General features: G+C 65.5%; 57 protein-coding genes, 1 tRNA gene and 1 pseudogene (2 of these 59 running past the window's edge). 39 read left to right on the top strand and 20 right to left on the bottom strand.

What is annotated here, in order from left to right; all coding sequences use genetic code 11:
* From ACF3ND_RS02645 to ACF3ND_RS02630, 4 genes are all read left to right on the top strand, one after another.
* Positions 1 to 563, top strand: the final stretch of a protein-coding gene (locus ACF3ND_RS02645; RefSeq protein WP_394063978.1) for a hypothetical protein. 871 nt of this gene lie to the left of the window's left edge; 563 of the gene's 1434 nt are visible here — the last part of the coding sequence; its start codon lies beyond the left edge, outside the window; its stop codon occupies positions 561 to 563.
* 18 nt (positions 564 to 581) lie between these two features.
* A complete protein-coding gene (locus ACF3ND_RS02640; RefSeq protein ID WP_394063976.1) occupies positions 582 to 719 on the top strand; it encodes a hypothetical protein in 138 nt (45 codons plus the stop codon).
* Between the two features lie 15 nt (positions 720 to 734).
* Complete coding sequence (locus tag ACF3ND_RS02635; protein WP_394063974.1) at positions 735 to 1220, top strand: nucleoside deaminase; 486 nt, start codon at positions 735 to 737, stop codon at positions 1218 to 1220.
* Between the two features lie 176 nt (positions 1221 to 1396).
* Positions 1397 to 3580, top strand: coding sequence for a TonB-dependent siderophore receptor (locus ACF3ND_RS02630; RefSeq protein WP_394063972.1), 2184 nt, complete (start codon positions 1397 to 1399; stop codon positions 3578 to 3580).
* 281 nt (positions 3581 to 3861) lie between these two features.
* On the opposite strand, the gene ACF3ND_RS02625 is transcribed toward ACF3ND_RS02630, so the two are convergent.
* Positions 3862 to 4761, bottom strand: coding sequence for a LysR substrate-binding domain-containing protein (locus ACF3ND_RS02625; RefSeq protein WP_394063970.1), 900 nt, complete (start codon positions 4759 to 4761; stop codon positions 3862 to 3864).
* A 118-nt stretch (positions 4762 to 4879) separates the two neighbouring features.
* Here ACF3ND_RS02625 and ACF3ND_RS02620 point away from each other — a divergent pair, with 118 nt between their 5' ends.
* From ACF3ND_RS02620 to ACF3ND_RS02605, 4 genes and pseudogenes are all read left to right on the top strand, one after another.
* A complete protein-coding gene (locus ACF3ND_RS02620; RefSeq protein ID WP_394063968.1) occupies positions 4880 to 6061 on the top strand; it encodes an MFS transporter in 1182 nt (393 codons plus the stop codon).
* 215 nt (positions 6062 to 6276) lie between these two features.
* A pseudogene (locus ACF3ND_RS02615) lies at positions 6277 to 6969 on the top strand (GNAT family N-acetyltransferase); the annotation flags it as partial.
* Positions 6970 to 7023: 54 nt separating this feature from the next.
* Complete coding sequence (locus ACF3ND_RS02610; RefSeq protein WP_394065766.1) at positions 7024 to 7656, top strand: dUTP diphosphatase; 633 nt, start codon at positions 7024 to 7026, stop codon at positions 7654 to 7656.
* Between the two features lie 60 nt (positions 7657 to 7716).
* A complete protein-coding gene (locus ACF3ND_RS02605; RefSeq protein ID WP_394063966.1) occupies positions 7717 to 7896 on the top strand; it encodes a hypothetical protein in 180 nt (59 codons plus the stop codon).
* Between the two features lie 103 nt (positions 7897 to 7999).
* On the opposite strand, the gene ACF3ND_RS02600 is transcribed toward ACF3ND_RS02605, so the two are convergent.
* Positions 8000 to 8605 carry a GNAT family N-acetyltransferase gene (locus ACF3ND_RS02600; RefSeq protein WP_394063964.1) on the bottom strand — a complete coding sequence of 202 codons (606 nt, stop codon included), beginning with the start codon at positions 8603 to 8605 and terminating at the stop codon, positions 8000 to 8002.
* Between the two features lie 289 nt (positions 8606 to 8894).
* On the opposite strand from ACF3ND_RS02600, the gene ACF3ND_RS02595 reads away from it, so the two are divergent.
* The 3 genes from ACF3ND_RS02595 (at position 8895) to ACF3ND_RS02585 (ending at position 10402) form a co-directional block, all read left to right on the top strand.
* The gene (locus ACF3ND_RS02595; RefSeq protein WP_394063962.1) at positions 8895 to 9239 is read left to right on the top strand and encodes a hypothetical protein; all 345 of its coding nucleotides are present in this window, start codon (positions 8895 to 8897) and stop codon (positions 9237 to 9239) included.
* A 353-nt stretch (positions 9240 to 9592) separates the two neighbouring features.
* A complete protein-coding gene (locus ACF3ND_RS02590; protein ID WP_394063960.1) occupies positions 9593 to 9910 on the top strand; it encodes a MatE family transporter in 318 nt (105 codons plus the stop codon).
* Positions 9911 to 10159: 249 nt separating this feature from the next.
* The gene (locus ACF3ND_RS02585) at positions 10160 to 10402 is read left to right on the top strand and encodes an alpha-glucosidase C-terminal domain-containing protein (RefSeq protein WP_394063958.1); all 243 of its coding nucleotides are present in this window, start codon (positions 10160 to 10162) and stop codon (positions 10400 to 10402) included.
* A 172-nt stretch (positions 10403 to 10574) separates the two neighbouring features.
* Here the strand turns inward: ACF3ND_RS02585 and ACF3ND_RS02580 are convergent, their stop codons facing one another.
* A complete protein-coding gene (locus tag ACF3ND_RS02580; RefSeq protein WP_394063956.1) occupies positions 10575 to 11264 on the bottom strand; it encodes a recombinase family protein in 690 nt (229 codons plus the stop codon).
* Positions 11265 to 11746: 482 nt separating this feature from the next.
* On the opposite strand from ACF3ND_RS02580, the gene ACF3ND_RS02575 reads away from it, so the two are divergent.
* On the top strand, positions 11747 to 12634 hold the full coding sequence (locus tag ACF3ND_RS02575) for a hypothetical protein (RefSeq protein WP_394063954.1): 888 nt from the start codon (positions 11747 to 11749) through the stop codon (positions 12632 to 12634).
* 415 nt (positions 12635 to 13049) lie between these two features.
* Here the strand turns inward: ACF3ND_RS02575 and ACF3ND_RS02570 are convergent.
* Positions 13050 to 13123 (bottom strand) — tRNA-Gly (locus tag ACF3ND_RS02570).
* A gap of 198 nt (positions 13124 to 13321) precedes the next feature.
* Between ACF3ND_RS02570 and trmB the strand changes: the two genes are divergently transcribed.
* From trmB to lysM, 4 genes are all read left to right on the top strand, one after another.
* The gene (trmB, locus tag ACF3ND_RS02565) at positions 13322 to 14089 is read left to right on the top strand and encodes a tRNA (guanosine(46)-N7)-methyltransferase TrmB (RefSeq protein ID WP_394063952.1); all 768 of its coding nucleotides are present in this window, start codon (positions 13322 to 13324) and stop codon (positions 14087 to 14089) included.
* A complete protein-coding gene (gene pip, locus ACF3ND_RS02560) occupies positions 14086 to 15033 on the top strand; it encodes a prolyl aminopeptidase (protein ID WP_394063950.1) in 948 nt (315 codons plus the stop codon). Before trmB ends, pip begins: the two co-directional genes overlap by 4 nt.
* A 44-nt stretch (positions 15034 to 15077) precedes the next feature.
* On the top strand, positions 15078 to 15278 hold the full coding sequence (thiS, locus tag ACF3ND_RS02555; protein WP_394063949.1) for a sulfur carrier protein ThiS: 201 nt from the start codon (positions 15078 to 15080) through the stop codon (positions 15276 to 15278).
* Between the two features lie 128 nt (positions 15279 to 15406).
* Positions 15407 to 15850, top strand: a complete 444-nt coding sequence (gene lysM / locus ACF3ND_RS02550) for a peptidoglycan-binding protein LysM (RefSeq protein WP_394063947.1) — start codon at positions 15407 to 15409, stop codon at positions 15848 to 15850.
* A gap of 67 nt (positions 15851 to 15917) precedes the next feature.
* Here the strand turns inward: lysM and ffh are convergent, their stop codons facing one another.
* Complete coding sequence (gene ffh / locus ACF3ND_RS02545) at positions 15918 to 17342, bottom strand: signal recognition particle protein (protein ID WP_394063945.1); 1425 nt, start codon at positions 17340 to 17342, stop codon at positions 15918 to 15920.
* Positions 17343 to 17445: 103 nt separating this feature from the next.
* On the opposite strand from ffh, the gene ACF3ND_RS02540 reads away from it, so the two are divergent.
* From ACF3ND_RS02540 to ampD, 3 genes are read left to right on the top strand one after another with little or no spacing between them, the layout of a single operon-like run.
* The gene (locus ACF3ND_RS02540; protein WP_394063943.1) at positions 17446 to 18297 is read left to right on the top strand and encodes an inner membrane protein YpjD; all 852 of its coding nucleotides are present in this window, start codon (positions 17446 to 17448) and stop codon (positions 18295 to 18297) included.
* Positions 18290 to 18541: a PP0621 family protein gene (locus ACF3ND_RS02535; RefSeq protein ID WP_394063941.1), complete on the top strand. Its 252-nt coding sequence runs from the start codon at positions 18290 to 18292 to the stop codon at positions 18539 to 18541. Before ACF3ND_RS02540 ends, ACF3ND_RS02535 begins: the two co-directional genes overlap by 8 nt.
* A gap of 6 nt (positions 18542 to 18547) precedes the next feature.
* Complete coding sequence (gene ampD / locus ACF3ND_RS02530; protein WP_394063939.1) at positions 18548 to 19153, top strand: 1,6-anhydro-N-acetylmuramyl-L-alanine amidase AmpD; 606 nt, start codon at positions 18548 to 18550, stop codon at positions 19151 to 19153.
* On the opposite strand, the gene ACF3ND_RS02525 is transcribed toward ampD, so the two are convergent.
* From ACF3ND_RS02525 to ACF3ND_RS02500, 6 genes are all read right to left on the bottom strand, one after another.
* A complete protein-coding gene (locus tag ACF3ND_RS02525) occupies positions 19141 to 20289 on the bottom strand; it encodes an alpha-hydroxy acid oxidase (RefSeq protein WP_394063937.1) in 1149 nt (382 codons plus the stop codon). The genes ampD and ACF3ND_RS02525 overlap by 13 nt on opposite strands.
* Entirely contained in the window at positions 20274 to 20954 is a 681-nt protein-coding gene (locus ACF3ND_RS02520; RefSeq protein WP_394063935.1) for a Fe2+-dependent dioxygenase, read from the bottom strand. The genes ACF3ND_RS02525 and ACF3ND_RS02520 overlap by 16 nt, the downstream gene beginning before the upstream one ends.
* A gap of 102 nt (positions 20955 to 21056) precedes the next feature.
* Entirely contained in the window at positions 21057 to 23252 is a 2196-nt protein-coding gene (locus ACF3ND_RS02515) for a TonB-dependent receptor (RefSeq protein WP_394063933.1), read from the bottom strand.
* 380 nt (positions 23253 to 23632) lie between these two features.
* Positions 23633 to 25537: a molecular chaperone HtpG gene (gene htpG / locus ACF3ND_RS02510; protein ID WP_394063931.1), complete on the bottom strand. Its 1905-nt coding sequence runs from the start codon at positions 25535 to 25537 to the stop codon at positions 23633 to 23635.
* 95 nt (positions 25538 to 25632) lie between these two features.
* On the bottom strand, positions 25633 to 26517 hold the full coding sequence (locus tag ACF3ND_RS02505; protein WP_394063929.1) for an EamA family transporter: 885 nt from the start codon (positions 26515 to 26517) through the stop codon (positions 25633 to 25635).
* A gap of 45 nt (positions 26518 to 26562) precedes the next feature.
* Positions 26563 to 26694, bottom strand: a complete 132-nt coding sequence (locus ACF3ND_RS02500; RefSeq protein WP_394063927.1) for a hypothetical protein — start codon at positions 26692 to 26694, stop codon at positions 26563 to 26565.
* A 129-nt stretch (positions 26695 to 26823) separates the two neighbouring features.
* Between ACF3ND_RS02500 and ACF3ND_RS02495 the strand changes: the two genes are divergently transcribed.
* Positions 26824 to 27126: a monooxygenase gene (locus tag ACF3ND_RS02495; protein ID WP_394063925.1), complete on the top strand. Its 303-nt coding sequence runs from the start codon at positions 26824 to 26826 to the stop codon at positions 27124 to 27126.
* A gap of 107 nt (positions 27127 to 27233) precedes the next feature.
* On the top strand, positions 27234 to 27800 hold the full coding sequence (locus tag ACF3ND_RS02490) for an NADPH-dependent FMN reductase (RefSeq protein ID WP_394063923.1): 567 nt from the start codon (positions 27234 to 27236) through the stop codon (positions 27798 to 27800).
* A 13-nt stretch (positions 27801 to 27813) separates the two neighbouring features.
* Here ACF3ND_RS02490 and ACF3ND_RS02485 read toward each other — a convergent pair whose 3' ends face one another.
* Complete coding sequence (locus ACF3ND_RS02485; protein WP_394063921.1) at positions 27814 to 28203, bottom strand: hypothetical protein; 390 nt, start codon at positions 28201 to 28203, stop codon at positions 27814 to 27816.
* Between the two features lie 208 nt (positions 28204 to 28411).
* Between ACF3ND_RS02485 and ACF3ND_RS02480 the strand changes: the two genes are divergently transcribed.
* Entirely contained in the window at positions 28412 to 29191 is a 780-nt protein-coding gene (locus tag ACF3ND_RS02480) for a MipA/OmpV family protein (protein ID WP_394063919.1), read from the top strand.
* A gap of 82 nt (positions 29192 to 29273) precedes the next feature.
* Here the strand turns inward: ACF3ND_RS02480 and ACF3ND_RS02475 are convergent, their stop codons facing one another.
* Positions 29274 to 29813, bottom strand: coding sequence for a carboxymuconolactone decarboxylase family protein (locus ACF3ND_RS02475; RefSeq protein WP_394063917.1), 540 nt, complete (start codon positions 29811 to 29813; stop codon positions 29274 to 29276).
* A 136-nt stretch (positions 29814 to 29949) separates the two neighbouring features.
* Between ACF3ND_RS02475 and ACF3ND_RS02470 the strand changes: the two genes are divergently transcribed.
* Entirely contained in the window at positions 29950 to 30804 is an 855-nt protein-coding gene (locus ACF3ND_RS02470; RefSeq protein WP_394063915.1) for a cupin domain-containing protein, read from the top strand.
* Here the strand turns inward: ACF3ND_RS02470 and ACF3ND_RS02465 are convergent.
* A complete protein-coding gene (locus ACF3ND_RS02465) occupies positions 30787 to 31689 on the bottom strand; it encodes a LysR substrate-binding domain-containing protein (RefSeq protein WP_394063913.1) in 903 nt (300 codons plus the stop codon). The two genes, ACF3ND_RS02470 and ACF3ND_RS02465, sit on opposite strands and share 18 nt — an antisense overlap.
* A 156-nt stretch (positions 31690 to 31845) precedes the next feature.
* On the opposite strand from ACF3ND_RS02465, the gene ACF3ND_RS02460 reads away from it, so the two are divergent.
* The 4 genes from ACF3ND_RS02460 (at position 31846) to ACF3ND_RS02445 (ending at position 36333) form a co-directional block, all read left to right on the top strand.
* Positions 31846 to 32838, top strand: coding sequence for a Bug family tripartite tricarboxylate transporter substrate binding protein (locus ACF3ND_RS02460; RefSeq protein WP_394063912.1), 993 nt, complete (start codon positions 31846 to 31848; stop codon positions 32836 to 32838).
* Positions 32839 to 32856: 18 nt separating this feature from the next.
* Positions 32857 to 34017 (top strand): amidase, encoded by a 1161-nt coding sequence (locus tag ACF3ND_RS02455; RefSeq protein ID WP_394063910.1) that lies wholly within the window; start codon positions 32857 to 32859, stop codon positions 34015 to 34017.
* Positions 34018 to 34211: 194 nt separating this feature from the next.
* Positions 34212 to 35525, top strand: coding sequence for a ferric reductase-like transmembrane domain-containing protein (locus ACF3ND_RS02450; RefSeq protein ID WP_394063908.1), 1314 nt, complete (start codon positions 34212 to 34214; stop codon positions 35523 to 35525).
* Positions 35526 to 35616: 91 nt separating this feature from the next.
* On the top strand, positions 35617 to 36333 hold the full coding sequence (locus ACF3ND_RS02445; RefSeq protein WP_394063906.1) for an MgtC/SapB family protein: 717 nt from the start codon (positions 35617 to 35619) through the stop codon (positions 36331 to 36333).
* Here ACF3ND_RS02445 and ACF3ND_RS02440 read toward each other — a convergent pair.
* Entirely contained in the window at positions 36306 to 37118 is an 813-nt protein-coding gene (locus tag ACF3ND_RS02440) for a helix-turn-helix transcriptional regulator (protein WP_394063904.1), read from the bottom strand. The genes ACF3ND_RS02445 and ACF3ND_RS02440 overlap by 28 nt on opposite strands.
* A gap of 116 nt (positions 37119 to 37234) precedes the next feature.
* Between ACF3ND_RS02440 and ACF3ND_RS02435 the strand changes: the two genes are divergently transcribed.
* Positions 37235 to 38731, top strand: a complete 1497-nt coding sequence (locus tag ACF3ND_RS02435; RefSeq protein ID WP_394063902.1) for an MFS transporter — start codon at positions 37235 to 37237, stop codon at positions 38729 to 38731.
* Here ACF3ND_RS02435 and ACF3ND_RS02430 read toward each other — a convergent pair.
* Entirely contained in the window at positions 38655 to 39128 is a 474-nt protein-coding gene (locus ACF3ND_RS02430; protein ID WP_394063900.1) for a carboxymuconolactone decarboxylase family protein, read from the bottom strand. The two genes, ACF3ND_RS02435 and ACF3ND_RS02430, sit on opposite strands and share 77 nt — an antisense overlap.
* 102 nt (positions 39129 to 39230) lie before the next feature.
* On the opposite strand from ACF3ND_RS02430, the gene ACF3ND_RS02425 reads away from it, so the two are divergent.
* Positions 39231 to 40052: a helix-turn-helix domain-containing protein gene (locus ACF3ND_RS02425; protein ID WP_394063898.1), complete on the top strand. Its 822-nt coding sequence runs from the start codon at positions 39231 to 39233 to the stop codon at positions 40050 to 40052.
* A gap of 56 nt (positions 40053 to 40108) precedes the next feature.
* Here ACF3ND_RS02425 and ACF3ND_RS02420 read toward each other — a convergent pair whose 3' ends face one another.
* Complete coding sequence (locus ACF3ND_RS02420; protein ID WP_394063896.1) at positions 40109 to 40948, bottom strand: zinc-dependent peptidase; 840 nt, start codon at positions 40946 to 40948, stop codon at positions 40109 to 40111.
* A 186-nt stretch (positions 40949 to 41134) separates the two neighbouring features.
* On the opposite strand from ACF3ND_RS02420, the gene ACF3ND_RS02415 reads away from it, so the two are divergent.
* The gene (locus ACF3ND_RS02415; RefSeq protein ID WP_394063894.1) at positions 41135 to 41515 is read left to right on the top strand and encodes an RNA-binding S4 domain-containing protein; all 381 of its coding nucleotides are present in this window, start codon (positions 41135 to 41137) and stop codon (positions 41513 to 41515) included.
* Positions 41516 to 41522: 7 nt separating this feature from the next.
* Here the strand turns inward: ACF3ND_RS02415 and ACF3ND_RS02410 are convergent, their stop codons facing one another.
* Together ACF3ND_RS02410 and soxC are read right to left on the bottom strand one after the other, a co-directional pair.
* Complete coding sequence (locus tag ACF3ND_RS02410; RefSeq protein ID WP_394063892.1) at positions 41523 to 42044, bottom strand: c-type cytochrome; 522 nt, start codon at positions 42042 to 42044, stop codon at positions 41523 to 41525.
* Positions 42037 to 43254, bottom strand: a complete 1218-nt coding sequence (soxC, locus tag ACF3ND_RS02405; RefSeq protein ID WP_394065765.1) for a sulfite dehydrogenase — start codon at positions 43252 to 43254, stop codon at positions 42037 to 42039. Before soxC ends, ACF3ND_RS02410 begins: the two co-directional genes overlap by 8 nt.
* Positions 43255 to 43765: 511 nt before the next feature.
* On the opposite strand from soxC, the gene ACF3ND_RS02400 reads away from it, so the two are divergent.
* The 4 genes from ACF3ND_RS02400 (at position 43766) to ACF3ND_RS02385 (ending at position 47238) form a co-directional block, all read left to right on the top strand.
* Positions 43766 to 44191 (top strand): hypothetical protein, encoded by a 426-nt coding sequence (locus tag ACF3ND_RS02400; RefSeq protein WP_394063890.1) that lies wholly within the window; start codon positions 43766 to 43768, stop codon positions 44189 to 44191.
* A gap of 167 nt (positions 44192 to 44358) precedes the next feature.
* Positions 44359 to 45513 carry a mandelate racemase/muconate lactonizing enzyme family protein gene (locus ACF3ND_RS02395; RefSeq protein WP_394063888.1) on the top strand — a complete coding sequence of 385 codons (1155 nt, stop codon included), beginning with the start codon at positions 44359 to 44361 and terminating at the stop codon, positions 45511 to 45513.
* Between the two features lie 27 nt (positions 45514 to 45540).
* Positions 45541 to 46515 (top strand): Bug family tripartite tricarboxylate transporter substrate binding protein, encoded by a 975-nt coding sequence (locus ACF3ND_RS02390; RefSeq protein WP_394063886.1) that lies wholly within the window; start codon positions 45541 to 45543, stop codon positions 46513 to 46515.
* Positions 46516 to 46596: 81 nt separating this feature from the next.
* Complete coding sequence (locus tag ACF3ND_RS02385) at positions 46597 to 47238, top strand: HD domain-containing protein (protein ID WP_394063884.1); 642 nt, start codon at positions 46597 to 46599, stop codon at positions 47236 to 47238.
* Positions 47239 to 47277: 39 nt separating this feature from the next.
* Here the strand turns inward: ACF3ND_RS02385 and ACF3ND_RS02380 are convergent, their stop codons facing one another.
* The gene (locus ACF3ND_RS02380) at positions 47278 to 47658 is read right to left on the bottom strand and encodes a nucleotide pyrophosphohydrolase (RefSeq protein WP_394063883.1); all 381 of its coding nucleotides are present in this window, start codon (positions 47656 to 47658) and stop codon (positions 47278 to 47280) included.
* Between the two features lie 129 nt (positions 47659 to 47787).
* Here ACF3ND_RS02380 and ACF3ND_RS02375 point away from each other — a divergent pair, with 129 nt between their 5' ends.
* The 5 genes from ACF3ND_RS02375 to ACF3ND_RS02355 form a co-directional block, all read left to right on the top strand.
* Entirely contained in the window at positions 47788 to 48657 is an 870-nt protein-coding gene (locus ACF3ND_RS02375; protein ID WP_394063881.1) for a helix-turn-helix transcriptional regulator, read from the top strand.
* Positions 48658 to 48777: 120 nt separating this feature from the next.
* Positions 48778 to 50883, top strand: coding sequence for a TonB-dependent siderophore receptor (locus ACF3ND_RS02370; protein ID WP_394063879.1), 2106 nt, complete (start codon positions 48778 to 48780; stop codon positions 50881 to 50883).
* Position 50884: 1 nt separating this feature from the next.
* Positions 50885 to 52552 (top strand): PepSY-associated TM helix domain-containing protein, encoded by a 1668-nt coding sequence (locus tag ACF3ND_RS02365; protein WP_394063877.1) that lies wholly within the window; start codon positions 50885 to 50887, stop codon positions 52550 to 52552.
* On the top strand, positions 52549 to 52947 hold the full coding sequence (locus ACF3ND_RS02360) for a cupin domain-containing protein (RefSeq protein WP_394063875.1): 399 nt from the start codon (positions 52549 to 52551) through the stop codon (positions 52945 to 52947). The genes ACF3ND_RS02365 and ACF3ND_RS02360 overlap by 4 nt, the downstream gene beginning before the upstream one ends.
* 1 nt (position 52948) lies before the next feature.
* A protein-coding gene (locus ACF3ND_RS02355; RefSeq protein ID WP_394063873.1) for an MFS transporter crosses the window boundary here: on the top strand, positions 52949 to 54106 show its 5' portion. It continues 84 nt past the right edge of the window; only the first 1158 of its 1242 coding nucleotides appear in the window; the start codon lies at positions 52949 to 52951; its stop codon lies beyond the right edge, outside the window.

Genomic DNA, 54106 nt, shown 5'->3' with positions numbered 1-54106 from the left:
GCCAGAAATACAGCATTCCCCAGGTGAACATGATCTTCCCCGTCGTGGTGTCGCAGATCATGGGCGCGGGCGGCGCGGTGCTGGTGCTGGTCATCATCTATGCGGCCCTGGCCTCCACCGTCAGTTCACTGCTGACCGGCGCGGCCGGCCTGATCGTCAACGACATCTACCGCGGCGTGATCAATCCGCAGGCCACCGATGTCACCGTGCAGCGCTACGTGCGCTACGCCATCATCGCCCTGGCCGCGCTGACCTCCGCCATCGCCTGGAACCCCTACGAATCCATGTACCTGGTGCTGCTCTTGACCGGCCCGGCGGTCGCCGCCATGATCTGGCCCATCGTCTTCGGCATCTACACCCGCGAAACCAACCAGGGCTCGGCCTTCTGGGCCATGTTGCTGGGCACCCTGGCAGGGCTGGCGGCCTATTTCTGGATCTCGCCCTACGCCGCGGCCATCGTGTCGGCCGTGCTGTCGGGCCTGGTGGTCTACCTGAGCACCCTGATGAATCCGAACCGCGCCTTCCAGTGGCGCCAGCTGGACCACGAGCCCGCGAGCCGCTGAGCCCGCCCGGAGACCGACATGACCGAACTCATCCTGAACTTCAACCAATCCATTTTCAGCCTCATCATCATCGGCGCCATCGCGGGCGTCGGATGCACCCTGCTCTTTCTGGTCGGGATCTTGCTCAGCGAGATCCGCAAAGGGCAATTGTGGTAACCCAAGGAGTCAACCATGAACGATAAAGACTATCTGATGCAGTCGATCCGCATCGCGGAAGAAAACGTGGCGCGCGGCGGCCAGCCTTTCGGGGCGGTGCTGGTGCGCGACGGCCAGGTGCTGGCCGAAGGCGTGAATGAAACCTATGTCGACCACGACCCCACCGCCCACGCCGAGATCCAGGCGCTGCGCAACGCCAGCCGCAAATGGCGCGAGAGCAGCCACCCCGGCACCACCATGTACGCCAGCGGCATCCCCTGCGCCATGTGCATGTCGGCCATGATCGCCGCCGGGGTGGAACGCGTGGTCTACTGCGCCGGCGACGACGAGGGCGCGCCCTACGGCTGGTCCACGGCGCACCTGTACGAGCGCATGCAGCGCCAGTTCGGCGAACAGGGCATCACCGTGGAACACCTGCCGCTGCCCGAGAAACGCGCCGTGTTCGACGCCTGGAAGGAGCGCTTCGGCATGGGCCCGAACGACGGGCTCAGACTGGACTGATCCCGCACTCCAGCCCGCCGCCCGGCGGGCTTTTTTTGAGCGGCCGTTCCAGCGTCTTCCTGCCTGTTCCACTGCCGACGATTTATTTACGTTTTCAGTCTTGCCTCCCTTCCCATATTTTCTGATAATAAAAAACTAATGCGAATCATTATCATTAATATTTATGGGGATATTCAGTGCCTTCGCCGTCGCTATCATCAAAACGGGCTTGCGCCGCCATCGCCGTTGCTTCCGTCTTCACAACCGCCCAGGCGCAGAATGCGGGCGAGAGCGCCACCCTGGCGCCCATCACCGTCAAGAGCTCCGCCCAGGAAGAACCGGTCGGCTACCTCGCCCAGGACAGCGTCACGGCCACCAGGACCGACACGCCCCTCATCGAGATTCCCCAGTCCATTTCCGTCATCACCCAGGACCAGATGCGCGAACAAGGCGCGCAGACCCTGAACCAGGTGCTGCGCTACACCTCCGGCGTGGCGCCCGAGACGCGCGGCGCGGTCGCGTCCCGCCTGGACCAGTTCAATGTGCGGGGTTTCTCCGCCACCACCCTGCTGGACGGCATGCGCATCTTCGGCTCGCGCGACGCCCTGCCCCAGGTCGACGCGTACCGGCTGCAGCGCGTGGATGTGCTGAAAGGGCCGTCCTCGGTCATGTTCGGCCAGGGTGGCCCGGGCGGCGTGGTCAACCAGGTCAGCAAGCGCCCGACCCGCGAACGCCTGAACGAAGTCGAACTGCAGCTGGGCGATCACCGCTATCGCCGCACCAACATGGACTTCTCCGGGGCCGTTGACCAGGACGAACAGTGGCTCTATCGCCTGACGGGCTCGGTCTACAAGTCCGACGGCCAGATCGACGAAACCCGCGAGGAACGCTATTTCATCGCCCCGGCCCTGACCTGGCAGCCATCGGCCGACACCCGCCTGACCCTGCTCGCCAATTTCCAGCGCGATCCGCACATGGGGTCCTACGGCTCGGTGCCCGCCGTGCGCAGCGTGTTCGACGCGCCCGACGGCATACGCCTGGACCCCGCCTTCTACGACGGCGACGCCGGCTTCGAGACCAGCGACCGCCGCCACCACTCCATTGGCTACGAATTCGAGCATCGCTTCAATCCAGCCGTCACCGTGCGTTCGCAGGCGCGCTACCTGCATGCCGAGGGCATCTACCGCAGCGTGTACTCCAACGGCTACCTGCCCGGCGCCGGCGACTATCGCTACCTGAAACGCAGCAAAGGCGGCACCGACGTCGATATGGACAGCTACACGCTGGACAACCATATACAGGGTCGCTTCTCCACCGGCGCGCTGGACCACACCCTGGTCGCCGGGGTGGACTTCGCCCATCTGCAGTCCGACACGCTGGCCAGCAGCTTCGACCCGGCGCCGCCCCTGGACATCTTCAATCCCGACTACCGCCAGCCCATAGGCCCGCTGAACTGGATCAGCGACACGCGCCAGCGCCAGTACCACACGGGCATCTACCTGCAGGACCAGATCCAGATCGACAAATGGTCCTTGCTGCTGGGCGGCCGCTACGACTGGTCCCGGACCGTCTCGGAAGCGCGCAGCCTGGCCACCGGCGCCATCACCCCTTCGGCGACGCGCGCCAAGGCCTTCACGGGCCGGGTCGGCGTCATCTACAACTTCGACAATGGCATCGCCCCTTACTTCAGCTATGCAGAATCCTTCGAACCTCAATCGGGCACCGACGCCCAGGACAGGCCTTTCGATCCCCTGCGCGGCGAGCAATTCGAAGTGGGCGTGAAGTACCAGCCGCCCGGCGCCCGCGCCCTGTATTCGGCCGCCCTGTTCGACATACGCCGCAAGAACCTGTTGACCACCATTCCGGGTTGCGTCGGTTCCAGGTGCCAGGAGCAGACCGGCGAAGTGCGCACGCAGGGCTTGGAACTGGAAGCCCGCAGCGAGTTCGCCAAGGGCCTGAGCCTGATCGCCAACTATTCCTACATCGCCAATGAATACACCAAGGACAATGCCACGCCCAGCCGGGCCAGCCTGGAAGGAATGACGCCCTACGGAATCCCCAAGCACCAGGCTTCCGTCTGGGCCCGCTACCAGTTGCAGTCCGGACCCCTGAGCGGCCTGGGCATGGCCGCCGGCCTGCGCTATCGCGGCACCAGCTACGGCGGCTCCTACAACGATTTCAAGGTGCCGGCCAGCACGCTGGTGGATATGGCCCTGGACTATGACCTGGGCCGGGCCAGCCCCGCCCTGAAAGGCATGGATGTGGCGCTGAACGTCTCCAACCTGTTCGACAAGCGCAACATCAGCTCGTGCACCTCGGAAGAATGGTGCTGGTACGGCTATCAGCGCACCGTCAAGGCCACCCTGCGCTATCGCTGGTGATGACGGGATCAGGCCGGCTCGAACGTCTTTACTGCATGGGCGCAATACGCGCCCGCCTCGCCACTGTGCGACACAAGAAAAGGAAAACCATGACTTCGCCACGTGCAGCTTCGCTGAAACTGATCCTCACATCCGTACTGGGCGCCGCGCCTTAGCGGTGGGCCTGAACACGCGCACCCACACCCTGTACGTCGGCAATACCCTGGTTGGTTCGCTGACCGCGCTGGACAGCGTGCTGCGCATCGACCTCAAGCGGCTCCGAGATTCCGGCCGGGCCTGGGTCACAGCTCCAGGCCCCGTTCGCGCACCTGCTGCGCCAGATAGTCCACGAAGGATGCGATCCGGGCGGCGATGGCCGTCTGGCGATAGTACACCGCATTGACAGGCTGGAAGACCGGCACGGTCTGGTCCTCCAGCACCTGCACCAGGCGGCCCTCGCGACGGTCCTGGCCGGTCATGAAATCGGACAGGCACACCAGGCCGTTGCCGTCCAGCGCCAGCTGGCGCAGGGTCTCGCCGCTGGACGCGCGCAAGGTGGGCCGCACGCGCAGGCGCTTGTCGCCGTCCATCAAGGGCCATTCGTTCAGGGACTCAGGCTGGCTGAATCCCAGCAGGGCATGACAGTCCAGGTCGCGCGCGCGTTGCGGGGCGCGATGCCGCACCAGGTATTCCGGGCTGGCCAGCACACGCAGCCTGCTGCGCCCGATGGGCCGCGCATGCAGCGTGGAGTCCTTCAGTTCTCCGATGCGCAGCGCCACGTCCGTGCGACGCTCCAGCAGGTCGATGAAGCCCTCGTTATTGCTCAGTTCCAGCTGCACGGCCGGATAGCGCTCCCGATAGCCCGCGATCAGGGGCACCACCACGTGCAGCATGAAGGGCGAAGCCGCATCCACCCGCAGCACGCCGGCCGGCTGCCCCTGGCGGGCAGCCATCTGCTCCTCCAGGCGCTCCACCGAGTCCAGGATGTCCCTGGCCTGGGCGCGGAACGCCATGCCTTCCTCGGTCAGCTCCAGACGCCGCGTGGTGCGCCGCAACAGCGTGGTGGCCAGCTTGCTCTCCAGGCGGGACAGGCTGCGGCTGGCGCCGGAGGCCGTCTGGCCCAATTGCTCGGCCGCCGCCGTCAGGGTGCCGCTGTCCACCACGGCCAGGAACACCTGCATTTCTTCCAGGGTGATCTTCATTGTTGATTTTTCAGCAAAGGAATTTTGTACCAGACCCCCATTTTTAAGCAAAAATAGTCCGGGCACAATGCGTACCTGACTCAAACGGGCATTCCGCCCCGACACAGGATTGCGCACCATGAAAACTCCTTCCTCCGGACTGGCCCTGCTGGCCCTGGCGGTCGGCGCCTTCGGCATAGGCACCACCGAATTCTCGCCCATGGGCCTGCTGCCCGCCATCGCCCAGGGACTGGATGTGTCCATTCCCTCCGCCGGCATGCTGATCACCGCCTACGCCATCGGCGTGATGGTCGGCGCCCCGCTGATGACGCTGGCCCTGGCGCACTGGTCGCGCCGCCGCGCCCTGATCGTGCTGATGGCCATCTTCACGCTGGGCAATCTGCTGGCCGCCATGGCTCCGGGCTACTGGACGCTGCTGCTGGCGCGCCTGGTCACTAGCCTGAACCACGGCGCCTTCTTCGGCCTGGGCTCGCTGACCGCCGCCAGCCTGGTGCCCCGCCACAAGCAGGCCAGCGCCGTCGCCACCATGTTCCTGGGCCTGACCATCGCCAACATCGGCGGGGTCCCCGCCGCCACTTGGCTGGGCAACACCATAGGCTGGCGCCTGTCCTTCGCGGCCACGGCCGCGCTGGGCGTGCTTGCCATGGCGGCGCTGGCCTATGCCCTGCCGCGTGATCAGGCCGGCCGACGCCCCGACATCCGCGCCGAGCTTGCCGTGCTGACCCAGAAGAATGTCGTGCTGGCCCTGGCCGCCACGGTGCTGGGCGCCGGCGCCATGTTCACCCTGTACACCTACGTGGCTCCCACGCTGGACGCCTTGACGCAGGCCTCGCCGAGCTTCATCACGGCCATGCTGGCGCTGATCGGGGTGGGCTTCTCCCTGGGCAATCTCGCCGGCGGACGGCTGGCGGACCGCTCCCTGGACGGCTCGCTGATGCTGTTCCTGGGCCTGATCATCGTCAGCATGCTCAGCTTCCCGCTGCTGGCCCAGACCCATGCGGGCGCCGCGGCCGGCCTGCTGGTGTTCGGCTTCGCCACCTTCGCCGTGGTGCCGCCCCTGCAGATGCGCGTCATGCAGGCGGCCTCCCAGGCCCCTGGCCTGGCTTCCTCGGTCAATGTGGGCGCCTTCAACCTGGGCAACGCCATCGGTGCGGCCGCCGGCGCCGGCGTCCTCTCCGCGGGCCAGGGCTATCAGGCCGTGCCCCTGGCCGGCGCCGCGCTGGCGGCGGCCGGACTGGGCCTGGTGCTGCTGGCCCGACGCGCTCCGGCCCGGCCTTCCGCCATGAGCTGCAAGGCCTGATCCCGGCTCTGCCGTGCAGCGGCTCGCGGGCGCAAGGTGGTCTGCAGCAAACCGCAAAAGCGGAATGATCAATCCATCCACTTGCTCAATAGAATGCAGGCTTGGCCCTGGGCGCGGCGATTCCACTCCTGATCGCCGCGCCCGCCGGCCGCTCATTCAACCGCTTTCCGCCCCGCGCTCCCGGGCGGTTTCGGCTACTGCACATACAGGCCCCCATGTCCCAGCTCAATGAATTCCAGCAACCCGTAGGTCCGCTTCTTTCCCTGTGGCAAGCACGGCCCCGCCCGGGCCGGCGCGTGCTGACAGGACGCTACTGCCGCCTGGAGCCGGTCTCACCCGCCCTGCACGGCGACAGTCTGTACGACGCCTACCGCGCCGCTCCCGACGGCCGGGACTGGACCTATCTGTCCGTGGGCCCCTTCCTCACCCGACAGGACTTCGACCAGCACCTGGAACGCATCGCGCAGGCAACCGACGCCGTCCATTACGCCGTCGTGGACCTGGACGGCGGCCGCGCGCTGGGCACGCTGGCGCTGATGCGCATCGACCCGCAGCACGGTTGCATCGAAGTCGGCTTCGTCGCCTGGTCTCCCGCCCTGAAACAGACGCGACAAGCCACGGAAGCCCACTACCTGCTCATGCGCTACGCCATGGAAGAACTGGGCTACCGGCGCTACGAATGGAAATGCGATTCCAACAACGCGCCCTCGCGTGCGGCCGCGGTCCGGCTGGGCTTCACCTTTGAAGGCGTGTTTCGCCAGGCCATGGTCTACAAGGGGCGCTCGCGCGACACTGCCTGGTTCTCCATCACCGATCAGGAATGGCCGGCGCGCAAGGCCGCCTTCCTGGCGTGGCTGTCTCCCGACAACTTCGACGAACAAGGTCGGCAACGGCGTCGCCTGGGCGACGGCGGGCAAGCGGGCGCGGCGGCGCAAGGCGCCGCAGCCCGCCGCCTGGAACGAATGCTGTCGCTGCAGCAGGAACTGAACGAACTTATCAACCCCCAGTGGCGCGATGCGCGCCAGCAATACTACCGGGCCGTGTGGATAGAATGCGCCGAGCTGGCGGGCCATCTGGATTGGAAATGGTGGCAACGCCGCGAACGCAACCTGCCGCAGCTCCAGCTGGAACTGGTGGACATCCTGCACTTCGGCCTGTGCGATCTGCTGCTGCACAGTCCGGCCGCTCAGGCTGCTCCCCGCCGGGACGCCGCCGCCGCGCTCGATGAACTGGACCGGGCCAACGGCCAGGCCGCCGACTCCGCCGTCATCATGGAAGCCCTGGAGCACTTCGCCTTGCGCAGCCTGGAGACGCGCCGCTTCAACTTCGCCGCCTTCAGCCGCCTGGCCGTCCTTTGCGGCATGACGCTGGACTCCCTGTTCCGCTCCTACGTCGGCAAGAACGCCTTGAACCGGCTGCGCCAGATGCGCGGCTACCAGCATGGCGCCTACCAGAAGAACTGGAGCGGCCGGGAAGACAATCACTGGCTGGCCGAGCTGCAGGAGCGCCTTCCGTCCCAGGGCGAGGACTATCCCCAGGTCATGCTGCAGACCTTGTTGAACACCTACGACAGCATGTTTGCAGTGGAAAAGTAGCGCCGGCCGCCTTTGGCGGGAAGGCAGCCCTCACATTGTCAGAACAGAGGAGAGAGTCCCATGCGTCAAACCTGTTCCTGCCCCATCGGCACATGTCCAGATCCAGCCAGGGCCGAGCCCGCTCCTGCGGACGCCGGACGCGAACGCCTGCCGCCTGGCGCCCAGCCCCAGCCATACAAGGTGCAGCATCCCTGGTCGCGTTCACGCCGCCGCGAGCGAGCACGCCATCGCAATGGCTGAGAACCACGTTTCGGCCCCTTGAAAGCCGTCTTCGCACAAGCGCAGGCCTGTCTCGGGGATGGCGGAGCGTCCTGGTCGCGGGCCACAAGACCCAAGCAGCGGACTACGGCAGATGATGCAGGAGGTGGATATCCTCCGGGTCCAGCTCATACAGGCGCGGATCGGGTTCGGGCGCCAGGACAAAGCCTTGCGCCAGGTAGAAATCCACCGTACGGACCGATGGCGTGGCCGACACATACAGCGCCTTGGCCCCCCGGATCCGTGCCTGCTGCTTTGCCTGCTCCAGGAGCCAGCGTCCCAGGCCCTCGCCGCGCATAGACTGGCTGACATGCAGGAAGAATAAGTGCCGCCAATCGCCCTGCGGCCCCAGCGGCAGGCTGTCCAGGCCCACGGCGGCGACCAGCCTGTGCTCCTCGAACACGCCCAGAACCCAGGCCCCGCGTCCAAGGGCATCCTCGTGCTCGGGCTGGTATTTCTCCTGGTCGCCCTCGGGCCAGCCTTGCAGATCGATGTCCGCCGGCTGCAGGTTCAGGCGGCCATCGTGCAGCTCATACAGGCCCTTTATGTGTTCGCTGCGGTCTATCCCCCACAGCAAGCCTAGCTCGTCGGCGCCCAGAAGACGGACCTGGAACCGTCCGGCTTCTCCTGCCGCGGACGAAGAATCCGCGGCGGACGGCACAGAATGGGAAGAAAGATGAAAGGCATGCATGGGAAAACAGAAAAAGCCGATGAACCAGAAGATACCGCGCAAGCGGGTGCGACCAGCATACGCAAGGCGTCCGCATCTCACAAGCGTGAAGCGGAACAATCGCCTTATCCAGGCATCCAGGTCTCCCTCAAACAGGCCGGTGGATACAGCGTACACACCTTGTAGCCTAATCTGCATGATTGACACGCCCGCCAGGTGCTATGGTGAGGTCCAGACGAAACTGGCCGGGCTACAGCCGCCGCATGAGCTGTTCGATGCAGACTGAACGGTCCAGTTCAAGGAGAGCGACATGAACAAGAGCAAACAACTGATTCAAGCCATTCTGGCCGCCGTGCTGGCATTGGGCCTCAGCGCCACGGCCCTGGCCGACAAGCGGACGGAAAACACCCTGATCGGCGCGGGGCTGGGCGGAGTGGCCGGCGCGCTGCTGTCCGACAGCGACCCCTTGATCACCCTGGGCGGCGCCGCCGCCGGCGGGGTGCTGGGCAACGTGCTGACCGAGGACGACCGCGGCCGGCGCCATCGTCACTGGAAACAGGACAGAGGCCGCGACCACGGCTACCAGCGCGCCAACTATCGCGGCTACAAGGAGTACCGGGGCGACCGCCGCTGGCATCGACGCCACCACCGCTGAGCATGAGGACAAAAACTTTGTCGAAGATTTCAGCGCCCAGGAGATCGTAGACCGCATCAATGGCCGCAAGATCCCGGAACTTTCCGACGTCAAGCGCGAACCCAAGTAATCCTTCTTCAGCTACTGCCTCCCAAGCAGGAGCGCTGCCGTATCGTCCTGCGCAGCTCGAGCCTGGCTCCCCGCCTTCCCGAAGCAGACATTGCTCACAGAAGGACATATTGACTTACTGCGGATGCGTTGAGCGGCATACGCCGCGTTGCTAGTATGAATTCCTAGGATCGGCGAGACATCGCTTCCAGGACCTGCCGCCCATCCATCATCAGGATGCGCAGTCCCTTCCAGGAGAGCACACCATGACCACACACCAAGACAAGCAGAAGGAAATGCGGATCGCGGAACAAAAACGCGATTACAACGAAGAGGCCAGCCTGGTGAAGGAAGGCCTGACCCGCCCCCCCCTGGGTCCCAGCGATTCCAGCGATTCAGGAAGCGACCAGCCTCTCGCAGCACCGGACACGGACAGCGACCGCTTCAATACCGGCGAGCGGGCGGAAGTGGAGAACGATGGCGACGGCCCGATAGCCGACGACCTTCTTCCCGATGACATCGTGCCCGAGGACGAAGCCGGCCTGGCCCGGACCCCGCCCAGCCCGGAGCGCAACGGCGGCTGATAATCGTGATTTTGCCAACTGGCGAAGAAGAACGCCTGAAACCGTGCCGAAAGCAAAAAGATGGCGCGCTGTCTGAAACTTCATACAGAGTTCCGCAGCTCAACGTAACTGCGCATAGAAGTTCATCTACCCGGTCGGATCCTGAATGGGGATCCCGACCTCCTCCACACCTCCCCGGTACTCGGGGTCCATCACGGACGGCTCGAGCGAACGGCTTGCACATGGGCGACGAGATCGACCGCGAGACTGGTGTATGGCAACTATGTGCCCCTCGATCGGAGCAATCCGGACGTGTTCGCGTACATCCGTGAACTTCCCTGCGAGAAGGTGTTGGTGCTTCTGAGCTTCAGCGACAAGGGCGGGAGTTTCAGGTTGCCGGCAGGGTTCACGCTGGGGGAGGCATGGATCAACAACTATCCTTTTCCCATCAAGGACACTGATGGCAGGATAACGCTGAAGCCTTGGCAGGCTGCCGTCATCAAGCTTGAATGATCGGGCCGAGCGCTGCACGCCCGACGCCCCCCCGATGCAGGCAAGAACGGGCCCGGTGCTCAGCCCAGGCCCGCAGTTCGGCTGAAGCCAGGCCTCAACCCTTGGCCGCCAACGGTTTTCCAAACTCCGCCGCAGGTACTGCCGCAAAGCCGCGTCCCGATGCTGCGCCGGCTCAAGGAGGGGAGCCCGCCAGGCAGACTTCGGACCGATCCTCGGCGGCGTGCGCCGGCGCTTGCTCCTTTGACTCGTCAGGAGCGGTTCCTGGCAGCGCAGCCGCCTGCTCTTGCGTGCAATGTCGCTGGATCAGCCTGTTCAAGGTTCGCGTCGTCACCGCGAAGTGCTCGGCCACCGCCTGTTCCGGAACCCCCTGCTCCAGCAAGGCCTGCGCTTCCAGGCATTGTTCTCGGGTCAGGGAAGGAAACCTTCCGACGTGTTTGCCTTGCGCCCGCGCGGCGGCCATTCCGGCCCGGGTGCGCTCGCTGATCAGCGCACGCTCGAACTCGGCCAGGGCCGCCATCATGTGAAAGACCAGCCGCCCCCCCGAGGAGCTGGTATCGATGTGCTCGCACAATGAGCGAAAACCGATCTCCCGCTCCCCCAGGTTGTCCAGCATCTGCACCAGATGCACCAGGGATCGACCCAGACGATCCAGGCGCCAGACGACAAGCTTGTCCCCTGGCTGCAATTTGCGCATTGCCCGATTGAGTCCAGGCCGCGCACGCGCACCGCCTGAAATACCACTATCCGTATAGATGACATCGCAACCAACGCTCTTGAGCGCCTGAATCTGGAGCTCCAGGTTCTGTTCGTCGGTTGAAACTCGAGCATAGCCAATCCGCTTGCTCGTTCTGACTGCCTGCATGGGGTCCTCACCGAGGAATCACATATCGCCGCTGATGTGCCGGGATCTTCTGCGGTAAGTCTGGCGAACTCGAAAGTTTTCCAGATGCCGACGACATTGATTCCAAAACTTGACAATAAGGGATCCCTTCGAACAAGGGATTACTTTTTTTGTTCAATCGCCGTTTTCAGGCTTGGCACTACATCTGTTTACATCAAATAACAGTTTCCCAAAACGGATCCCTTTTTGTTTCAACAAATAAATTAGGAAAAAGGAGCGATTGTATTTCGCTCAGCAGCCCGTCATGGGGCGCGTATTGATTTTTGGTATTTTTCGCTTCCGAACCTGCAGCGCGGGCTCCAGAGAATTTCCATCGCGCTCACCCGGCGCGCAGGCCATCGACAAGGCGCGCAAATGCCACATAGGCCCCGGCCCATCATAAAAGCAGCGCTGGAGCTTCACCGCCTCCCTGCAGCCGGCCATTTCGGAAAGGAGACGTGCTGATGCGCCTCACCCGCGTCCTGACAGTTCTGCTGCTCGAGCCGTTCGTATCGGATGCATCGATGACACTGCTGGATTTTCTGGAAATCAGTTGGTCCATCGGGGCCGCGGGCCGTGTCGCCACCGATGTCAACGAGGTGCTGGCTACGCTACGCAAACCCAATCATGCGCATGTGCTGGTCATCGACTCCATGGACGCCCCGGACCATGACATGCCAGCCCTGATAAAGCAGCTGAAATCCCAGCACAGGACCGGCATCGTCGTGGTGCTCAAAGACCCTGCGCAACGCCGTCAGGCGCTTGCCGCAGGTGCGGACGAATGCATCCTCCTGCCCATGCACAAGCAGAAATTCTTGAAATGCATGCAGGCCTTGCTGAGCCGCTACGACACCGCGCCCCTGAGGGCAGATCCGCGTTCGCCGGAAGCCCGCAGGACAAGCCGCCCGCTTTCACATGACGCTCGCCGCGCCGCCAAGGCGCCGCCCAAGCGGCAGGGCGCGGGCACGACGGCATACAAGGAAGGCCTGCCGCACTCCCGCCCCCTTGAACATGCGGACGCTGGATACAAGCTGGCAGCAGTCCCGTGGCTGCTGGATGAAGACCACAGCCGGCTGACCATGCCAAATGGGCGGGATGTTTTTCTGACCCAGGACGAGAAGAAATTTCTCGGCCTATTGTTTCGTACCGAGCACGGATGCCTTGGATGGTCCCAGCTTGTGCACGCAAAAAAATACATCGGCGAACTACGCGACACTTTTGCCACCACCGCCGGCCTATTGCACCGCAAATGCCTGGATGCCGGCTGCATGCTGCCCTTGCATTGCGACTGGCGGTATGGCTATGTTTTTTTCAAGCCTTTCGCCATTTGGAAGCCTTCATTAATGCGTTGAATTTCCAGTCCAGGAAATGCTGTGTATTGTTTCCAGACAAGAAACAAGTCAGCAATAAATGTGGCAATTTAAATTAATCGATTCATTGAAGTTACTTATTGATACAACATATCGCCGCCTCGACGTCTGCCACAACAGAGCTCCGATACGTTCGATGCCGACCTCGAGCTGACCATCCGCACCAATTGCGCGCTCAAACAACCTTGCCGGACAACCGCCCTCCTGCATGAAGGTCCGTTCGTCCAAGGGATGGCGAACAGCGCCCAGCCAGACCGGCCTGCTGGATCGAGCTCGGCTTGGAAGCTATGCAGCGTCCGTTCGAGAACCGCGATCCGTCAAAATACGCAGCGATTTGCCCGACCGGGACGCGACGACGCTTTCCGTGCCGAGAAATGAAGGGAATACAAAAAGGGGCTGGAGCGGGTGATGGGAATCGAACCCACGCTTGAGGCTTGGGAAGCCGCCGTTCTACCATTGAACTACACCCGCCCTGAATGGCGCCGCAAGAGGCCGAGCGGCCGGACGCGAAGGGAAAAAAATTATAGCGCGATCTTCGCTCCGTGCGCACGCGGGCAGCGATTTTTTCATGCTCGCGGACATGAAATCGGCGACAAGACTCACTACAATGGAGTTTTCCCGATTTTTAGCTGATACGCGTGTCATCGCCGATGTCCCGCGCCTTATCCCATGACCTCGAGCACCGAAAAACAATCACTCCTGTCGCCCAGCGTATCAACCAGCAATTCGGGCGAAACGCACATCCGCAGCTTCGTGCATCGGCGCGCCCACATCACGCCCAGCCAGGAAGAAGCGCTGGCGCGCCTGCTGCCACAGTGGTCCGTGCCCTACCGCGACGGCACGCTGAACCTGGAGGCGACCTTCGGCAACGCCAATCCCGTGATCCTCGAAATCGGCTTCGGCATGGGCGAGACCACCCAGAAGATCGCCCAGGCCCGCCCCGGCGACAATTTCCTGGGCGTGGAGGTGTTCAATGCCGGCGTGGGTGCCCTGCTCAAGCGCATCGACGAACACCAGATCAGCAATATCCGCATCATCCAGCATGACGCCGTGGAAGTGGTGCGCGACATGATCCGCCCCGGCACCCTGGCCGGCATCCACATCTACTTCCCCGACCCCTGGCCCAAGAAGCGCCACCACAAGCGCCGCCTGGTGCAGGCGCCCTTCATCCAGCTGCTGGTCAGCCGCCTGCAGAAAGGCGGCTACATCCATTGCGCCACGGACTGGGAGAACTACGCCGAGCAGATGCTCGAGGTGCTGTCGGCCGAGCCCATGCTGAGCAATACCCACGAAGCCTATGCGCCGCGCCCCGACTTCCGTCCGCTGACCAAGTTCGAGAACCGCGGGCTGCGCCTGGGCCACGGCGTCTGGGACCTGATCTTCACCCGCAACGACGTACCCGCCCCTGAACTCACCTGGCCCAGGAAAGAGGCATGAACGCGCGCCTGTATCCTCCTATCGAGCCCTATGCCCAAGGGATGCTGCATACGGACGACGGCCATCACATCTACTGGGAGCTCTGCGGCAATCCGAAGGGCAAGCCGGCCATCTTCCTGCACGGCGGCCCGGGCTCGGGCTGTTCGGTCGATCATCGCCGCCTGTTCGACCCGCAGAAATACAATGTGCTGCTGTTCGACCAGCGCGGCTGCGGGCGCTCCTACCCGCACGCCAGCCTGGAAGACAATACCACCTGGCACCTGGTGGCCGACATCGAGCGCCTGCGCCAGGAAAAGCTCAAGGCCGACAAGGCGCTGCTCTTTGGCGGCTCCTGGGGCTCCACGCTGGCGCTGGCCTATGCCCAGACCCATCCCGAACACGTCAGCGAACTGGTCGTGCGCGGCATCTTCATGGCCCGTCCGCAAGAACTGCGCTGGTTCTACCAGGAAGGCGCCTCGCAGCTCTTCCCCGACTTGTGGGAGCGCTACCTTGCGCCCATCCCCGAGAACGAGCGCCACGACCTGATCACGGCCTACCACAGGCGCCTGACCGGCGCCGACCCGGCCGAGCAGATGCGCGCCGCCCATGCCTGGTCCCAGTGGGAAAGCAGCACCATTACCCTGCTGCCCAGCCAGGCGCACATGGACTCGCACTCCACCGACAAGACGGCGCTGGCTTTTGCACGCATCGAGAATCACTACTTCATGCACCACGGCTTCCTGGAGCCGGACCAGCTTCTGAAAAACGCCCATCGCCTGCACGGGATTCCCGGCGTGATCGTACAAGGACGCTATGATGTCTGCACGCCCGCCCGCACCGCCTGGGAACTGCACCGCGCCTGGCCGCAAGCCGAATTCCACATGGTGCCCGATGCCGGCCATGCCTACGACGAACCGGGTATCCTGGCGCAACTGCTGAATGCTACCCGGAAGTTCGCCACCTGAAACACTTGCTCCCGGATCGATGCCGGGCACGACCAGAGACAGCCATGAACATCACCCTGAACGGCCAGAACAAGACCTTGTCGAACACCGACACCATCTCCGCACTGATCGCCCAGCTGGGCTACGAGAACAAGCGCATCGCCGTGGAGCTGAACGGCGACATCGTGCCCAAAAGCCAGCACGCCACCACCGCCATCAAGGACTCGGACACGATCGAAATCGTGGTGGCCGTGGGCGGAGGCTGATTCTCCAGGGCGAAAATGCACAATTGCTGACATTCGCGCAGAGCGACGCTCCCAAGGAACGGGCATAATGGACAGGTCGGCGCCGACAGGCGGCCGACCAGACACCACCCTTACTTAGGAGCAGAACAATGGGCGTATTCAGTTTTCTAAAAGAAGTCGGTGAAAAGATTTTCGGCGCCAACGAAGCCAAGGCCGCCACCGCCGACGAACTCCGGAAAGAACTGGACAAGCACCAACTGTCCGCTGAAGGTCTGAACATCGCCGTGGACGGCGACAAGGTCACCGTCAGCGGCCAGGCGGCCTCGACGGAACAGGCCGAGAAAATCGTACTGGCCCTGGGCAACACGCTGGGCGTCTCCCAGGTGGACAACCAGTTGAGCGTCGCGCAGCCCGCCCCCGAAGCCACCATGTACACCGTGCAAAAGGGCGACACACTGTGGAAGATCGCCGAAGCGCACTACGGCAAGGCCAACGGCGCCAAGTACAACGTGATCTTCGAGGCCAACAAGCCCATGCTGAGCCACCCCGACAAGATCTACCCCGGCCAGGTGCTGCGCATCCCCGCGCTGTAAGACCACGGTTTCCCGCAAGAAAAAACGCCCGCTTCCGCGGGCGTTTTTGCGTCAAGGCGTCTACGGGTCAGCGAAAACCCTTGAAGCCGTTCTTGGCCAGGCCCTTGAGCGCGCCCATGCCGCCCAGGCCGCGCATCATCTTGGCCATGCCGCCTTTCTTCATCTGCTTCATCATGCCCTGCATCTGCTCGAACTGATTGAGCAGGCGATTGACCTCCTGCACCGTGACGCCCGAGCCGGCGGCGATGCGGCGCTTGCGCGAGGCCTTGAGCAGCTCGGGCTTGGCGCGTTCGGCCGGCGTCATGGAATTCAGGATGCCTTCGGTGCGGCGCAGCTGCTGTTCGGCCTGCCCGCCCTGCAACTGGGCGGCCGCCTGGGAGAACTGGGCGGGCAGCTTCTCCAGCAGGGAGCCCATGTCGCCCAGCTTCTTGACCTGTTGCAGCTGATCGCGGAAATCGTTCAGGTCGAACTTGTCGCCGGACTTGATCTTGTCGGTGATCTTCTGGGCTTCGGCAATGTCGATATTGCGCTGGGCCTGCTCCACCAGGGACACGATATCGCCCATGCCCAGCACGCGCTGGGCCATGCGCTCGGGGTGGAAGGGCTCCAGGCCGTCCAGTTTCTCGGACACGCCCACGAACTTCAGGGGCTTGCCCGTGACGTGGCGTACCGACAGGGCCGCACCGCCGCGCGCGTCGCCGTCCAGCTTGGTCAGCACCACGCCGGTCAGCGGCAGGGCGTCCGCAAAGGCCTTGGCCACATTGACCGCGTCCTGGCCCTGCATGGCGTCGACCACGAACAAGGTCTCGATGGGAGTCAGCAGATCGTACAGGGCGCGGATCTCGCGCATCATGGCCTCGTCCACGCCCAGGCGGCCGGCCGTGTCGACGATCAGCACGTCGAAGTGGTGGCGCTTGGCATGGTCCAGCGCGTTGCGGGCGATGTCCTCGGGCTTCTGGCTGGGGTCGGACGGCAGGAACTCCACGCCGACCTGCCCCGCCACGGTCTTGAGCTGTTCGATGGCGGCCGGGCGATACACGTCGGCGCTGACCACCAGCACCTTTTTCTTGCCCGTCTTGCGGCCATGCTGGATGTGCCCGCCTTCGGACAGCCACTTGGCCAGCTTGCCGGTGGTGGTGGTCTTGCCGGCGCCCTGCAGGCCCGCCATCAGGATGACGGCCGGCGGCTGCGCGGCCAGCGACAGTTCGCTGGCGGCCTCGCCCAGGTCCCCGCCCATCAGGGCGGTCAGTTCCTGGTGGACCACGCCCACCAGCGCCTGGCCGGGGTTCAGGCTGTCGGCCACCTCCAGGCCCAGCGCCTTCTCCTTGACCCGCGCCACGAAGTCGCGCACCACGGGCAACGCCACATCGGCCTCCAGCAGGGCCAGGCGGACTTCCCGCAGCATGTCCTGGGTGTTGGACTCGGTCAGGCGAGCCTGTCCGCGCATGGTTTTCACCACGCGGGACATACGCTGGGTCAGATTTTCAAACATAGGGGTGGGTTCGCTTAAACTAGGTTATCGTGTGGTCTACGAATAAGAATAAAATGGCCGCTTGGGGTACGCCCCGTACTGTCTTTCAGGAAATCCGGGACTTATGTCTGCAAGTATTGTATTTCACTTGCTCGCCGCGCTGGCATACATCGTGCTTTCGATCTCGCTGTGGCGTCCGCTGACACAAGGCAGCGCCCGCACGGCGCTGAACGCGCCCAGCCGGATCGCGCTGCTGTGCGCCATCATCGTGCACGGCGCGGGCCTGCTGCTGACCATCGTGCTGCCGCACGGCCTGCACCTGAGCTGGGCGCTGGCGCTGTCGGCCGCCATATGGCTGGGCATGGTGGTCTTCTGGTTCCAGAGCCTGTATCTGCGGCTGGACAGCCTGCTGCTGATTCTACTGCCTGCGGCCACGGTGGTCAGCCTGCTGGCCATCGCTTTTCCGCAAGGCCACATCGTCAACCATGCCGGTAACGAGTGGCTGCGCATCCACCTGATGATCGCCCTGGTGGCCTACGGCCTGAGCACGGTGGCCGCCCTGCACGCCATCCTGATGACCGCGCTGGACCGCCAGCTGCACCGCCCCATCCAGCAGGAAGAGCATCGCGGCCTGCTCAGCCGCGCCCTGGACACCATGCCGCCCCTGCTGGTCCAGGAGGAATTGCTGTTTCGCCTGATTCGGGTCTCCTTCTTCATCCTGACCCTGACCATCCTGAGCGGCGCCGCCGTTTCCCTGGCCGTGGACGGCAAATTGCTGCCTGCTGACCACAAAACCATCTTCACCCTGCTGTCCTGGGTTACATTTGGTGGCTTATTATGGGGACGAAAACAGTACGGATGGCGCGGCCGCATCGCCTTGCGCTGGACGCTGGCGGGCTTTGCCTTCCTGCTCCTGGCCTACACGGGCAGCCGTTTCGTGCTGGAAGTGATTCTGCAGCGAGGGACAATTGGGTAAAGCGTTATTCTGGGTGATCGTCATTCTGGCGGGCATGATCATTGCCCGCATCGTGTCGCAAAACAAGGCCCGCAAGAAGAACCCGCCCAACCCCGCCATGCGCCCGCCGCGCGCGCGCGGCGGCACCGAACCCATGGTGCGCTGCGCCCACTGCGGCATACACCTGCCCCGCTCCGAGGCGCTGATGAGCAACCATCACACCTGGTGCAGCCTGGAGCATGCCAAGCGCGGTCCGCGTCAATAGAACGCCATGGCCCGCATGCACCACGCCTACGACCTGGACCGGCAGGGCTGGCTGATGCCCCACGCCAACGTGACGCGCGCGCTCTCGCCCAACCACGACGAGCGGCCCGAAGGCGACACCCCGACGCTGCTCGTGCTGCACAACATCAGCCTGCCGCCCAACGAGTTCGGCGGCCCCTACATCCGCGACTTCTTCCAGAACCGCCTGGACTTCAGCGCCCATCCCTGGTTCGAGAACATACGCGAGCTGAACGTGTCGGCGCATTTCCTGATCCAGCGCAACGGCCACATCATCCAGTTCGTGCCCACCACGCGGCGCGCCTGGCACGCCGGCGTCTCCCGCTTTCAGGAACGCGAACGCTGCAATGACTTTTCCATCGGCATAGAACTGGAAGGCAGCGACTTCGTGCCCTTCACGGAAGCGCAATACCGGGAACTGGCGCGCCTGAGCCGCGCCCTGCGCATGCGGCACAGCCTGCGCCACGTGCGCGGCCACGAACACATCGCGCCCGGCCGCAAGACCGACCCCGGCCCGCACTTCGACTGGCGCCGCCTGGCGCGCGAGCACGGCTGGCCGGCGGCCGCCCTGCCCGAGGGCGCTCAGGACCGGTAGAGCACGTCCGGCCCGATGGCTGCCAGATCGTTGCAGCCCGTCAAGGCCATGGCCACTTCCAGCTCCGCCCGCAGAATGTGCAGGACATGGGCCACCCCGGCCGCGCCCGCGGCCGCCAGGCCGTAGACATAAGGTCGGCCCACCAGCACCGCCTTGGCGCCCAGCGCCAGGGCCTTGAGCACGTCCGTTCCGCGCCGTATGCCGCCGTCCATCAGGACCGGCGCGCGTCCCTGGACGGCTTGGCACACCTGCGCCAGCACATCCAGGGCCGTGGGCGCGCCATCCAGGTTGCGGCCGCCGTGATTGGACACCACCACGCCGGCCGCGCCGCTCTCCAGCGCCCGTACGGCGTCCCTGGGCCGCATCACGCCTTTGACCAGCACCGGCAGGCGGCTTTCCCGCGCCAGCCACGCCAGATCGTCCCAGGTCGGGGCCCGATCCAGCAGGCCGCTGCCGAACAGCGGGCTGCTGCCGGCCGCCCCCAGCACCGCGCCCAGCGTGCCGGCGCCGCGCAGATTCACGGCCTCGATATCCGGCGGCAAGACGAAGCCGGCGCGCTGCTCGCGATTGCGCACGCCGTTGACGGCGGCGTCCACCGTGAACACCAGTGCCCGGTAGCCCGCCGCTTCCACCCTGCGCAGCAGCTCCAGCATGAAATCGCGATCCGCATGCCAGTACCACTGCGCCCACAAGGGCGCGTGGGCATGGGCGGCGATATCCTCGAAAGAATGGCTGGCCTCCATGCTGATGATGCTGACCGCGCCCATGGCGCCCGCCCCCAGCACGCTGGCCAGCTCACCCTGGGGATGCGCCAGGCGCTGGTAGGCCACGGGCGCGAGCAGAACGGGGTAGGCCAGACTCTGGCCCAGCAGCTCCAGCCGCGTCGAGGGCTGGTCGAACTGGCCCAGCGCCGCCGGCCACAGCTTCCAGCGGCGGTAACTGTCCAGATTGTCCCGCACAGTCAGCTCGTCCGCCGCACCGCCGCTGATGTAAGCCCAGGCGCCTGGCGTCATGCGCTCACGGGCATAAGGTTCGTAGTCGGCCAGGCTGGCGATGTCGGCGGGTATGCTGGCCAGAGGCGGGAGACGGTCTTGCGGCATGGTCTTCAGGCTCCAGTGGATCAGACGTCGCTCCATTCGCGCAGCAGATTATGGTAGATGCCGGTCAGGCGGGACAGCTCCTGCGGGTCGGCCCCCTGCCCGGCCAGCTGCTGGATGCTCTGGTCCAGCTCCCAGAGCAGCTTGCGCTGGTGCGCGTGACGCACCATGCTCTGCGTCCAGAAGAAAGACGCGTAGCGCGTACCTTTGGTGACCGGCTCGACACGGTGCAGGCTGGTGCCCGGGTAGACCACCATGTGCCCGGCGGGCAGCTTGACCGACTGGCTTCCATAGACGTCTTCGATGATCAGCTCGCCGCCTTCATATTCGTCCGGATCACTGAAGAACAACGTCGTGGACACGTCCGTGCGCAAGCGCTGGCTGGTGCCCGGCACGGTAAAGATGGCGTTGTCGATGTGATTGCCGTACTGTCCCCCGCCCTCGTAGCGGTTGAAGCGCGGCGGCAGCATGCGCAGCGGCAGGGCGGCGGCGATGAAGCCGCTGTGCTGGCCGAGCACATGCATCAGGAATTCGCCCATCTGGCGGGCCATGGGATGATCCAGCGGCAGCTGCAGATTGCTCTTGCTCTGCTGGGCCAGGTAGCCCGCCGTCTTGCGCCCGTCCTCCCACTGCGCCTGCTCCAGCGCCTGGCGGCATTCACGCAGCTGTTCGACGTTCAGGACATCGGGGATGGTGATCAGCATGGGGCACCTGCAGGACAAATATGAAAAAGGCCTTGGCCGGCCCGAAAAAGGACAGGCCGCCCCGAAAGGCGGCCCGTCCCGCTCTACATCGAAACGACGTGCTTACTCGAAGCGGTAGGTCGCATTCAGCATATAGGAGCGGCCGGGGCCCACGTTGGCGAAAATGCCGACGTGGGAAGCATCATACATGCGCACATTGCTGATGTTGTTCACATTGAACTGCAAGGCGATGTTCTTGTTCACGTCGTAGCGCGCCATGGCATCGTAACGCCAGTAGGACGGCAGCTTCAACTCATTGGCGTCGTCCACGAAGCGCTTGCCCACATACGTGGCGCCCGCGCCCAGCGTCAGCTCGGGCAGGACCTTGTAGGTCGTCCAGACGTTGAAGCTCTGCTTGGCGATGAACTTCATCTGATTGCCGTCATAGACGTTGGCGCCATTGCGGTACTTCTTGATCTTGGGATCCAGGTAGGTGTAGCCGGCCCAGATATTCCACTTGGGCGTGATGGCGCCGGCCGCGCCCAGTTCCAGGCCGCGCACCCGGTTGCTGCCGCTCAGGGACACATCGCCCGTCAGCGGATCGGTGGAACGCGCATCCTTCTTGTCGGTCTGGAAGAGGGCCGCCGTCAGGGACAGCTTCTCATCCGCCACGTCCCACTTGGTGCCCAGCTCCCAGCTCTGGCTGCGCTCAGGCTTCAGCTCGCGTATGGCTGCTCCCCCCGCAGAGCCGTCGGCGTTACCCGCCTGCCCCAGGTTCTCGCCGGTCGGATTGGACGATGTGCCGTAGCTCAGGTAGATGGATCCATTGGGCGCCGGCTTGTACACCACGCCCAACTGGTAGTTCCACATGTCGTCCTTGCGCGAGTCCTTCGTATTGTCCGCTTCGAAACGATCAAAACGCAGGCCGCCGTTCACCATCCACTGGTCATTGATGGTGATGGTGTCAAAGACATAGGCCGAACGCGTTTTTATGTCGCCGGTCTTGGTCTTGGGACCGTATTGCAGGGAGTAGCTGTAATCGCGGTTGGGGTTCGGGTTGTAGAAGGAATCCGTGTCGCGGCCCGGGCCGCCCGTCATCGCCTTGTTGGAGATTTCCTCCTTGCTGAATTCCACGCCGGCCACGATGTCATGCTTGAGCGAGCCCGTATTGAAGCTGCCGTAGATGTCGGTCTGGTTGACCAGGGATTCGGACACGCGGTAGTTCAGGCGGTCGTCGCGGCGGAACTGCAGGCCTTCGCCTTCGGTCGCGCAGGCGCCGCCCGAAGCGGCCGTGCAATTGTCGAAGGACGGGCGCGTCATCAGGTAGTGGTTCAGCGTCTTGCTGTAACGCGTCACGTTGCGCACGGTGAAGCGGTCGTTCAGGTCGTGCTCGATATCCGCCGAGGCGGTATCCGCGGTGTACTTGCGGAAGTCCACATTGCGACGGCCGTAGAAATTGTCGCGGTCCGCCTCCAGGGGCGTGTCGCGGCCGGGATTGGCGGCATTCTTGAAGGGAAAGCCCAGGTCCGGCATGTCCTTGTTCTCCAGGCGGGAATAGGACAGGGTGACGCGGGTCGGCGTGCCCAGGCCGAAAGCGATGGAAGGCGCGATGCCCCAGCGATCGATCTTGACGCCGTCGCGGCCGGGAACGTCCCCGCCCATGCGCATCAGGTTCAGGCGGATGGCGCCCGTTTCGGAAAAGGCATAGTTGCCGTCGGCCGTGAACCGGTGCTGGTCGGAGGTGCCATAGCCGGCCTGCACTTCGAAGAAGTCCTTCAGCTTGGGCGTCTTGGTGACCAGGTTCAGGCTGCCGCCGGTGCCGCCGCGTCCAGTAAAGGCCGAGCTGGGCCCCTTGAGCACTTCCACCGACTCCAGGTTGAAGGTCTCGTGCGAGCCGCGCGCATAGTCGCGCACGCCGTCGATGAAGATGTCGGTACTGGCTTCATAGCCGCGAATGAAGGGGCGATCGCCCACGGGCGTGCCGCCCTCGCCCGAACCCAGCGTGATGCCGGGCGTCGTGCGCAGCACGTCCTGCAGGGAGGTAGCGCCGCGGTCCTTGATGACCTCTTCGGGAATCACGGTGATGGAGCGCGGCGTGTTCAGCAAGGACTCGGAAAACTTGACCGATTGCGCCTTGTGGGCCTGGAAGCCGTCAATATCGTTGGCGCCGGAGGAACCCTGCACACGGATGGATTTCAGTTCGGTCACGCCGGGGTCGGCGGATTGGGCCAGGGCGGGGCTGGCCAGGGCCGTGAAAAGAGCAGCGGATAAAACCGTCTCGGCAAATCGGCGAGGCGGCTGGGCAGAGATAAAGGACATCACCAGCTCCGGGATAGGTATACCGCTTTTTAAAGGCAAAAGCTCCCCCCTTACACGCCGAAAGCCGGGTGATGGAAGATGTTTGCGTCTAAAGCGTGTGGTTGGTATTAGCGACGCTAATGTTAATCATTCTTATTAACGAACCCAAGCAGAAATTGACGTTTTCCTGAATTCAGGTATTTGAAAGCTGTTTCTTATCTGAAAATGTTGCGGATACGCATCAAAATGCGAATGAAAACGACTCTTGTTCCTTGTCAATTCCAAACCCTGCGATGAAGGGGCTGAGCACTTGAACACGGCGTCCTCCTGTCACGCAAGCATGGAAAAGCCCCGCTCCCTTTTCAGGAAGCGGGGCCTGGTCCGTCACGACGGACGGGGTCTTACAGATTCAGCAGCAGTCGATTGACGCGCTTGACGAAGCTGGCGGGATCCTGCAGGGATGCGCCTTCAGCCAGCATGGCCTGCTCCAGCAGCAACAAGGCCCATTCGCTGAACTGGGCGTCGTCGGCAGCCTGCACTTTGGCGATCAGTTCATGGTCGGGGTTGATCTCCAGTATGGGCTTGACCTCCGGCGCCTGCTGGCCGGCCGCCTGCAGCATGCGCAGCAGGTGCGGGCTGAGCTCGTTGGCATCCACCACCACGCAGGCAGGCGAATCCACCAGGCGCGCCGTGATGCGCACTTCCTTGACCTTCTCGCCCAGGGAGGCCTGCAGGCGCTCCACCAGAGGCTTGAAGGTCTCGGCCACTTCGGCCTGATGCTTCTTTTCCTCTTCGTCGGCCAGCGCGTCCAGGTCCAGGCCGCCCTTGGCCACGGATACCAGGGGCTTGCCCTCGAATTCACGCAGGTAGGACAGCATCCATTCATCCACGCGGTCGGACATCAGCAGCACTTCGATGCCTTTCTTGCGGAACACTTCCAGGTGCGGGCTGTTCGCGGCGGCGGCGAAGGAATCGGCCGTGACGTAGTAGATCTTGTCCTGGCCTTCCTTCATGCGGCCTATGTAATCGGCAAAGGACACGGTCTGGGCCGAGCCTTCCTGATGCGTGGAAGCAAAGCGCAGCAAGGCGGCAATGCGCGCCTGATTGCCCAGGTCCTCGCCCGTGCCTTCCTTGAGGACCTGGCCGAACTGGCTCCAGAATTCGGCGTATTGTTCGGGTTGGTTCTCCGCCAGGTCTTCCAGCAGGGACAGCACGCGCTTGGCGCTGCCTTCGCGGATGGCGCGCACGTCACGGCTTTCCTGGAGGATTTCGCGCGACACGTTCAGCGGCAGGTCGGCCGAATCGATGACCCCGCGCACGAAGCGCAGGTAGGCGGGCAGCAGTTGTTCGGCGTCGTCCATGATGAAGACGCGCTTGACGTACAGCTTCACGCCGCGGCGCGCGTCCCGGTCCCACAAGTCGAAAGGCGCATGCTTGGGCACGAACAGCAGTTGGGTGTATTCGCTGCGGCCTTCGACGCGGTTATGCGTCCAGGCCAGGGGATTGTCGTAGTCGTGGGCGATGTGCTTGTAGAACTCCTGGTACTGCTCGTCGGTGATCTCGGACTTGGATCGCGTCCACAGGGCGCTTGCCTGGTTGACGCTTTCCCACTCGTCCCCCTTGACCTGCTCCTTCTTGTCCTCGTCCCACTCTTCCTTGCGCATCTGCACAGGCAGGGAGATGTGGTCGGAATAGCGGCGCAGCACGTTGCGCAGGCGCCAGCCGTCCAGGAAATCATCCTCGCCCTCGCGCAGGTGCAGGGTGATGGTGGTGCCTCGCTCGGCTTTTTCCGCGGCGGCAATGGTGAATTCGCCTTCGCCGGTCGACTCCCACAGCACGGCTTCCTGGTCCTGGCCGGCGCGGCGCGTCAGCACGGAGACCTTGTCGGCCACGATGAAGGACGAATAGAAGCCCACGCCGAACTGGCCGATGAGCTGCGTGTCCTTCTGCTTGTCGCCGGTCAGTTGGGAAAAGAACTCCTTGGTGCCCGAACGCGCAATGGTGCCCAGGTTGGCGATGGCTTCATCGCGCGACATGCCGATGCCGTTGTCGGCGATGGTGATGGTGCGCTGTTCCTTGTCGAAATCCACGCGGATGCGCAGCTCGGCGTCGCCCTGCAGCAGGGCGGGATTGTCGAGGGCTTCGAAGCGCAGCTTGTCGCAGGCGTCGGACGCATTGGATACCAGCTCGCGCAGGAAGATTTCCTTGTTGCTGTACAGCGAGTGGATCATCAGGTGCAACAGCTGTTTGACTTCAGCCTGGAAACCCAGGGTTTCGGACATATTCGCAGTGTCGGTCTGGCTCATGGTGATGAAGCAAAGAATGGTTGAATGCCACGCGCCTTCAGCGCGCCCTATCTCAGGCAGATAGGGGCGGGGCGTGGTATTTCAAGAGGGGGGGCTCAGGCGGAAGGGCCGGAAGTCAGGGCGACCACTCCGCCCACCATGACCAGGCAGCCCAGCAGGCGCCAGGCGTTGACCTTTTCGCGCAGCACCACCATGCCCAGGATGGCGCCGGCCATCATGGACATCTCGCGGGCCGGGGCCACCATGGACAGCGGCGCGCCCATGCCCAGGGCCTGCAGCACCAGGATGTAGGACAGGGGCGAGAGCAGCCCCACGCCGGCAGCCAGCTTCCAATAGGGCTTGAGGCGGACGAAGCCCGCCCGTCCCTGCCGGGCGATGTAGGGCGAGAGCATGCTCACGCGCAGCACATTGCTGAACCAGTCCAGCAGGAAGGGGGAGATCAGCAGCACCTTGACGCCATAGGCGTCGACCACGGTGTAGCCGGCGATCAGCAGGCCGGTCTGCACGCCCCAGCGCACGCCCTTCAAGGCGGCGGGATTCAGGAAGCGGCGCAAATGGCCCTGGGTGGCGATCAGCAGGATGCCCGCCACCACCATCAGGATGCCCAGCACGCCCAGCGGGCGCACCGGCTCGCCCAGCAGGATGAAGGCGCCGACCGAGGACAGCATGGGCCCGGTGCCGCGCGCGATGGGATAGACCACGGACAGGTCCGCCACCTGATAGCCTTTCTGCAGGCTGAGGCTGTAGCCCATGTGAAGCAGGGAGCTGAGCACCAGGCAGGCGACCGTGGCCGTGTTCCAGGGCATGTTTCCCTGGGTGACGAGCACCCAGACCATGACGGGGAAATAGAACAGGATGGCGAACAGCGAGTAGGCGAAGACGAAGTGCGCCCCCGCCGAGGCGGCCCGCTTGGACAGGAGATTCCAGCTCGCATGGATGAACGCGGCGACGATCACCAGCAGTAAAGCGGACCAGGACATGAAGTTTTCGCAAGCCGACGGCAAAACGAAAACTATACGCCTCCTTCAGGCCGCGGGCCACCGCTCCAGGGGCGGCCGCATGGAGGCCAGATCGCCGGTATGGACAAAGGCCACGCCGGCAAGGTGATGACAGAGACTATGCCGCACGGGGTGGGCCAGCACAATCAGGCAACGCATGGGTCAACGCTCCTTGAAAACCGGATCCAGTCTGTTGTACGGCGCGTCGAATCCGCGTAAAGAAGACGCACTGCCGCCGCAAGCCGACAAGAGTAAGATGAACAGGACCTGTTTTCAATGGAGGCTCGCATGAGCACGCTGCTGTATGTCGATTTTCCCTACACCGGCCCCTGGGGCGCGGACATGAGCGCCGCCATGCGCGAGCTGGCCGAATCCATCGCCCGGGAGCCGGGCCTGATCTGGAAGATCTGGACCGAGAACCAGGCCGAACGCAAAGCCGGCGGGGTCTACCTGTTCACCGACCGTGCCAATGCCCTGGCCTACCTGGACATGCACACGCGGCGGCTGAACAGTTTCGGCATAGAAGGCGTGGACGGCCGCCTGTTCGACGTCAACCAGCCTCTGAGCGACATCGACCACGGGCCGATCTGAACACCCGGTGACGCCCGATCGCGCGCCCTATACACTGGCGTCTCGCCCGCGGCAGCCAAACCGATCCGCCCACACACATTGCACGCCATAGACACGGAGTCCATATCATGAGTCAACTGGAAACCATCAAGGTCCTGGGAATTTGCGGCAGCCTGCGCAAGCATTCCTTCAATGCCGCCCTGCTGCGCTGCGCCGAACGCCTGGCGCCCGAGCACATGCAATTCACCCATGCTCGGATCGGCGACATCCCCCTGTACGACGATGACGTCTTTCAGCAAGGTTTCCCGGAGCCGGTCCAGCGCCTGCGCCAGCAGATCGCCCAGGCCGACGCGCTGCTGTTCGTCACGCCCGAATACAACTACTCCATGCCCGGCGTCCTGAAGAACGCCATCGACTGGGCTTCGCGTGGCGCGGACCAGCCTTTCGCCCACAAGCCCGCGGCCATCATGGGCGCCAGCGCCGGACGCCTGGGTACGGCCCGGGCCCAGTATCACTTGCGCCAGACCCTGGTCTTCCTGAACGTGCATCCCCTGAACCAGCCGGAAATCATGATCCCGACCGCGCAGAACCTGATCAACGACCAGGGCGAACTGCACGACGAAGCCACCGAAGGCTACATCCGCAAGCAATTGCTGGCCCTGGAGCACTGGACCCGCCGGCTCCAGTCCCGTTGACGTCCTTCGCTTCCTAAAGCCCGCCCAGCAGATCGTTTTCGTTCAAGAGATCGAAGACGATCTGCACATTGGCCTCCAGCCCGCGCCGCACGGCGGCGGGCACGGTCTGCCGCGTCTTGCGGCACAGCCCCGGCATGGGCTGCAGCTCTATCGTCAAGCCGCGCACGGTGCGCACCTCCGCCGCGCCGATCTCCACGCGCAGCTCCACCCCCAGCAGATCCTTGAGCCTTTGCTGCATGTGACGCAGGTCGTCCAGGCTGCGCAGGGCTTCCAGCCGCGCCAGCAGCTTTTTTTCCTCTTCACGCGTCAATTGCAGGATGCGCATATCCTGGCCGGCCTGCTCCAGCAGCAGTTCGCGCTGGCATTCACAGGCGCCGGGAGGACAGGGCTGGCGCAAAGGCATGATGCTCACTCTCCGGACAAGACGAAACGGGCTTGCGACGATCCGGGCCTGGCGGCCCCTATGGACTGATTCTAATCAAAGCGCGCGCCGGGCGCAGCCTGCGCGCCGGCAGCCTTGACGGCTGTTTCACGGACGGCTGGCTACATTCAGCCTGCGTTCATCTGCAACGCCCTCCTGCTTTCCAGAATCAACCATAGGATGACGTCTCGTGACCACCTCTCCCCTCCCCCTGCCCCGCCTGCGAGTCCTTGCCGCCCTGCTGGCCGCCTCCTGCGCCGGCGCGGCCCATGCGGCCGATTTCAGCCTCGGCGCCGGCGTGGGCTATGCCCCGAAATATGAAGGCGCCAGCAAGTACGAATTCAGCCCCTTCCCCGTCCTGAGCATCAGCGGCGAGAACTGGTTCATCGGCGGCAAAGGCAACGGTCCGGCCGCCGGCCTGCAATACAGCATCACCCCCGAATGGACGACCGGCGTCTTCGTCGGCCTGCAAGGCGGGCGCAAGGAGAAAGACGGCGATCGCCTGTTCGGCACCGAGGAAATCAAGAACCACGGCGTGGGCGGCGTGTTCACGGAATATCAAATAGGCCGTTTCGGCGTGGGCTTGACCTACTACCAGGCCTTCAAGCGCCAATACGGCAGCGGCGCCCTGCTGGACCTGTCCTACCAGGTCTGGGAATCGGCCTCGGGCGACACCTCGCTGAGCTTCGAAGCCAACGCCCACTGGAGCAGCAAGAAAGCCATGAATACCTGGTTCGGCGTGACCCAGGCCGAAGCCCTGGCCAGCGGCGGACAGCTGACGCCGTACGAGCTGAAGGGCGGCATGCGTTCCTATGGAGTATCGGCGACCCTGAGCCATCAGTTCGCCCCGCGCTGGAACGCCTCCCTGAGCGTGGGCATGCAGTCCCTGGCCGGCAAGACCAAGGACAGCCCGCTGGTGGAAAAACGCAATGCCGCGGAGGGTTCGCTGAGCATTGCGTATCAGTTCTGAGCCTGGGCGCCGCCGGCCCGGCAGGACGACCTGCGCCCGGAAAGGCTGCCGGCCCGCGCCAGGGCGGGCCGTCGTATAGCGTTCAGGCCGTCAGTTCCACGGCCTTGAAGTCCACCGGCACGTCCAGCGCCACGTTCACGTAGTTGGTGAACAGGTTCAGCGCCGTCACGGCGATCAGCTCCACCACCTGGCCTTCATCGAAACCGGCCTGGCGCACGGCCTGCACGTCGGCCTCGGATACCTGGCCGCGCTTGTCGACCAGCTTGAGCACGAAGGCCAGCGCGGCCGCGGTGCGCGGGTCGTCGGACTGGCCTTTCTGGGCCTTGGCCAGCGTTTCCTCGCTGAGCCCGGCCTTGCCGCCCAGGGCGGTGTGCGCAGCCAGGCAATATTCGCACCGGTTGCGGTCGGCGATGGCCACGGCCAGTTGCTCGCCCAGCCTGGCGCCCAGGGTGCCGCTGCCCAGCGCGCCGAACGAGCCCCACATGCTGCGCAGAGCGGCGGGCGACAGGGAAACCGTGCGGAACATGGCGGGCACGGCGCCGAATGCTTTCTGGATGTCCTGCAAGGCGGGCTGGCTGGCGGCAGGGGCCTGGGCGGGCTCGGGCAAAGACAGACGGGACATGATGTTCTCCTGGTAAAGCGGGCCGGCGGCCCGGAAAGACGTCCGGATGGACTGGAAACAGTGTCTCGCCAAATTCGAGACCATTGGATAACATCCATCCATAGAAGTTATCTTTCCATCCAAGGACTGGGGCATCATGAATCTGGACCGACTCTCGCTGCTGCTGGAACAATTCCGCGTGCGCGCCCACCTGTTCCATAACGGCCCCCTGTGCGGCGTGACGCGCTTTGCCGCCCAGCCGGGCCGGGCCTTCCTGCACATCCTGCGGCGCGGCGAGCTCACCGTGCGCCATGACGCGCGCGATCCCTTGCCCCGGACCCTGCGGATCGAGCGGCCCAGCCTGATCTTCTACCCCCGCCCGCTGGAGCACGCTTTCCACAACCCGCCGCAGGACGGCTCGGACTTCACCTGCGCCACGCTGGACTTCGACGGCGGCGAGCAGCATCCCCTGGCCCGTTCCCTGCCCGACCTGATCGTGGTGCCGCTGGACGACATTCCCGGCCTGCGGCAGGCGCTGGAGCTGCTGTTCGCCGAAACCGAGTCCGTGCGCTGCGGACACCGATTGCTGGCCGACCGACTGTTCGAGATCGTGCTGCTGCAGCTGCTGCGCTGGCTGTTCGACCATCCCGACCGCTGCGCCATCCCCGTGGGCCTGTTCCGCGGGCTGTCGCATCCGCCGGTCGCGCGCGCCCTGCTGGCCATCCAGGCGGATCCCGGGCGCAACTGGACGGTACAGTCCCTGGCCCGGGAAGCGGGCCTGTCGCGCAGCGCTTTTGCCGCGCAGTTCAAGCACTGGGTCGGCGACACGCCCGCCGACTATCTGGCCCAATGGCGCCTGGCCCTGGCCTGCCAGCGGCTGGGACAGGGCCAGTCTGCCAAGCGCATCGCCATCGACCTGGGCTACGCCAACCCCTCCGCGCTCTCGCGCCTGTTCCGCCAGAAGACGGGCCGGTCCATCCGCGACTGGATGGCCTCACGCCGCACGGACTGATCGATTGCGCTCCAGCACGGCCAGGAAATTGGCGACTGCCGGATTGGGGTTGTCCGAGACATAGGCGCTCATCAGCTCGGCCGCGATATCGCCCGCATCCAGCAGGGGCAGATAGACCAGGGTGTCGGTGCGCAGGCGCGCCAGCGACGCCGGCACCAGCGCGGGCGCGATGCCGGCCTCCACCAGGGTCAGCACGGTGGGCACCAGGCTTTCCTGCACGAAGCGGGGCAGGCAGCCGGAGCGCTGCAGCATGCGCTGCAAGAGCAGATGAAAGTAACGCGATTTCTGGCGCGAATATGACACCAGTTCATAGGAGAAGGCCTGCGCCAGCGTCAGCCCCTGCGCATGCAACGCGGCGCGCGGATCGTCGCGCCGCAGCACGAACCTCATGGGCTCGGATTCCACCAGTCGCGGATTCAGATCCGGCACGGCGAAGGACGGGCGTATCAGGGCCACGTCCACCCGCCGCTCGTACAAGGCGGCAGGCATGTCGCTGGAATTCATTTCGTGCACCTGCATGTCCACTTGGGGATAGGCCTGGCGGAAACAGTACAGGTGCCGCGACACCCCCGCATAGGCGCTGCTGGGCGTCAAGGCGATGCGCAACAAGCCGGTTTCGCCGCGATGAACCTGCTGCACGGCCTGCACGGTCTGTTCCAGCTCGGCGCCGATCAGGCGCAGGCGGCGCTGCAGTTCTTCGCCCGCGGCCGTCAGGCGCACCGAACGGGTGGTGCGCATGAACAAGGTGGCGCCCACCTGCTCTTCCAGACGCCGGATGGCCTGGCTGAGCGGCGGCTGCGTCATGAACAGGCGCTGGGCGGCGCGGCCGAAGTGCAGTTCCTCGGCCACCACCATGAACATGTCCGCCAGTTTCGAATCCAGCATATCGCCTCCAATTAAGTCTTTGAAGATATCAATTTTGATTATTTTTAATATTAGACAACATAATTTTACATCTCTACCATGGCCCCTGAATCATATGAACAACGGGGCCGGCCGACGCGCCATGACGCGCAAACCAGCCCATCGCAGGAGATGAACATGATCCCATTCACCCGTCGCGCCGCTTGGCTGGCAGGCCTGCTGTCGGCCGCCTTGCTCGCCCCCGCGGCCGCTTCGGCCCAGGCCGCCTACCCATCGCAGCCCATCACCTTCGTGGTGCCTTACGCCGCGGGCGGCAGCTCCGACACCCGTTCGCGCCAGCTGGCCCAGAAGATGAGCGAAACGCTGGGCGTGACCATCGTGGTCGAGAACAAGCCCGGCGCCAGCGGCAATATCGGCACCAGCATGATTGCCCGCGCCAAGCCCGACGGCTACACGATAGGCCTGGGCAACTTCGGCCCCATGTCCGTGAACAAGGCCCTGTACGGCAGCAACCTGCCTTTCGATCCGCAGCAGGACCTGCAGCCCATCGCCCTGATCGAGCGTGGCGCCCTGGCGCTGGGCGTGAACAGCGCCTCGCCCTACAAGAAGCTGGCCGACCTGATCCAGGACGGCAAGCAGAACCCCAACAAGCTGGACTACGCCTCCACCGGCGCGGGCGGGGCCTCGCACCTGCTGACCGAACAGTTCAAGAGCACCGCCGGCTTCGATGCCGTGCACGTCCCCTACCGCGGCGGCGCCCCCGCCTCCAACGACTTGCTGGCCGGCAACATCTCCTTCTACCTGGAGCTGGCCAGCCTGTTCCTGCCGCACATGCAGGCCGACGCGCCGCGCCTGCGCATCCTGGGCGTGACCTCCGAAGAACGCGTCAAGGCCCTGCCCGACACGCCTACCTTCAAGGAGCAGGGCGTGGACCTGGTGGCCTCCAACTGGTTCGGCGTGGTGGCCCCCGCCGGCTTGCCCGCCGACATCGTGGAAAAGCTGAACCAGGCCGTCAACAAAGCCTTGCAGGACGAGGGCTACCGCAAGATCGTGGAATCGCAGGGCGCTGAAGTCGTGGGCGGAACGCCGGAGGAATTCGCCGCATTCATCCAGCAGGAGAGCGAGCGCTGGGGGAAACTGATCGCCGAGCAGAACATTTCCATCCAGTAAGCGTTCCGGCATAGCTTCATGACTTCCAAGCAGCAAACACTGGCCGACCAGGACCAGGCCATCAAGGCCTGGGCCTGGCTGGCCGAGCCTGCCGACCGCCTTCCCGGCTCCTCGGACGGCCCCTTGTCCGGCGTCACCTTCGGCGTGAAGGACGTGATGGACGTTAAAGGCATGCCCACGCGCTATGGCGCCAAGCTGCCCCATGCACTGCCGGCCGAGCGCGACGCCGCCTGTGTGGCCCTGCTGCGCCGGGCCGGCGCCGTTCCCCTGGGCAAGACCGTCACGGCCGAGTTCGCCTACGCGGCGCCCGGCCCGACCCGCAATCCCCTGAACCTCGAACACACGCCGGGCGGTTCCTCCAGCGGCTCGGCCGCCGCCGTGGCCGCCGGCATGGCGGACTTCGCGCTGGGCACCCAGACCGGCGGCTCCATGATGCGTCCGGCAGCCTTCACCGGCGTGCTGGGCTACAAGCCCAGCTTCGGCGCCGTGCATCGCGGCGGCCTGTTCCTGCTGTGCGACAGCCTGGACACCATAGGCTGCTTCAGCCGCGACCTGCCCCTGCTGCGGCGCGTGGCATCGGTGCTGCAGCCCTTGCCGGCGCCCGTGGCGCCCCGTTCGCCCCGCATCGCCGTGCTGAGCGGACAGGAACTGGGGCCGATCGAGCCCGCCGCCCTGCAGGCCCTGGACCAGGGCTGCCTGCATCTGGAGAGGCAAGGAGCGGTGATCCAGCGCCTGGCGCCGGATCCCCAGCTGCACGAATTGCTGGAGCTGCACGGCCGCATCATGCTCTATGAAATGGCTCGCAGCCTGCTGCCCGTCTGGCAGGCCGCGCCGGACGCACTGAGGCCGGTGACGGTCGATGCGGTGCGCAAGGGCCTGGCCCTGGATCCGCTGGACTATCACGACTGGCAGGCCCGGCGCCGCCTTCTGCAGCGCGAATGGGAACAACGCTACGGCGACTACGACGCCCTGCTGACGCCCGCCGCGCCCGGCCCCGCTCCGCAAGGCCTGCACAGCACCGGCTCCTCCGTGCTGAACCGCCCCTGGTCGCTGCTGGGCTGGCCCACCCTGAGCCTGCCCGCTCCGGCGCCGCACGGCCCTCTTCCCCTGGGCCTGCAACTGATAGGCCGCCCCCAGCAGGACGGCGCCCTGCTGGACCTGGCCACGCTGCTGGTCTGATCCCTCCTGCCCCGGCCCTGCGCGGGCCGGGAAATCGGCGCTTTCTTGAGCCTGCTCAAGACACCCTGAATCCCGAACATTTCAAGCGGCAAGCAGTGCTCTATCATTGAAGACATGGCCGCTGCAGCGCGCGTGCGCCTACTTTCTCCCGTGCCCTGCGGCGACCGGCCTCCTGTTCAAACCGGATCCCTGTCATGCGCCGCCCCATTCTTCTCGTACTATCCGCCTTCTTCCTGATCTGGGCCGTGGAAGCCCTGTGGCTGTCCCCGTCGCCGCCGGGAGACGGACTGTGGGTGATGCGCCAGGAAGGCATGCTGCTGACCGGCATCCTGGCGCTGGGCGCCATGACGGCCATCATGATCCTGGCCTTGCGCCCCCGTCGCCTGGAACCCTGGCTGGGCGGCATGGACAAGGCCTACGGACTGCACAAGTGGCTGGGCATCATCGCCATCCTCCTGAGCCTGGCCCACTGGCTGGCCAAGCAATCCAAGCCCGTGATCAGCGCCGCCATCGGCACCACGGGCAGGCTGGCCAAGACGCCCGTGCCCGAATGGGTCAGCCTGCTCAAGCCCTACGCCAAGACCGTGGGCGAATGGACCTTCTACGCCCTGGTCCTGATGCTGATCATCACGCTGGCGCGCCGCACAGTCTCCTACAAGCGCTGGTACTGGCTGCACCGCTTCATGCCTCTGGCCTACCTGCTGCTGGTGTTCCACGGCGTGGTGCTGACCCCGCCCGGCTACTGGAGCGGTCCGGGCGGCTGGCTGCTGGCGCTGACCATGGCGGCCGGCACGGTCGCCGCGCTGGTGCAGCTGGCGCGCGATCTGCGGCCCGCCTACCCTCATGCGGGCACGGTGCAGTCCTGTACGCTGCGCGGCGACGTGCTGGAACTGCAATGCCGCATGGACGACTCCTGGCCCGGTCACCAGGCCGGGCAATTCGCCTTCCTGCGCCTGGCCGGCGATCAGGAATCCCACCCCTTCACCCTGTCCGACGCGGACCGCGGCGATCACATCGTCCGTTTCCACATCAAGCAGCTGGGCGACTGGACGCGAGGCCTGCCCGGACGCCTGCAGCCAGGACAGGCCGTGGAGCTGGACGGGCCCTACGGCCGCTTCGTGCCTCCCGACCATGACGACGGCGCCGTGCACGTCTGGATAGGCGCGGGCGTGGGCGCCACGCCCTTCCTGTCCTGGCTGGGACAGGTCCACCAGGACGGCCACGCACCCCAGGCCTGGCTGCAATACGCCTGCCGGCGCCCCGACGATCCCTTGGCCGAAGCACTGAAAGATGCAGCAGCCGCCCATCCCGATGTGCGCCTGGACATCTATGCCGAAGGCCGCCGCTGGACGGCGCAGGAAGTCCTCAAGCTGTTCCAGGCCGGCAAGCCGCTGCACGTCTGGTTCTGCGGCCCGGCGGCCATGGGCCGTCAATTGCAGCAGGCGCTCAAGCAAACCCTGCCGCCGGGTTCCTGGACGCTGCACAAGGAGCATTTCGAGTTCCGCTGAGGCGCCGCGCGACGGCACACGGTCATGAACACGACATCAAACTGACTTATTATCTGTCCGGACTGCCGCAGATCATCGTCAGGAGGACGCCATGCACGCATTTCAGACCATCAATCCGGACGAGATCCTCAACACCCTGGTCAGCCTGACCGTCGCCTTCCTGATGGGCGGCATCGTGGGCTTCGAGCGGCAGTACCGCCAGCGCACGGCCGGCCTGCGCACCAATGTGCTGGTGTGCGTGGGCGCGGCCATTTTCGTGGACATGGCCTTTCGCATCGCCGGCGCGGACGGCGCCGTACGCGTGGTGGCTTATGTGGTGTCGGGCGTGGGCTTTCTGGGCGCGGGCGTCATCATGCGCGAGGAAGGCCATGTGCGCGGACTGAACACGGCCGCCACGCTCTGGGGCTCGGCCGCCATCGGCGCCTGCGCGGGCGCGGACCTGATCGTGGAGGCCGTGCTCGCCACCCTTTTCGTGCTGGCCGCCAATACCTTGCTGCGCCCCGTGGTCAATGGCATCAACCGGATGCCGGTGGACGCCCAGGCCAGCGAAATCACGCACATCATCCACATCATCACGCCGGCGACGCAGCGCCAGGCCGCCACCCAGGCACTGGAAGAAGTGCTGGAGCACGAAAACTACCCGCTGGGCGAACTGGAGATCAGCCCCTTCGCCGACGAGTTGGTGGAGATCAAGGCCACGCTGATGGCCACGTCCATAGACCCGCGTGACAGCGACCGCCTGCAGGCCCTGCTGTCCGCTCATCCCGCCATCCAGCAGGTCTACTGGGAGACCAGCACGTCGGAGTGATCGCCTACCGGCACATGGACTTGCAGGCGCAAGTGCTTGTCCTGGTCCACGATCAGCGTCGTGTGCTCGTACTGGCGCGCCGGCTCGCCCTCCAGGCGAAACCAGGCCTTGCCGTGACAGGGCTGATGCACCTCGTGCTGGCGCCACAGGCTCTTGAATTCCGGTGATACGCGCTCCAGCTCCGCGACCAGCTCGACGAAATCGGGCGCTTGCTGGGCGGCCGCGAAATCGCGGCGGAACCCGGCCACCAGATTCTGCAACTGTTCGTCCCTGTCCTGCATGCGCTCGCGCGTCAAGTCGTCGGTGAACAGCATCCAGAGGCGATTGCGCCTTCCGGCCGGCTGGCGCTCGAAATCGAACAGGGCCTGGGCGGCCTGATTCCAGGCCAGCACGTCCCAACGCAGGTTCAGGATGTAGGCGGGGTGGGGGTGCAGGTCGTGCATCAGGCGCTTCACCAGGGGCGGCACCTGGCACCAGGTCTTGGCGGACTCCACGGGCGGACGCTGGCAGGCCAGCAGGAACAAATGCCGCCGCCCGGCCGCATCCAGGCGAAAAACCTGGGCAAGCCGCTCCAGGAAGGCTTCGGACACGCCGATCTCGCGCCCTTGCTCCAGCCAGGTATACCAGGCCAGGCCCACGCCGGCCAATGCGGCCACTTCCTCGCGGCGCAGACCAGCCGTGCGCCGGCGCGCGCCCACCGGCAGGCCGTAATCGGCCGGCTCCAGGCTGCGCCGTCGGGCCTGCAGGAACTGGGCCAGGGCATGACGGGTTCGGGGCTTGCTCATATAGTGGGATCCAGGGCGCGGGGACAATCAGGGAGTGACTTTCAGTAATAGCATAAACAAGTAAATTGTAATAGCTATCAGGCTCTCCCAGAATGGAATTCCTACAAGGAGTTCCCATGGTTTCACGTTCCGCTTCCCCTCTGGCGCTGGCGCTTCTGATGGCCGCCGCCTTTCTGTCTGTCTTCGACCTTTTCGTGGTCAACGTCGCCTTGCCCAGTTTGCAAACCTCCTTGCAAGCCAGCCTGGGCCAAGCCGGTCTGGTCGTGGCCGCCTACGAGCTGAGCTTTGGCATGGCGCTGATCAGCAGCAGCCGGCTGGGCGACCGCCATGGCCGGCGGCGGCTGTTCGGCTGGGGAGTGGCCAGCTTCAGCGCGACTTCCGTGCTCTGCGGCCTGGCGCCCGACATCACGCTGCTGATCCTGGCCCGCATCCTGCAAGGCGCCACCGCGGCGCTGATGTTTCCGCAGGTCTACGCCATCCTGCGGGTCAGCGTGCCGGCCGGACGGCAGCGCGGAGCCTTCGCCTGCCTGGGCGCCGTCCTGGGCCTGGCCGCCCTCAGCGGCCAGGTGGCGGGCGGGTGGCTGCTGCAGGCCAATATCCTGGATCTGGGCTGGCGTCTTATCTTCCTGATCAATCTGCCGGTCGGCCTGTTGATACTGCTTCTGTTGCGCCGCATTCCCGAAAGCCGCGAGCCCGACGGCGCCCGCCTGGATCCCTGGGCCGCGGCCGCGCTGGCGCTGGGCGTCTTCGGCGTGCTGCTGGGCCTGATGGAAGGTCCCGCCCGCCACTGGCCCGCCTGGAGCCTGGCGAGCCTGTTGGGCGGCACGGCGGTGCTGCTCCTGACCGCCCGCCGGCAGCAGGCGCTGCAGGAGCTGGGGCGCCCCGTGCTGCTGGACATGCGCCTGCTGCGCCGCCCCGACTTCAGCCAGGCCAGCGTGCTGGTGGTGCTGCTGTACTCCACGGCGAGCTCTTTCTTCATCAGCTTCGCGCTGCTGAGCCAGGGCGGACTGGGCCTGACGCCCATGCAGGCCGGCCTGCTGTTCGCCCCCGCCAGCGCGGCCTTCATGCTGGCGTCCCTGGCCGCCCCCGTGCTGGTGCGGCGCCTGGGCAACGGCGCCATCCTGCTGGGCGGCCTGCTGCACATCGCTGCGTTCGGCGGGCTGCTCGCCCATGCCTGGCTCGGAGACGCCTCGTCCGGCACGGGCGTGCTGCAGGTCCTGCTCATCGCGCTGGGCTGCGCCCAGGGCCTGACCATGACGCCCTTGCTGAACCTGGTGCTGGGCCGGGTGCCCGTGGAACAGGCGGGCTCGGCCGCGGGCCTGCTGTCCACCTTGCAGCAAGTGGGCGCGGCGCTGGGCGTTTGCGCCATCACCCTGCTCTATGCTCCCGCCCTGGCGGCCGGCCCCCGGTTGACCAGCCATCTGGACGGATTCCTGCAGGTCCAGGTCTACAACGTGCTGGCGGCCACGTGCGTGACCGTCCTGCTGTGGCGGCAGACCCGGCCCGCCGCCGACACGCGTCCAAAAGATGCGGGCTTTACTTCGACCTGCTCGAAGGCTGGTACGACCCCACCTTGGCGCCCAGGCCCACGGCAAAGCGATTCCAGCTGTTGATCTGCGTGATGGCCAGGGTCAGGTCGGCGATCTCCCGGTCCGAGAAATGCGTTTTCAGCTCCTGCACCAGGGCTGGATCGGGATGCCTCCGGGCCAGGTTGGTCAACGCCTCGGCCCAGGCCAGGGCGGCGCGCTCGGCGGCGCTGTAGAACGGCGCCTCGCGCCAGGCAGCCAGCAGGTGCAGGCGCTGCTCGGTCTCGCCGCCGGCCCGCGCGTCCTTGGAATGCATGTCCAGGCAATAGGCGCAGCCGTTGATCTGCGAGACGCGCAGCTTGACCAATTCCAGCAGGGGCAGGTTCAGGGCCTCGGTGCGCGCCGACTCCAGGTACGCTTCCACGCCGTGCATGACATTGACGGCTCCGGGCGCAGCCTGATAATAATTGACGGATATAGTCATGATGATCTCCTTGGATGGTTGAAGCCGGCCCCTCGGCCGGCCCGCATTCATAGCCTACCCGGCCCCATCGCCGCCCGATTGTACTTTTGCGACAGACACGACATGCTGATTGCCCAGCCCCTGCTGTATCGCTGCTGCCCGCCCAGCCCGGACCTGGCGCCGTATGTGACCCTGCACTGGAGCATGCAGGGCGATCTGCCTGCCGGCGTGGTGCGCGAAGAGTACCTGCACCCCGAAGGCGGCTGCGGGCTGATCTTCAACCAGGGCGATTCCATGCAGCTCAACGGCCTCGTCCATGGCGCCCGCCGGTGGATCAACGGACCGTCCAGCCGCAGCGCGATCATCGCCTTGCAAGGCAGGGTGCGCCTGGCCGGCGTGCGCTTCCTGCCCGGCGCGGGCCGCCTGCTGTTGCAGGCCCCCTTGCACGAACTGCTCAACCACAGCCTGGACAGCGGCGACTTTCCCTTGCCGGCCGCGGCGGAAGCCCTATGGCAGGAGCTCCCGCTGGACGATCTGGCGCAACAGAAGCAGCGCGTGGAACAAGGCCTGCGACTGCTGCTGGCGCGCCCGCAAGCCACGACGGACGCAGCCTCCCGGCAAGTCAGGCAGGAGCTGCAGAACCTGTCGCAGCGCCTGCGCCAGCCCGCTTTTCCCCAAGAACGCGGCGCGCCGGCCCAGCCGCGGCAGGTGCAGCGCCTGTTCCGGGACTATGTGGGCATTGCTCCCCATCAGTATTTTTCGCAATTGCGGGCTCAACTGGCGCGCGAACGCATCAAGGCGCTGGAGCCGGACGGCACCCTGACCGAGATAGCCCACGAACTGAACTTCCACGACCAGGCCCATTTCATCCGCGACTTCCAGCGCATCGTGGGCCTGACGCCTGGCCAGTATCGGCGTCGGCAGGACCGCAAGCGCCAGCCCTAGGACGAGCGGGACAAGCGCCCGTCACGACGGCAAAGGCATTTGAAGGTCGACGCGCCTCAGCCTTCGAGCCGCGCCGCCGGATCCTGGCGGTAATAGCGGCGCAGCAAGTCATACCAATGCGGCAAGGCTTCGGCCAAGGGAATGGGGTCGATGAAAAAAGCTTCCGAACTGACGGCGAAGAACTCGGCGTGATCGGTGGCGGCATAGGGGTCCAGCGGCAACTGCTCGTACCAGGGCAAGGCGGCCTCGGACTCGGGATCCACATCGGGCGGGATGGCGTCCTCCACGGCGGTCAAGGCCCGCTCGAAAGTCTCGAAGGATTCTTCCAGGACCTGCCGCCAATGACGCACGGACAGGTCCGCATAGCCATGCAGGGGGGGCACGCCGTCGGCCTGCCCGCCCAACAGGTCCAGCTTGTGCGCGAATTCGTGGATGACCACGTTCATGCCCGTCTCGCCATAGGGCCCGCTCTGCTCCCAGGAAAGAATCACCGGCCCGCCGTCCCAGGCCTCGCCGGAGGCCGGCATCATGTATTCATGAACCACGCCGGCCTCGTCCACATCCTGATGGGGAATCATGAATTGTCCGGGATACAGCACGATTTCCGTCCAGCCCTCGTACAGGGCCGGATCCAGGTTCAGGATGGGCAAGGCGGCCTGCACCGCGATGGACAGCATCATCTCGTCCGTGACGACCAGGCCCCGCACGCCCGTGAACTGCTTGCTGGCCAGCAGCCAGGCGGCGCGCTGGCGCAGGCTGTCCAGCTCCGACGCGCTCAGCCCGTCCAGGAAATCGTGCTCGCGCACGGCCTGCTCCCATTGGGCCCCGCCAATCGACGCCAGGGTCTGCTCCACGCGGCTCTGGCGCGCCCCGCGCCCGCTCAGCCAGGCAAACATCAGCTTATCTCCACGGGCGCATGGCCCGACATGAATCCGGACGGATGAAAACGAAAAACACGTCTGTCCGGCAGGACGTGGCCCCGCTATTTTATCCAGTCGCCTGCCTTTTTGACGGCCGGTCGGATCCTGTCATGCGTCGCCATCCTCCCGGACAGCGGGATAACGCTGGATTAGAATACGTACATGGACAAGCTACGACTGGACAAATGGCTGTGGGCGGCGCGCTTCTACAAGACGCGCAGCCTGGCTTCGGAGGAAATCAGCAAGGGCCGGGTGCTGGTCAACCAGCAAGCCGCCAAGCCCGCGCGCGAAGTCGCGCCCGGCGACCTGATCACCCTGCGCAAGGAGGATCCGCCCATGCACGTGCGCGTGACGGCCCTGAGCGGCGTGCGCGGACCGGCGCCCGTCGCCCGCCAGCTGTACCAGGAAACAGAAGAAAGCAGCGCGGCCCGCGCCCGCGCCGCCGAAATGCGCCGCCTGGCGCCGGAACCCGCCCTGGACTACGACGCCGGCCGCCCGACCAAGCGCGACCGGCGCCAGATGCAGATCCTGCGAGGCAAATAGCCTGCGCCTACCGGTCCGCCGGCTTGAACCCGTCCCGATTGGGCATCCTCACCTGCGGCAGGCTGACCTGGTCCATGACCTGGTCCGGCTGGATGGCGCCCGCCCTGAACAAAATATAGGCCGCCAGGGCATAGACCTCATCGTTGCTCAGGCTGCCCGGCGCGGTAAAGGGCATGGCTCGCTTGGTGTAGTCGAACAGCGTGGTGGCGTAAGGCCAATAGCTCTCCACCGTCTTGACCGGGGGCCCGCTTGCGGCCGCCAGGGTGCCACGCCCGCCGACCAGCCGATCGCCGATGCCTCCCTCCAGATTGGCGCCATGACAGGCCATGCAATGCTGGGCGTACAGTTTTTCGCCCTGCTGCACCGTGCCCGAACCCTTGGGCAGGCCCCGTCCGTCCGGCAGAGGCGAGACGAAATGCTCCAGCTCCGCATCGGTCGCGGGCTGGCCGAAACCGTAGACAGGCGCCTGCTGCGCCGATGCCGCGCCGCAGGCCGCCGCCAGGAACGCGGCCAGACAGGTTCTAGTCATGATGGACATTGGACACCTCCCCGCTTGACGCGACCTTCCAGCTCTGTATGCCGTTCAGGTGATACACGGACACCAGCCCTCGCTCCTTGACCAGTTGAGCAATGCTGGGCTGCACATAGCCCGTCTCGTCCGTACAGCGGCTTTGCAGGACGGCTTCCTTGCCATCCCATTCCCAGGGCAGGGAAAAGCGCGTATGGCAGATGGGCAGCACAGGACCGTGCAGCACGGCGTCGCGCCAGCTTCGCCCTCCGTCCACGGACACTTCGACCCGCTTGATCGCGCCGCGCCCCGACCAGGCCAGCCCCGAGATCTCATAGAAACCGGGCTCGCGCAGCACCATCTCCCCGGAAGGAAAGGTGATGACGGACTTGGCCTCCATCAGGAAGGAAAACTGCAAGGCGCTGCCGTCGGGCATCAGGTCGGTGTACTTGGACGTTTCCTCGCGCGTCATGAAAGGGGTGTCGGAAACCTCCAGCCGCCGCAGCCACTTGATGGACATATTGCCCTCGTAGCCCGGCACGAACAAGCGCAGGGGATAGCCCTGCTCCGGCCGGAGCGCTTCGCCGTTCTGCCCGTAGGCCAGCAGGCAGTCATGCATGGCTTTCTCAAGCGGAATGCTGCGCGTCATGACGGCGGCGTCCCCGCCTTCGGCCAGCAGCCATTTGGCCCCCGGCCTCACCCCCGCTTCATTGAGCACGGTGGCCAGCGGCACGCCCACCCACTCCGAGGTGGAGGTCAGTCCATGGGTTCCCTGCACGGTCTTCATCGTCGGCTTGGACCATTCCGTCAGGCCATTGCCCGAACATTCCATGAACATCAAGCGCGACAGGGCCGGAAAGCGGCGCAGGTCCCCCATGGAATATTTGCGCGCCTGCTTGACCATGCCATGCACGAACAAGGTGTGCGTGGCCGGATCAATGGTGGCGATGCCGCCGTGGTGCCGTTCATAATGCAATCCGGAAGGCGTGATGATCCCCATGCTGTTCTGCAAGGGCGTGAAGCTCCAGGACGATTCGGTGGTCTTGGTTGCGTAGCGAGTGCGCACTTCCTTCTCGAACTGCGACCGGGCGCCATAACCACCATCATCCACCCCCACCCCGACACCCTGGACTCGCGTGGCGTCCGGCGGAACGGTTCGCTCTATGGCCCCCGGCGTAGCCGCCTGCGCCAGGCCCCCGGCCGTGCCGGCTACGGCCAAGGCTCCCAGCATGAAGCGGCGGCGCGGCGGCAGGCTATGGGGATTGGGGCCGTCGCCGTGGAAATAAGGCGATGCGGGGTCTTGGCGTTCCTGCTCCAGGAACTGCGCTTCCAGCTGCTGCAACTGGACATGGCTGCGCTTGAGGGTCGCGCTGTCGCCATGACGGTTTGCGTCACTCATAAACGTCCTCCCTTTGGGTTCAGGTACGGCTTATGAACTACAAAACGTGCAGGCGAGCGCGCCCTGCACCATCCCGCGCACGACGGCGAGATGGCGTCAGCGTAGTCCGCAATAGTTGAACTGCCAACTATTGAATACCCAGGTATACAGCGCCACGAAAGCGCAATCTGCCACCTGTTGTCGGCACTGCAAAACTTGTTACCAGCCATCTCCCCAGGGGGCTGGAGCGCTCTTCCTGTTGCACGCCGTTGCTCATGCAACGGCTCGGCCGGGAAGCAGGCCGCTAGGATTAGAGCCGCCTTGAACCGGCACGGAATCATCACCTTCTCCTGGGGAGAACCATATGTCCTGCACCACTTTGCGCGCCCGTCTCGCCCGTCTCGCCCGCCTGGCCTTGCTGGCCGGCGCCGCCCTGACCCTGACCGCCTGCGCCTACGAAGACCCGTACTACGGAGGCTACTATGAAGGCGGCTATTACGAGGACGGCTACCACGGCGGCCGCCGCTACGATGACGAGGACTGGCGGATGCGCGAGTACCGCCGCCAACAGGCCGAACACCGGCGCGAGATGCGCCGCCATCAGCAGGAACGGCAGCGTCATATCGAACGCCAGCAACGCGAACAGCAGCGCCAGATCCGTGAACAGCAAGCCGAACACCGGCGCCAGCAGCAGGAAATGAAACGCCAGCACCGGGAGTGGCAGCGCCAGCAGGAAGAACTGCGCCGGCAGCAGGACGAAGCGCATCGCGGGCACCGCTGGCAGGGCTAGAAACGGTCTTCAGCACAAGGCTACAGCCCCCGGCTGATATATCAGACCTTTCGTTAATATATGAGCAATATCAAGGGTTTACACCATTGATCGATCTTCACCGCTAAAGCTATAAACCTAAAACAATTACATGCATACGCATGGAAATGCTTTTAGGAGACCTGGGCATGAAGATCACTGCGGTACGCGCCATTCCCTTGAACGTGCCATTCGAATTCAACGGCGGCGGCATACGCAAGCCCTCCAACCTGGCGGTCTGCCATGTGGAGATCGAGACGGACGAAGGCATCACCGGCTACGGCCTGACCGCCATCACCGAAGAACATCCCGTGGCCAGCGCCGTGAACGACATCCTGGCCGCGGACCTGATCGGCCAGGATCCGCTGAACACCGAACGGCTGTGGGACCGCATGTACTGGAACGTCTGCCCGCGCGGCCAATCCGGCTACGGCATGCACGCCATCTCGGCCCTGGACATCGCCCTGTGGGACATCAAGGGCAAGGCCCTGGGCCAGCCCGTCTGGAAGCTGCTGGGCGGCGCGCGTGAACAGATCCCCGCCTACGCCACCTTCGGCTTCTCCTTTCTGCAGGACGAAGAGCTGGTGCAGGTGGCGCGCGCCTGCGTGGACCAGGGCTTCCGGGGCCTGAAGATGGTGGTGGGCCACAACGGCCTGCAGCGCCGCGACGAGCCGCGCCCCCTGCAGGATGTGATCCGCCAGGACATCCGGCGCATGAGGCTGGTGCGCGAAGCCATCCCCGCCGAAGTCGGCCTGTACATCGACGGCAACTGCAGCCTGGACTACTTCCACGCCCAGGAGATCGCCCGCGCCGCGCGCGACCTGGACGTGGGCTTCTTCGAAGAACCCATCACGCAGAACGATGCCGGCCGACTGCGCGAACTGCGCCGCCAGACCGGCATCACCATCGCCGCCGGCCAGAACGAGGGCCAGGCCTATCGCTTCCGCGACCTGCTGATGCACCAGGCGGTGGACATCGTGCAGCCCAATGTGCTGATTTCCGGCGGCTTCACGCAATCGCGCAAGATCTTCGGCCTGGCCGAAAGCTTCAACGCCTCGGTGGCCAACGGCGGCGCCTTCCCGTCCCACAACGGCCACCTGCACAGCGGCCTGCTGAACGGCGGCGAAGTCGAATGGCACCTGGCCGCCAGCGCCATGATGGCCGAGATCTACACCGGACTGCCCCAGCCCGACCAGGGCTGGATGCGCATGCCGCAGGCGCCCGGCCTGGGCCTGACGCCGCGGCTGGACCAGATCGACAAGCTGCGCCGTCTTCCCGGCAGTCTCGGAAACGGCAAAGGCTGACCAACCCCACCTGAGAGGTAAGCAGACATGAAACCGTGGTCCCGTGTTGTTGTTGTCCTCAGTCTTTTCCTGGCCGGCGCGCAAGGCGCCCTGGCCGCCCCGCCCGCCTGGGCCGAACGACCGGTGCGCCTGATCGTGCCCTCCGCCGCCGGCGGCTCCGGCGACACACTGGCCCGCCCCCTGGCCGAGGCCCTGGGCCAGCAGATCGGCCAGACCGTGGTCGTGGAAAACAAGGGCGGCGTGGGCGGCGTGCTGGGCGCGAGCATGGTGGCCAGCTCCAGCCCCGCCGACAATCAGCTGCTGTTCGGCGCGGTGCACCACACCATCGCCCCGGCCGTGCTGAAGAACTTCCCCTACGACACCCGCAAGGACCTGAAGGCCGTGACCCTGATCGCGGCCATGCCCAACGTGCTGGTGGTCAATGCCGCATCGCCCTACCACAGCGTGAACGACCTGCTGGCCGCCGCGCGCCAGGGCAAGGGCGTGAACTACGGCACCAGCGGCGTGGGCACCATGCTGCACCTGATGGCCGGCAAGCTGGAAAAACTCTCCGGCACGACCATGACGCCGGTGCACTACAAAGGCAGCGGACCGGCCGTCATGGCGCTCATCGGCGGGGACCAGATCGACTTCATGTTCGAGACCATGCCGTCGGCCGTGGCGCAGATACGCAACGGCCGCCTGCGAGCCCTGGCCGTCTCCAGCCCCGAGCGCGCCCAGGCCCTGCCCGACGTGCCCACCTTGAAGGAGCTGGGCATGGACGAACTGAGCGCCCAGACCTGGTACGGCATCTTCATGCAGGGCGAGGTTCCGGAGGCCACCGTGCAAAGCGTGGCCGGCGCCATCCACCAGGCCCTGCAAACGGAAAAAATCCAGACCATCTGGCAGACCAACGGCGCCCAGGTGCAGTCCAACAGCCCGGCCGAGTTCACGGCCTATGTGGACCAGGAGCTGAATTACTGGGCGGACACCGTGCAGACGCTGGGGCTGAGCAACTTCTGAGGCCCTGCGCGCCTGCGGCTTTGCCTCAGGGGCAGGCGATTCGGTATGCTGTGGTGTTGTCCGACCGCCGCCGCGCCTGCCATGTCCTCCACTTTTCACCCCTACCCCGAACTCGCCGCCCAGCTGCTGCCCCACTCCAGCGGCTGCGACGGCGACGGCTCGCACGATCTGTCCCACCTGCAGCGCGTCTGGAAGAACGTGTGCGCCATCCAGGCGCAAGAAGGGGGCGATCTGCGCCTGCTGCTGGCCGCCGCCCTGCTGCACGACTGCGTGGCCGTGGAAAAGAGTTCGCCGCTGCGCGCCCAGGCATCCACGCTGGCGGCCGAGAAAGCCGGACGCATCCTGGCGGACCTGGGCTGGAGCGCGCCGGACCAGGAAGCGGTCATGCACGCCGTGCGGACGCACAGCTTTTCCGCCGGGCTGCCGCCCCTCAGCCTGGAAGCCCGTATTTTGCAGGACGCGGACCGCCTGGACGCCATCGGCGCGCTGGGCATCGCCCGCTGCTTCTATACGGCCGGACGCATGGGCTCCAGCCTGTATCATCCGCAGGATCCCGAAGCCCAGGACCGTCCTCTGGACGATGCGCGCTATGCGCTGGATCATTTCCCCGCCAAGCTGCTGAAGCTGGCCGAAGGCTTCCAGACGGAAACCGGCCAAAGGCTTGCCCGGGAACGCCAGGCGCGCATGCAGCGCTACCTGCGGGAACTGCTTGACGAACTATGACGCCTGCCGGGTCGCGCGGACCTTGATCGTCCGGCAGGCCTAGAGTTCGGTGTATTTCTTGTTCGTGCCGCGCACCTTGTCAGCGGGGTACTTCTGCGCGTTCTTGGCGATCTTGCGCGTGACCGCTTCGTTCATGTCCACGCCCAGCACATGGGCCAGCCGGCTCAGGTAGATCTGCACGTCGGCCAGTTCGTCGCGCACCGCCTCGGCCGTGCGCGGATCGGCGCCTACCCCGCGCGACTGCTCTTCGGTCAGCCACTGGAAGATTTCCACCAGTTCGCCGACTTCGTTGGTCAGGGCCATGGCCAGGTTCTTGGGGCTGTGGAACTGTTCCCAATCGCGTTCGCGCGCGAATTCGGCCACTTTGGCGTTCAGGGCGGACAATTCGATCAGGGGACGATAGGAGGACGGATCAGACACGGCGCGAATCACAAAAATTGGGAGACTAACGCATACTAAGACCAGCGGCGGCGCGGCGCAATGCCGGCCTGGACATTTGACGACTGAAACGATTTGCCACATAATCAAGAATGATTCTCATTCAAAATTATGTCTTCTGCATCCTCCGATCAATGGCACATCCAGGCCGGCACTCCCGAGCTGAACATCAGCGGCGGGCTGCTGCGCGTGCAGCCGGGCCAGACCATCACCGAGGAAAATGAGGCGGGCTTGAAACTGGTGCTGTTGCTGGGCGGCGGCGCCGTGCGCTACAGCATGTCCCAGGCGCCCGCCACCCAGTTGCAAGGTCCGGCCCTGCATTTGAGCCTGAGCAGCCGGCCTTTCGTCGTCAATCACAGCTTCCATGCCGGTACGCCCGTGCATTATGTGGCCATACGCATGCCCGAGCAGGCCCTGGAGAATTGGCTGGACATGGACGCCGCGGACTGGAGCCGTCGTCAGGGCTCGCCCGCAGGGCCGTTCATCCTGGACAGCCAGGCCGACAAGCCCCTGCAGGCTCTGGCGCGCCAGCTACTGCTGTGCCCGCTGCGGGGCGGCTTGCGGCAGTTGTACCTGTCGGGCAAGGCGATGGAGCTGACCGCCGCCGTGCTGGCGACGCTGGACGCGCGGTCGACAGCGAGCTCTGCAGCGGGCATTAACTTGCCGGCCCGGCAGCGCGACTGCCTGCAGCAGGCGCGCGCGCTCTTGCTGCAGGATCTGTCCCAGCCGCCTGGCCTGGATTGGCTGGCCGCCCGGGTCGGCCTGAGCGTCACGCTCCTGACGCGGGGCTTTCGTCAGATGTTCGGCATGAGCGTCTACGAATTCGTGCGCGAACAACGCCTGGAACAAGCCTACCGCATGCTGGCGACCGGCGCCTGCAGCGTATCGCAGGCGGCCGGCGCCTGCGGTTACAGCGATTCGCACTTCTCCAAGGTATTCCAAAAACGCTACGGCGTTCCCCCCCGCGCCCTGCGCCGCTGAACCACCTGCATACCGGCCAGCGCCAGACAAATACCGGCCAGCGCCAATGGTGGCGGCACGCTCTACATAGAATAGATGAGATTGATTATCAATAACAATTTCATGTAGAGAGAAGCTTTCGTGGACATCTTCCCGTCTCGCCGCCCGTCCTGCGCTCCCGCGGGCTTGTCGGCCCTTCTGCTGATCAGCCCCGCTGCGTTCGCCCAGGCCAATCCCGAAGTCAGCCAGTTGCCCGGCATCGTGGTCTCCGCCCAGCGCGACAACGCTCCCACGCTGATGAAAGGCGCGCAAACCCTGAAGGAAACCCCGCAGTCGGTGACCATCATCACCCGCGAGCGCATGGACCAGCAGAACCTGCAGAGCCTGGACGAAGTCCTGCAGCATGCGCCCGGCATCACCGTGCAGCCTTACCAGTTGCTGACGACCGGCTACTATGCGCGCGGCTTCAAGATCGACTCTTTCCAGCAGGACGGCGTGCCCATCCAGATGGGCCAGATGGCCAGCCCGCCCCAGGACATGGGCATCTACGAGCGCGTGGAGATCCTGCGCGGGGCCAACGGCCTGATGCAGGGCGCCGGCAATCCCGCCGCCACGGTGAACCTGGTGCCCAAGCGTGCGCCGCGCGAGTTCCTGGCCCAGGGCGAGCTGTCCGCAGGCAGCTGGAATCGTTATCGCGGCCTGGTCGACGTGGGCGGCCCCGTCAACGAAAGCGGCAGCCTGCGGGCCCGCATCGTGGCAAGCCATGAGGATCGCGGATTCTTCTACGATGTGGCGGGCCAGAAATCCAGCAATTTCTACGGTACCGCCGACCTGGACCTGGGGCCGGACACGGTGCTGACCCTGGGGCTGCAACACCAGCGCATCCGCTCCACCACCACGATGGCGGGCGTGCCCTTCTACCGCGACGGCACGGACATCGGCCTGCCGCGCTCCACCTATCTGGACGTGGACTGGGACCGCTTCGACTGGGACACGACCCGCGTCTTTGGCGGCATCGAGCACAACTTCAGCAATGAATGGACCGCCAGGCTCAACCTGAACCACCAGAAAGGGGATTCCGCCCTGAAATACGCCGGCGCCAACGGCGCGGTCGACCCCTTGACCGGGACCGGTCCGCGCCTGACGGGCGGAGCCTATAAGTTCGAGAACAGCCAGACCAGCGCGGACGGCTACCTGACCGGCCCCTTCACCCTGCTGGGCCGCCGTCACGAAGCCACAGTGGGCATGAACTACCAGCGCACCAGCCTGGAGCAGTTCTCGGGCAACTTCCTCACGCCCGTGAACCAGCCGGTGAACATCTGGGACTGGAACCCCGGCAGCATCCCCGAACCCGCCGTCGGCCCCTATGTCTCCCGCGGCCCGACGACAACGACGCAATCGGGGCTTTATGCGGTGGGCCGCTTCTCGCTGGCCGACCCGCTCAAGCTGGTCGCGGGCCTGCGCCTGAGCCAGTGGAAGCAGGAAGGCGCGGGCGTCTCCAGCAAGGTCAGCAATGAATGGACGCCCTATGGCGGCCTCATCCTGGACATCACGCCGCATTGGTCCGTCTATGCCAGCTATGCGCAGGTCTTCCAGCCGCAGACGCAGACCACCTGGGACGGCCAGGCCCTGGATCCCGTCAAGGGCGCCAACCTGGAAGCCGGCATCAAGGGCGAATTGCTGGACGGCCGCATCAACAGCAGCCTGGCCTTCTTCAACATCCGCCAGCGCAATCGCGCCCAGGTGGATCCGGCCTACCCTTGCGTGGGCATGAGCTGCTTCTATGTCAGCGGCGGCGAAGTGGAAAGCCAGGGCGTGGAAGCCGAAATCAGCGGCCAGCCCCTGCCGGGCCTGGACCTGTCGCTGGCCTATACCTACAACACGACCAGATACCTGAAGGATGCCCAATCGCAGGGCCAGCCCTTTGCCAGCTTCACGCCCAAGCATATCGCACGGCTCTGGGCCAACTACACCTTTCCCTGGGACAACGGCCGCCTGAGCGCCGGCCTGGGCGTGCAGGCGCAAAGCGCCTACACCGTGCAGTCCGGCGGCTTGACCCTGCGCCAGGGCGGCTACGCGCTGGCCAACGCGCGGCTGGGCTATCGCATCAACCGGAGCCTGAGCGCCGCCCTGCATGTCAACAACCTGTTCGACCGGCGCTACTACCAAAGCCTGTCCGGGCCGCAATGGAACAACCGCTATGGCGAGCCGCGCAACGTCATGCTGACGCTGCGGGCCGAGTACTGACATGCGTCTTCCCGGCTTTCATGGCCGGGCCCGGGGCCTGCTGGCCCTGGGCCTGGCGCCGCTGCTCAGTACGGGGCTGGCCGCGGGCGTCGCCGCCTGGGGCCCCGGCTCGGACGCCCTGAACCGGCTGTACGCCGGCCTGTTCATCGGCGTGCTGGCCCAATGCCTGCTGCTGGCGGCCTGCCTGACGATCCGCCGCCCCGCCGGCCTGCCGCTGCGCCGCGCCCTCTCGGCCAGCCATGCCTGGACGGGAGCCGTCCTGGGCGCCATGCTGTTCGTCATCTGTTTGAGCGGGGCGCTTGCGGTGCTCAAGCCCGAGCTGCGCAACTGGGAAATGCCCTCTGAGCGCCGGCATCCATCCGTCACGCTCGATCTGGACGACATACTGGCGCAAGGGCTGGCGGCCTTCCCCCATGCGGACGTCCTGCAACTGGACCTGCCCGCAGACGGCCAGGTACAGGCGCGTGTCCAGCCGGCCGGGCCGCCGCAAGGCGCCCAGAACGCGTCCGCAGCCCTGGCATTTCCGCCCCATGCTCCGGTCCACGGCAAGCTGACCGGGCTGCTGACTGGATTGCACAATACCTTGTACGCGGGCTTTCCCGGCCGCATCCTGGTGAGCCTGTTCGGCTTCGCCCTGGGCGCGCTCGTCCTGGGCGGCGTGTTGCTGCACCTGCGCCAGGGCGCCGGCCTGCTGCGCCTGCGCCTGCGGTCCGGCCTGCGCGTCCTGGCGTATGACGCCCACAAGCTGCTGGGCCTGTGGCTGGCGCCCCTGCTTTTTCTGACCGCCGCCACCGGCATCTTCTCCGGCCTGGGTGCGCTGGCCACCGTCCAGCTGGCGCCCTACGCCTTCCCGGAGCAGCCCCGGCAAGCCATGCAGGCGCTGATGCAGCCCTACGAACGGCCCGCCGCCGGCCAGGCCGCGTCCATGTCCAGCCTGAACGAATTGCTGGACCGCCACCGCCAGGCCCACCCCGCCTTCCTGATCCAGGGCGTGACCGTCCACCACTGGGGCGATGCGCACGCCTATGCCACGCTACGCGGGACGGCCCGCGGGCAATTGAGCACCGCCCTCTTCGAACGCTATCACTACGCCCTGATCGACCTTGCCCTGCTGCGGCACGACAGCGCGGCCCAGCGCGGCGCGTTCACCCAGGCCTTTATCGCCGTCCAGCCCCTGCATTTCGCCCAGTACGGCGGCGCGGTCAGCCGCTGGCTGCATGCCCTGGCTGGGCTGGCCGGCGCGACATTGGCCGCCAGCGGAGTGTGGCTGTGGCTGGCGCGGCACGGCGCGGATTCGTTCCGCCGACCCTGGCTCAGCGGCGCGATGCTGGGCCTGCTGCTGGCCTGCTGCACCCTGTTCGCCATCACGGCCCTGACGCCCGACTCCTGGCCTGCGCGGGAGCGCTGGCAGGTCTGGAGCTTCGGCCTGACCTGGTCCGGCGTCCTGCTGTATGGCCTGCTGCCGGCCCGGCGCCGCGCTTCCCGGCCGGTCGGCCTGTTGCGGCTGGCCTCCCTGCTGCTGGGCGTGGCCGCCGCCGCCAGTCTGGCAAGACAGTGGGGCGGTGCGCTGCAAGCCGAGCTGCCGGCCCTGTTCATCAATCTTCTCCTGTCGGCAGCCGCCGCCGCGCTCTGGCGACTGGCCCGACGCCTTTCTCTTGGGACGCCATGACATCCAGATCCCCCACCTCCGCCGCCTTCACCCTATCCCAGACCCTGGCCGCCCTGCAGGCCGACGCCACAGTGCAGCTCCTGCCCTTTCACGAGCGCGGCCGGGCCCGCGCCGACTGGCTCATCGGCATCCGCATGTTCTCGGACGACGCCTCTTTGCACGGCAGCCACTGGGAACGCCACCCTCGAGGCGATGAAATCCTGACCCTTCTGGAGGGCTGCCTGCACCTCATCCTGGAAGGTTCCCAGGCCGATACGCGCCTGACCCTGAGGCCCAATCAATCCTTCGTCGTGCCCCGCGGCTGCTGGCACCGCCTGGAGGTGGCCGAGCCCGGACGCCTGCTGTTCATCACGCCCACCACAGGCAGCGAGCACCGCTTGCGCAAGGAAGCCTGAAATGACCAAGACCGCATCAAACCGGCCCGCCCTGCTCTGGCCCCTGATCGCCTGCCTGTACATTTCCCAAGGCGTGCCGTTCGGACTGGCCATGGAAGCCCTGCCGGCCGCCTTGCGCCATGCCGGCGCCGAACTGGCGGCCCTGGCATTGCTGCCGCTGGTCGGCCTGCCCTGGGTGCTGAAATGGGGATGGGCATCCCGGGTGGACAATTATTGGCACCGCCGCCTGGGACGCCGCCGCAGCTGGATCATTCCCATGCAGTCACTGGTTCTGGCCTGCCTGCTTGGGGTCTGGATGCTGGGGATCTCGGCCGCCACCCTGCCCTGGCTGCTGGCGCTGGCCGTGGCCGCATCCCTGGCCAGCGCCACCCAGGACGTGGCCACCGACGCACTGGTGGCCGAGCAGTTCCCGGCCGCTTCCCTGCCCGCGGCCAACGCCGTGCAGGTAGCCAGCACCATGGTGGGATTCTTCTACGGCGGGCCGGTGTTCCTGATGATCTACGGCAAACTGGGGCAGGCGGCGGCCATGCTTGCGCTGGCGCTGCCCATCGCAGCCAGCCTCTTGCTGGTGCTGGCCTGGCGCGAGCCGGCCGTGCAGGCATCCGCCCAGTCGGGCAAGGCCAGCCTGCGGCATTTCCTCCTGTCGGGCCGCAGCGCCTGGGGGCTGATCGCCGCGGCCTTCCTCTCCGCCGTGACCGTGGTCGCCTGCCACGGCCTGGGGAAACTCCTGCTGGTCGATGCGCATTGGCCGCTGACCAAAGTCGGCCAGATCGGCATGCTGGGCGGTGCGGTGACCATCGTGCTGGGTTGCGGCGGCGGCGCCTGGCTGGTGCGCCGGCTGGGCGCCTGGCCGGCCTTTTACGCCGGCATCGCCGCTGCCGGAACGGCCGCCGCCATCTGGGCCTGGCTGGCATGGCAAGCGCCGGCGCTGCCGCTGGCCGCGGTCTGGACGGCCACCTTGCTGGCCAGCTTCGGCGCCGGCAGCGCTTCGGTCGCCGTCATGACGGCGGCCATGCGCTTTGCCCATTCCCGCCACCAGGCGGGCACCGACATGACCATGGTGCAAAGCATGCGCGATCTGGGCGAGATGGCCGCCTCATCCTCGCTGATCGCCCTGGCCGCCGGAGTGGGCTACACGCAGGGCTTTCTGCTGGGCTTG

It is taken from the genome of Alcaligenes sp. WGS1538 (assembly GCF_043187505.1).
Lineage (GTDB): Bacteria > Pseudomonadota > Gammaproteobacteria > Burkholderiales > Burkholderiaceae_B > Alcaligenes.
This window is presented reverse-complemented; position numbering and strand designations above follow the sequence as displayed.

Bases quoted from the DNA above. Each gene is read 5' to 3' on its own strand.
- ACF3ND_RS02640 (WP_394063976.1), top strand. From the start codon at position 582: ATGACCGAACTCATCCTGAACTTCAACCAATCCATTTTCAGCCTCATC.
- ACF3ND_RS02635 (WP_394063974.1), top strand. From the start codon at position 735: ATGAACGATAAAGACTATCTGATGCAGTCGATCCGCATCGCGGAAGAA.
- ACF3ND_RS02625 (WP_394063970.1), bottom strand. From the start codon at position 4,761: ATGAAGATCACCCTGGAAGAAATGCAGGTGTTCCTGGCCGTGGTGGAC.
- ACF3ND_RS02620 (WP_394063968.1), top strand. From the start codon at position 4,880: ATGAAAACTCCTTCCTCCGGACTGGCCCTGCTGGCCCTGGCGGTCGGC.
- ACF3ND_RS02610 (WP_394065766.1), top strand. From the start codon at position 7,024: ATGCTGTCGCTGCAGCAGGAACTGAACGAACTTATCAACCCCCAGTGG.
- ACF3ND_RS02605 (WP_394063966.1), top strand. From the start codon at position 7,717: ATGCGTCAAACCTGTTCCTGCCCCATCGGCACATGTCCAGATCCAGCC.
- ACF3ND_RS02600 (WP_394063964.1), bottom strand. From the start codon at position 8,605: ATGCATGCCTTTCATCTTTCTTCCCATTCTGTGCCGTCCGCCGCGGAT.
- ACF3ND_RS02595 (WP_394063962.1), top strand. From the start codon at position 8,895: ATGAACAAGAGCAAACAACTGATTCAAGCCATTCTGGCCGCCGTGCTG.
- ACF3ND_RS02590 (WP_394063960.1), top strand. From the start codon at position 9,593: ATGACCACACACCAAGACAAGCAGAAGGAAATGCGGATCGCGGAACAA.
- ACF3ND_RS02580 (WP_394063956.1), bottom strand. From the start codon at position 11,264: ATGCAGGCAGTCAGAACGAGCAAGCGGATTGGCTATGCTCGAGTTTCA.
- ACF3ND_RS02575 (WP_394063954.1), top strand. From the start codon at position 11,747: ATGCGCCTCACCCGCGTCCTGACAGTTCTGCTGCTCGAGCCGTTCGTA.
- trmB (WP_394063952.1), top strand. From the start codon at position 13,322: ATGACCTCGAGCACCGAAAAACAATCACTCCTGTCGCCCAGCGTATCA.
- pip (WP_394063950.1), top strand. From the start codon at position 14,086: ATGAACGCGCGCCTGTATCCTCCTATCGAGCCCTATGCCCAAGGGATG.
- thiS (WP_394063949.1), top strand. From the start codon at position 15,078: ATGAACATCACCCTGAACGGCCAGAACAAGACCTTGTCGAACACCGAC.
- lysM (WP_394063947.1), top strand. From the start codon at position 15,407: ATGGGCGTATTCAGTTTTCTAAAAGAAGTCGGTGAAAAGATTTTCGGC.
- ffh (WP_394063945.1), bottom strand. From the start codon at position 17,342: ATGTTTGAAAATCTGACCCAGCGTATGTCCCGCGTGGTGAAAACCATG.
- ACF3ND_RS02540 (WP_394063943.1), top strand. From the start codon at position 17,446: ATGTCTGCAAGTATTGTATTTCACTTGCTCGCCGCGCTGGCATACATC.
- ampD (WP_394063939.1), top strand. From the start codon at position 18,548: ATGGCCCGCATGCACCACGCCTACGACCTGGACCGGCAGGGCTGGCTG.
- ACF3ND_RS02525 (WP_394063937.1), bottom strand. From the start codon at position 20,289: ATGGAGCGACGTCTGATCCACTGGAGCCTGAAGACCATGCCGCAAGAC.
- ACF3ND_RS02520 (WP_394063935.1), bottom strand. From the start codon at position 20,954: ATGCTGATCACCATCCCCGATGTCCTGAACGTCGAACAGCTGCGTGAA.
- ACF3ND_RS02515 (WP_394063933.1), bottom strand. From the start codon at position 23,252: ATGTCCTTTATCTCTGCCCAGCCGCCTCGCCGATTTGCCGAGACGGTT.
- htpG (WP_394063931.1), bottom strand. From the start codon at position 25,537: ATGAGCCAGACCGACACTGCGAATATGTCCGAAACCCTGGGTTTCCAG.
- ACF3ND_RS02505 (WP_394063929.1), bottom strand. From the start codon at position 26,517: ATGTCCTGGTCCGCTTTACTGCTGGTGATCGTCGCCGCGTTCATCCAT.
- ACF3ND_RS02500 (WP_394063927.1), bottom strand. From the start codon at position 26,694: ATGCGTTGCCTGATTGTGCTGGCCCACCCCGTGCGGCATAGTCTCTGT.
- ACF3ND_RS02495 (WP_394063925.1), top strand. From the start codon at position 26,824: ATGAGCACGCTGCTGTATGTCGATTTTCCCTACACCGGCCCCTGGGGC.
- ACF3ND_RS02490 (WP_394063923.1), top strand. From the start codon at position 27,234: ATGAGTCAACTGGAAACCATCAAGGTCCTGGGAATTTGCGGCAGCCTG.
- ACF3ND_RS02485 (WP_394063921.1), bottom strand. From the start codon at position 28,203: ATGCCTTTGCGCCAGCCCTGTCCTCCCGGCGCCTGTGAATGCCAGCGC.
- ACF3ND_RS02475 (WP_394063917.1), bottom strand. From the start codon at position 29,813: ATGTCCCGTCTGTCTTTGCCCGAGCCCGCCCAGGCCCCTGCCGCCAGC.
- ACF3ND_RS02470 (WP_394063915.1), top strand. From the start codon at position 29,950: ATGAATCTGGACCGACTCTCGCTGCTGCTGGAACAATTCCGCGTGCGC.
- ACF3ND_RS02465 (WP_394063913.1), bottom strand. From the start codon at position 31,689: ATGCTGGATTCGAAACTGGCGGACATGTTCATGGTGGTGGCCGAGGAA.
- ACF3ND_RS02460 (WP_394063912.1), top strand. From the start codon at position 31,846: ATGATCCCATTCACCCGTCGCGCCGCTTGGCTGGCAGGCCTGCTGTCG.
- ACF3ND_RS02455 (WP_394063910.1), top strand. From the start codon at position 32,857: ATGACTTCCAAGCAGCAAACACTGGCCGACCAGGACCAGGCCATCAAG.
- ACF3ND_RS02450 (WP_394063908.1), top strand. From the start codon at position 34,212: ATGCGCCGCCCCATTCTTCTCGTACTATCCGCCTTCTTCCTGATCTGG.
- ACF3ND_RS02445 (WP_394063906.1), top strand. From the start codon at position 35,617: ATGCACGCATTTCAGACCATCAATCCGGACGAGATCCTCAACACCCTG.
- ACF3ND_RS02440 (WP_394063904.1), bottom strand. From the start codon at position 37,118: ATGAGCAAGCCCCGAACCCGTCATGCCCTGGCCCAGTTCCTGCAGGCC.
- ACF3ND_RS02435 (WP_394063902.1), top strand. From the start codon at position 37,235: ATGGTTTCACGTTCCGCTTCCCCTCTGGCGCTGGCGCTTCTGATGGCC.
- ACF3ND_RS02430 (WP_394063900.1), bottom strand. From the start codon at position 39,128: ATGACTATATCCGTCAATTATTATCAGGCTGCGCCCGGAGCCGTCAAT.
- ACF3ND_RS02425 (WP_394063898.1), top strand. From the start codon at position 39,231: ATGCTGATTGCCCAGCCCCTGCTGTATCGCTGCTGCCCGCCCAGCCCG.
- ACF3ND_RS02420 (WP_394063896.1), bottom strand. From the start codon at position 40,948: ATGTTTGCCTGGCTGAGCGGGCGCGGGGCGCGCCAGAGCCGCGTGGAG.
- ACF3ND_RS02415 (WP_394063894.1), top strand. From the start codon at position 41,135: ATGGACAAGCTACGACTGGACAAATGGCTGTGGGCGGCGCGCTTCTAC.
- ACF3ND_RS02410 (WP_394063892.1), bottom strand. From the start codon at position 42,044: ATGACTAGAACCTGTCTGGCCGCGTTCCTGGCGGCGGCCTGCGGCGCG.
- soxC (WP_394065765.1), bottom strand. From the start codon at position 43,254: ATGCTGGGAGCCTTGGCCGTAGCCGGCACGGCCGGGGGCCTGGCGCAG.
- ACF3ND_RS02400 (WP_394063890.1), top strand. From the start codon at position 43,766: ATGTCCTGCACCACTTTGCGCGCCCGTCTCGCCCGTCTCGCCCGCCTG.
- ACF3ND_RS02395 (WP_394063888.1), top strand. From the start codon at position 44,359: ATGAAGATCACTGCGGTACGCGCCATTCCCTTGAACGTGCCATTCGAA.
- ACF3ND_RS02390 (WP_394063886.1), top strand. From the start codon at position 45,541: ATGAAACCGTGGTCCCGTGTTGTTGTTGTCCTCAGTCTTTTCCTGGCC.
- ACF3ND_RS02385 (WP_394063884.1), top strand. From the start codon at position 46,597: ATGTCCTCCACTTTTCACCCCTACCCCGAACTCGCCGCCCAGCTGCTG.
- ACF3ND_RS02375 (WP_394063881.1), top strand. From the start codon at position 47,788: ATGTCTTCTGCATCCTCCGATCAATGGCACATCCAGGCCGGCACTCCC.
- ACF3ND_RS02365 (WP_394063877.1), top strand. From the start codon at position 50,885: ATGCGTCTTCCCGGCTTTCATGGCCGGGCCCGGGGCCTGCTGGCCCTG.
- ACF3ND_RS02360 (WP_394063875.1), top strand. From the start codon at position 52,549: ATGACATCCAGATCCCCCACCTCCGCCGCCTTCACCCTATCCCAGACC.